The organism is Mesorhizobium opportunistum WSM2075 (genome assembly GCF_000176035.2).
GTDB classification, from domain to species: Bacteria; Pseudomonadota; Alphaproteobacteria; order Rhizobiales; family Rhizobiaceae; genus Mesorhizobium; species Mesorhizobium opportunistum.
In genome coordinates this window covers 6655411-6713081 of record NC_015675.1, presented here as the reverse complement: position 1 = coordinate 6713081, position 57671 = coordinate 6655411, and the positions used below count along the sequence as shown (strand labels likewise).

Sequence of the window (57671 nt, the reverse complement as noted above, 5' to 3'; positions counted from 1 at the left end):
CAAAGAGTCCGAACTGGGGAACAAAGCCGCCTTCATCAAGGTTGGGCGGAAGTAGAGATCGGAGTGGAACTTTTGCGATACATCGCTTCTGCGGATCGCCTATCTGAGCGGCGGTCCGGAGGATGGCCCTCCGGTACTGTTTCTCGGGATTCTCGTTTGATCGAGGGAACGCAAGCTCAGGAACAAGAAAGCCCAGGCCTGGTTACTCTCTCAAGGCATGGTGAGCGAGTCGGCAATCAAGGAGACCGATGTGAGCGACGCACTGAAAACCACAAACCATGAGGTTATCCGGGCATGGATCGAGGCGCGGGAAGGGCGGCCGGCCGTTGCTAAGGGCGCCATCTTGCGCGTGGATTTCGGCGAAGCTGACGAGGAACTGCAGCCCATCGAATGGGAAGAGTTCTTCAGGATAATGGACACCAATAATTTGGCGTTCCTGCATCAGGACATGACGGCCGATGGCGCCACCAGCCGCTTCAACAAATTCGTCGATCGCGACTAATGCATGTCGCGCAAAAGTGACCTCGGTTTTGCGACAACGACATGCATCAAGCAAACGACCGCGTCGCATGAATCCGTTCCGACGCGACGCGCTTTAGGTGAACCAGGGCGCCCCCGAGAGGCCTCGATCACTGATTGCCCGGCATCTTGTTGCTGTCTTGCGGATCTTTTTTATGCCGGCCGCCGGAGATGTGTCCTGGGGCGCGTTTCCGCCCTAGTTCTGCTCCGGCGTCCGCTTCACCGGCGCCGTCGGCCAGCCTTTTTCGACGTAGACGGACACCCAGTAGCAAGCCAACAGAACAACCACAGTCAGTATCAGCGGCAACAGCACTCGTCTCACGCCGGCTTCCTCATTCGCTGCGCTGGCGGTCGATCTTTCGCGATTGAGGCGATGCGATAGTCATCGATCGCGGCGCACGGTACCGCGATCGACGTCCTCGGCTCGGGAAACCGCGGGATCGAAGCCGGTCCAGCCGCCTGCTTCGTATTCGTTCCGCCGCTCGGCGACGTTCACTGATCTGGAATCGCGAAGGATCCCTTCGACTTGCGGAGCAAGATCGTCATCGACGCGAGCGGTGACCAGCGTGCCGCCGCGGCGAACCCCTTCCGCATAGACATTGGCGTCGTTCTCCGACACGCCGCCGTCCGTCAAGGCGCCGATGATGCCGCCGGCGGCCCCGCCCACCACTGCGCCGGCGGCCGCGCCCGCGGCGGTCGCCGCCAGCCAACCAGCCGCCACGACCGGGCCGACACCGGGTATCGCCATGGCGCCGAGACCAGTCGCCAAGCCTCCCGCGCCACCCACCACAGCACCTATCCCGGCGCCGCTGGCTGCGTCCTCGGCAGCAGGAGAGGGATGCCGGCCATCAGCATTGTTGGCGATGACGCTGAGGTCGGATGGTGGCACGCCCATGGCCTCCAACTCGCCCACGGCATCGGCGGCATCGTCGTAATCGTCGAATAACGCGGCAATGGTTTGCATCTTGATGACTCCTATTGGTGATCACTGTTCGTCGGCAAAGACATTGCCTTGATAGTCGAGTGCGACGGAGGTGCTCTTTCCGTCTTTCTTCGCCTGGCCGCGCCAGATGCCCTGGCTGTCCTTGGCGAGTGAAGAGACATCCGTGTAGCCGGCGTCCTCAATGTGGTTTTTTGCCTGGGTTTCAGTGAAGCTGTTGGCGCCAGGAACGGGGGCAGGCGGTTTAGGCGTGGAAGCCGACTTGATCGCCGGCATGCCTGCGTTGGCCGCTGCGATTTTCTCGATCATATCCTGATGCATCTTCAGTGTCGGCAAAGTCTCCGCTGCGAATGCCTTCAAACTGGGATTGTCGCCGTCCTTTGCGTATGATTGGAAGAGGTCCACCGCATCGGCGTGCGCGCCGCGCTGCATCTCGACGTAAGGCTGGTCAAATCCCTTCGTGGTGTTCTGCAGCTTTTCCAGATCGCTCTTATGCGGGGCGTCGGGTTGAGCGGGCACCTCCAGCTTCTGCTCGCCGGCGATCTTTTTAAGCTTCTCATTCGCCGCGCCGTGGTCGGCAATCATCTTCTCGGCAAAATTCTTGACCTGCTGGTCCTTGGCTCTGTCCTGCGCGATCCTGCTTGAATCCACCTCGAACATCCCGCCGATGGCTGCCTTGTTGACAAAGGTCTGCGCGTTGTCGGCGGCAACCGCCGGAAAGGCGAGCGGCGCCGCGGCGATGCCTAGCACCCCAAGAAGTATCCGGATGTTCATGGCTTCAAGCTCCTTTGCTCGATGGATTGAAGCCGAACAACCGTCTCACGGCTTTGTTCCAATCGCAGCCGTTTGGGCTTGAGGATGGCGTGCTTTCACCCCCAAAGCGCCACGCGCCGCAAATCGTTTTCAAAGGGACGGCGCTGCGTGAACAGGAGCATTGTTCGATTGGCTCTCGCCGATCCCGCCGAACATCTTGGCATTGATCAGCGACGGACCCATCGCCGGCCACGGCGATGTCTCGTTCAAGACCATGTTTCCGACCTAATCTCGCTCGGAACAATTCCTTTTAGCTGAGGTTCTAGCTGGCGAAGGGACGCTCAGGGCAAGGCACAGACGCAGACCAATGAGCAGGCTCAGGGCAAGACCGGCACGACAACCAATCAGGCCCAGGGCAATAGCCAGACACAAACCAATGAGCAGGCTCAGGGCAAGATTGGCACGACAACCAACCAGGCCCGGGCTCCAACGAGCAGGATCAAGGCAAGACCGCTTCGATCAACAACGTCACTGTTGAACAGAAAACCCAAATCACCAATGTGATCAAGGAAACCAAGGTTGAGCCGGTTTCCAACGTCGATTTCGACATCTCAGTCGGTGTGGAGGTTCCTCGGCAAAAAATCCACCTGCACCGTCTGCCGTCAAAGATCGTCAAGATCGTCCCGGCCTATGAAGGCTACGAATATTTCGTGCTCGCCGACGGCCGGATCGTCATCGTCGATCCCAATACCTATAAAATCGTCTTGGTTCTCATCTAGGCTGACTACGGAGGCCTGCCATGCAAGGGGATGATAGGCCTATATTTCTTTGTCATCCGAGCACGGGCCAAACGTGCGTCGCTTTGGCGGCCGCCTATCGCCTCCTCGTTGCCGCCAGCTGTAACCCTGGGCATCTGCCGACCTTGCGCCGCACCAATTCAGCAAGTCGGCAGCGGAGCGGCCGAGCCGCTGCATGGAACAAATCTGGCGACGTTCTATTCGACATCAGAATGCACGAGGCAACGGATGTACCAATGGTTGGCGAATAAGGCGACCTTGATCTCGGCTTTTGCCAGTATAGGCATGCTGGCGATTTGGTCCGTTTATCTGCACATCTTCTGGCGAAGCCACCAGCGTCGAAGAACGCCGAAGCTCTTGATCAATTGGGGCGAAGGACGGGAGCTGTCGGCGCGGTGCTTCGTCACCAACATGAGCGAAGGAGCAGTTTTCATTCAAAGCGTCATCGCCGATCTGGAAACGCCGTCCGGCCATCATCGTATATTCATCTCCGATGCCGAAGATCTCAGGAATTCCAAGACGCCGTCTGGCTGGACGCACATGACGCGCCAAGGCCCGGTTGGTCCTGGAAAACTCGTCGACATGGGAAGCTTCGAAGGCATTCTGGAATACGCTCTGCATGAAAAGACGGGCGAGAAGATCCTCGGAGAATCGAGTTTAAGCCGCGGCATTCACCAGTTCGAAATTACGATCATTGGAATGTACGGTTCGGAAGATATTCTGATTGGAGCCTCACGCCGGTTTGAGATAGTCCACGCCCGCGGCAAGGCATGCTTGCGTTCTGCGACGGTCGAAACACGCCAAATAGTCTCGGCGCGGGAGCGTAAACGGCTGGCCAAGGAACTTGCGAAGCAACTGTGACGTGGCGCGAATGGAAAGTCCCGCCGGCATCGCATCGTGTTGATTCCAACACCTGACCTGGGCCACTGATGACCCGACGCAGTTCTGAGGTTCTGGCCTGCCACTAGGCCCGTGTTTCCGTGAAATTTCCCAGCTCGATTGGCAAAGACCGCTCTCGGCGGAGATGGGTTCTGCCAGAGAAACCAAACTCGCAGGTCGGGCCGGAGGTGTAGTGCTTCAGCGTCATCCAGGCATCACCACGCGCACCGGCACCGACTTTGCCGCCGGCACATGTGCCTTTTCGGCCCGGTGCCATAGCGGAATGAGCGGATTAAGCTCAGGGTAATAGCCGGCGCAGTCACCGCGCGGAATTGGATAGGGAATGACCCGCAGTCCGCGCACACGGCGCTCGACACTGTCGCCCGCGGCGGATTCCAGATCGATCTCCTGTCCGTCGCTAAGGCCCATCCGCCGGATATCGTCTTCGTTCATCATTAGCACCATGCGTGTTCCGTCGATGCCGCGCAGCCGGTCGCGATAGCCGTAAATCGTCGTGTTGAACTGATCGTTGGAACGGACGGTGATCAGCGTCAGTACGTCCGCTCGCGACACGTCGATATCCGGATCCGTCTCCAGCATCGTCGGCGGCTTGAAGTTGGCCTTCTTGTTCGGTGTCTGCCACACTCGCTTCGAGGCCTTTATGTCTCGGTGAAATCCGCCGGGCGCCAGGAAGCGTTTGTTGAAGTCCTTGAAGTGATCGGGGTAGCAACGTTCGATCTCGTCCCTCACGCGCGAATAGTCAGCCACCCATTCATCCCATGGTATCGAGCTCTTTGCCGCCACCGTCGCCTTCGCGAGCTCGGCGACGATGCGCGGCTCGGAGAGCAGGTTGGGTCCGACCGGCGGCCGGGAGCCGAAGGAGCCGTGGATGCAGGCCGTGGAATCCTCCATGGAGACGTGCTGCTCGCCGCTCTTCTGCACGTCCTTCTCGATCCGCGAGAGACAAGGCAGCAAATAGGTGACGGCTCCCGGTATCAGGTGGCTGCGGTTGAGCTTTGTTGCGATCTGGACATGCAATCTCAAGTGCCGCCACGCATCTTCGACCAGCCCTGTTTCGGGAACGGCCCGCACGAAATTTCCGCCCAGTCCGATAAAGGCCTTCACCGACCCGTCGATCACGCCTTCGCATGTTTCCACAGTGTCGCGTCCTTTCTCGCGCGGCGGCTCGAACTTGTAGAATTCGGCGAACTTGTCGAGCGGGACCAATTCAGGCTTCTCCGAGATGCCGACGGTTCGCTGGCCCTGAACGTTGGAGTGACCGCGAAGCGGGGAGACGCCGGCTCCTTTCTTGCCGACGTTGCCGCGCATCAGGAGCAGGTTGCAGAGCATATGGACGTTCTCGGTCCCGTGCCGGTGCTGCGTCAGGCCCATGCCGTAATTGCCGATGACCGCCGAGGCTTTACTATAGACGTCGGCGACATGTTCGAGATCGGCGCGCGCAATGCCGGATCGGGCTTCGATCCTTTGCCATGGCGTGCGGCGTAGATAGGCCTCGAACTCCTCGAAGCCATGCGTGTGTTCTTCGATGAAGGCGACGTCGAGGACGCGCGGGGCGCCGGTCTGTTTCGCGGCGTCATCAAGAGCCAGCACTGCTTTCGCAATGCCGGTTATGGCCGCAATGTCGCCGCCACCGCGAATCTGATAGAAGTCGCTCGACATCCTGGTGCCCGCACCAGGCGAAAGCATCTCGACGGGGTTCTGTGGATTCTTAAAACGCTTCAGGCCGCGTTCCGGTAGCGGGTTGAAGGTGATGACAGGTATGCCGCGCTGGCGTGCTTCCTCGATCGGATGGAGCAGTCGCGGCGCGGTGACGCCGGTGTTGTGGCCGAAGAAGAACATCAGGTCGCAATGGCTGAAATCCTCCAGCTGGACCGTGCCGACCGGCGAGCCGATCGACTCGGGCAGGCCGACCGAGGTCGACTCGTGGCACATGTTGGACGAGTCCGGCAGATTGCCCGAGCCATAGATGCGCGCGAACAGCTGATACATGAACGAGGCTTCGAGCGAGGCCCGGCCCGAGGTGTAGAAGACGACGGATTTAGGATCGAGCCTGTTGAGTTCCGCGCCGATGTCGCGGAACGCGGTCTCCCACGCTATTGGCTCATATTTGTCGGTGACCTCGTTGTAACGCATCGGCTCAAGCAGCCGACCCTGTTTTTCGAGATCGTGATCAGGCCAGTCGAGCAGTTCGTTGACGGAATGCGCGGCGAAGAACTCCGGGCCGCAGCGCCGTTTCGTCTGGTCCCATATCGTGGCCTTGGCGCCGTTCTCGCAAAATTCGAACGGCCGCGGCTCGGCGGGCTTCGCCCACGAACAAGAGACGCACATATAGCCATCGGCTTTGTTCTGCTTGAGCAGCGTGCTCCAGATGCCGGACATCAGCAGACCTTCGCCGCGCGCCTTGCGGATCAGCGACTTGAGGGATCCCCATCCGCCGGTTGGATGGTTGTACTTGCGGATTTCAACATGGTCGGTGGTGGACGGGTTCATGGTGGAGCTCGGCTTGTTATGACTTTGATCTTCAACTCGTCCGGGTCCAACATGTTCCGGTGCCGGCGAATCTGTCAGCCGCATTCAGGTCGCGCGCAATGACCTGCCAACCCGCGCGAAGGCGCTTGGATCGGCACGGCCGGGCCGACCGTCAGCTACACCTCGTCGAAGCGGCTGCCTTCCTTGGACGGGTTGCGCGACAGCACACGTTCCTCCTCGTCGTCGGGCAGGGCCTCGTCGCTTTCCTGATCGGGGTTGTCATCATCCTCCTCGGGCAGGGCCTGTTCGGCCTCGCGCAGATCCGGGCCGTTCTCGGTGACGACGCTGTCGGGAAGCACCTTGTTGCCTTCGAAGGAATCCCAATCCTGCTGTTCGATGGTCGGCGCTTCAGTTTCTTCCTGTTTTTGGGATCGCTGCTTGTTGCGGGGGTCCATGTCGTTCTCCAATATCCAATGACTGCTTCTTTCAGAAATCGCACCGGCGGCGGATTGTTCCGGAAAGTCACTGCTACGCGATCTGCTCGAAAGTGCATTGGTGCGGTGCTTTGTCCGGCCGCCAGCGCAGCAGCCTGGTGCCATGCCGGAAACGCTTACTGGTAACATGGTCGAAGCGGACCTCGACGACCAGTTCCGGCCGCACCGGTTCCCATTTCCCGCTGCGCTCCGTGCTCCAGCGGCTCGGCCCGCCCGGCGCCTTGCCGGTAAAACCTAGTCCGCCACGCAGCTCTTCGAGCCTCTCGGTCAGAGCGGTGCGTTCATCGTTGGCGATGGTTGAGGTGAAGCCGACATGATCGAGCTGCCCGTTTTCGTTGTAGAGGCCAAGCAGCAGCGACCCGACTTGCCTCGTGCCGGTCAGATAGCGGAACCCGCCGACTACGCAGTCGGCCGTCCGCAGCCGTTTTACCTTCACCATCGCGCGTTCGCCGGGCCTGTAGGGATCATTGAGCCGCTTGGCTACGACACCGTCCACGGAACCGCTGCCGGCGTCCTTCAGCCATCTGTCGGCTGTCGCAAGGCTGGTGGTTGCAGGCGAGAGGCGCAAAGCCTTGGACCGGGCCTTGGCAACGAAATCTTCAGCTGCATCGCGCCGATCATGCAAGGGCAGTTCGATCAGCGATTGTCCGCCCGGGGCGGCGAGCATGTCAAAGAGCACCAGTTGCGCGGGCGTTTCCCGACTGAGCTTGCGGATACGACTCTCCGCCGGATGAAGCCGCATCTGCAGCGCGTCGAAAGAGGCATACCCCTCGATCACGATTTCGCCGTCCGCAACGAATTCGGTTGCCGTGAGCGCACTCAGGGCCGCGATCAGTTCAGGAAAATAGCGGCCAAGCGGTTTGCCGGATTTTGCCCTGAGGTCGACGGTTTTGCCGTCTTTGAAGGCTAGGCAGCGGAAGCCATCCCATTTCGGTTCGTACTGCCAGGGGCCATCGTCCCACGGCAATGCCTCCGCGGTGCGCGCTTCCATTGGCTGCGTGCTCAAGGGCAAGGGAAACTCGACGCCGGATGCCCCTACCATCGCTCTTCCATGTCGAGATGAGGCTGGTCAATGGTATTCATCCGGTTTGAACGTTCGGCGCGAGATGTGGTTTCCGAGGGAACGGGCATCAAGGCAACGCGTTTGTCCAAACGTTCAGAGGATCAGATCTTGAATCTCAGGCGCCGCTCCGGCTCGTCGAAATATGCGCTTTCCTACTTGGCTTCACCGCGGCGGGGTCGAATCCGCCGGGCATTGTGATGGCGGCTCAAGGATTGAGCTACGGGTCGCTTGGCAAGCACTGCGCGCATGTTTGCGTGGATATGCAAAGACTGTTCGCCGAACCCTCTGAATGGGCGACGCCCTGGATCACCAGGGTGCTTCCGGGAATTGTAAGTCTGGTCGAGAGAAGGCCGACCAGACGATCTTTACCCGCTTCATCCCAGCGGCAAGGGCCGGGCAGGGCGTCGGCACTTGGAAGCGCTACTACGAGCGCTGGGCCTCGATGACAATAGAGGCCATCGGCCCGGAGATGGTCGAATTGCTGTCGCCGCCTGCGTTGAAATGGGCGACAGCAGCCTGCCTCCGGCTCCGGTTTCGGGCGGGTCGATCTCCACGGCCAGCGTGTGTTCGGCGGTGCTCAAGGCCTGCGACGCTATCCGAACCAAGCTCTATGCCGCCGCGACCGACGAGGGCGGTCCGCTGGCGGGTTCCCATAACGAGGAATTCGACCTCGCCGACGGAAAGATCGTCGCGAAGAGCGGCGCCTCGGCCAAGGTCGAGGAGGTGTTCAAGGCCACCTCATCGGCTTTGTCTGCGTCTTTGCCGGTGTTCTGCTCGTTGCCTGGGAGAACGCAAAAGACGACAGTTGACCGCGCGCCCTGCTACTCCTTCAGACCCGCGACGCGCTCGAGCAGCGGTCGCTGCAGGACGGGAACCGTCCCGATTGTCCACATAACGAGGTTGCGGAACGTCTGGACGAAGCTGTTGGTCGACTGCGCTGTCGACAGAATGCGTTCGCTGAGCTCGATCCAGCGATGCCCTACCGGCCGGCGTTCATCGGTATATCCAGCCAGCGTGCCGTCGCCGAAACGCCGGGCAAAGGAGGCGGCATCCTCGATGCCGAGATTCATGCCGCGGGCGCCAAGAGGCGAGTGGACATGCGCGGCATCGCCGCCGAGGAAGACGCGGGCGGTCTGGTAGCGTGACGCCTGCTTTGCCGGAATGTGGAAACGATCGGTGCGCAGCACCTGCGATACGCGATAATTGCCCGGGACATGCGCCAGCGCATCGGGCGTGTTCGAGACCGCGCGAAAGCGGTTGTCGCCGATCGGTATGATGAAGCCGATGTCGCCGCTGCGATTGAGGAAAGCCTGCGCCGCTCCCGGCTCGTAAGGCCAGGATGCGATCTCCGCATCCGTGATGCTCCATTGCCGCCTGTGGGTGTAGCCCTCGAATTCGATGCCCACGGCCTTGCGGACCGAGCTGTCGGCGCCGTCGGCGCCGAAGGCGATGTCGAAACTGTGCCTTTCCTCTTCGCCGCCTCGCGTGATCCGAGCCTCGACCTTGTCGGCTTGCTGGGTGAGGCCGACCAGTTGCGTGCGCCATTCGACCTCGATGCCGAATGTCGCCAGCATCTCGGCCATGATCCTTTCCGTATCGCGCTGCGGCAGCGACAACAGGAAATTGTAGCGGTGCGGCAGCAGCGAGAAGTCGATTGTGACGAGCTCGCGCGTCTCCGTGTGGAAATGCGCGTGGCGGACCTTGAGCCCCTTTGCGAGCAGCTTCCCGCTAACCCCGGAGGCTTCGAGAACGTCCAGGCTATGCGCGCTGATGCCGACGGCCTTGCTGAGCGGCGTGGGGCCGTCCTTCTTGTCTATGATACGAGGGTGGACGCCGCGCCGCGCAAGCTCCAAGGCCGCTGTCAGTCCCGTCGGGCCGGCGCCAACGATGAGGATGGAAGCTGTTTCTCGGAGCACGATTGTCGCCTTTCGAATTGGAACTGTTTTTCCCGCGCTGGTTTGAACGTCTAGGCGCGACCTTACCCGATACCCGATCGCAAGGCGCATCCTACGATAGGGAGACGTTCATGTTTCACATCGGCATGTGGATGCTGGTTGTCGCCGGCGTTCTCCTGATCCTGATTTTGATCTGGATGTATGTCCTCGCCCGACGCCGGAGCGTGCGAGGCGCGACGGAAATCGAGCAGGGAATAGACCGCATGGCGGCCGGACAAGGTAACGGCTCCAGGCGTTTCGTAGGGCCTGCGGCTCCAGAGCGCTCATCCTGAAGCTAAAGCATAGGCAATGACTTCGTCGCCGACCTTGGTTTCCATGAAGTGATGGCCGCCCGGCGCGATGACGATGTATTGCTTGCCATCGACCTCATAAGTCATTGGGGTCGTCTGGCCGCCGGCGGGAAGATCGGCCTGCCACACCGTCTTGCCGGTCTTGATATCGATCGCCCGTAGCTTGTTGTCGGTGCTCGCGGCGATGAAGATCAGGCCGCCGGCCGTAACCAGCGGGCCGCCATTGTTGGGCGTTCCGATGGTGAGCGGCAGCATCGACGGAATGCCGAATGGGCCGTTGTTGTTTGCGCTGCCGAGCGGCTCGTCCCAGAGCGTTCTGCCGGTCTTGAGATCGATGGCGCGGATATGACCATAAGGCGGCTTCGAGCAGAGCAGGCCCGTCGAAAGGCGCCAGCCGGCATTTACCGCGATGGCGTATGGGGATCCGGCCTGCGGATCGCCGATGTCCTTTACTTTCTTCGGGCTGCCACCTTTGTCGATCGGCTTGAAGCCCATCTGGTCCGCCTTCTCGCGCGGAATGAGTTGATCGTAGTTCGGCATGTCGTTGTAGTTGGCGACCAGCAAGCCGCTGTCAGTGTCGACGGCGACGCTGCCCCAATCCGAACCGCCATTGTAGCCGGGATATTCGATGAAGGGACGATCAACCGTCGGCGGCGTGTACTCACCCTGATAGAAGGCCCGATGGAACTGGATACGGCAGTAGAGCTGATCCAGCGGGCTCATGCCCCACATATCCTTTTCGGTGAGCGGCGGCTGGTCGAGATGCGCGTAGCCGGAATAGGGCTGTGTCTTGGAAAGCTTATCCGGCTCGACGCCGCCCGAGGGTACCTTGCGCTCCTCGACCGGGAAGAGCGGCTTGCCGGTCTTGCGGTCGAGGATGTAGATCTGGCCCTGCTTGCTTGGCACGATGATGGCCGCGAGCTTGCCGGTCACGGCCGGGAAATCGACCAGCGTCGGCTGCGAGCCGAGGTCGTAGTCCCAAAGATCGTGATGCACAGTCTGAAAGTGCCAGACGGGCTTGCCGGTCGTGACATCGATGGCGACGATCGACGAGTTGAACTGGTTCTCGAAGTCCTTGCGGTCGACGCCGTAGTAGTCGACGGCGGCGTTGCCGAGCGGCAGGTAGACATAGCCGAGCTGCGGATCTGCGGCGGCGACGGTCCACATATTCGGCGTGCCGCGCGTGTAGGTATCGCCCTGAGGCGGCGCGCCGGTGCGATCGGGGTGCCCCATGTCCCAAGCCCAGGCGAGCTTGCCGGTGGTGGCGTCATAGCCGCGAACGACGCCCGAAGGCGCGTTCTCGGCCTGGCCGTCCTTCACCTGCGCGCCGACGACGGCGATGCCGCGCACAATGGTCGGCGGCGCGGTGACGGAGTACCAGCCGGGCACCGTCTCGCCGATGCCCTGGTTGAGGTCGACGCTGCCTTGCTGGCCGAAATCCGAGCAGGGTTTCCCTGTCTTGGCGTCGATAGCGATCAACCGCGCGTCCAGCGTGCCGAAAATTATCCTGGTGGCGCAGGCCTGATCGGCCTTCGCGCCTGGAACGGAGAAATAGGCGACGCCGCGGCAGCTCGCACCGTAGGGTATGGCGTTGTCGGACACCTTCGGGTCGTAACGCCATTCTTCCTTGCCGTTGCGCGCATCGGCGGAAACGATGATGTCCTTGGCCGAACAGGCATAGAGATGGCCGCCGACCTCGAGCGGCGTGTTCTCCGGCGAGTAGAGGTCCTTGGTGGCTCCGTTCGGCATATCGCCGGTGTGGAAGGACCAGGCGCGGGTCAGCTTGGAGACATTGGCGGCGGTGATCTGGTTGAGCGGCGAATAGCGCGTCCCAAGTTCCGAGCCGCCATAGACCGGCCAATCGTTGCCTGGCTGATGGATCGCGGTGTCCTTTGATACCGGTGCAGGTGGGGTGGACGTCGTTGGCGGTTGAGCAGGTTGTGACTGCGCCAAGGCACTGATGTGGAAAAGGCCGAACGTCGCTGCTGCAATAACCGGCAGCAGCAAGCCCGTTACATAGGCTGCGTTCCGGCTGCCTCGCCCTGCACCGTTGCGGAAAGCAGGCATGGCCAGCAGAACGAAGACAAGGATGATCGTGGGAGCCAAGACACGCGGCATCAGCGCCCAGCCGTCGAGACCCACCTCCCAACAAGCCCAGGCGAGCGTGGCCAGCCAGGTCAGCAGGTAAAGCCAGATACCGGCCGGATTTCCAGCCAACATCAGGATGCCTGCCACCAGCAGCGCGATGCCGGCGGGAAGGTAGTACCATGATCCGCCAAGCGCGATCAGCCAGGCGCCGCCGCCCCCGATCAGGAGGCCGAGGATGACCAATAGGATGCCGACGAGAACGCTCCACCAGAAAGCGACGCCGCGATGGCGCACAGGACGATGAGCGGTGTCGGCAGCGATGTTGGTCATGGCATTATTCCAGCGTGAAACAGATCGTGATGTCTGGCGAACGCACGCGACCGGCTGTGGTTGCGGATTAAATTGTCGACTCGCCGCCGTGGCGGTCACCATTCTGTGATTGCTGCATGGCTCCGGAACTTTCGTGGCGAAAGCACCGTTAGGTGTAGTCAACTCTGAGTTTGCCTTCAGCAGAACCGGCGAGGGGATGCCGCAGATCTTCTCGAAAAACGCCAATGGCATCGCGCGCTTTGTCATCTGGGGAAGTTGTGCAGTTCTGCTGATCGCCGCCGCGATCGGGGTCATCCTTCCCCGTTCGGACCTGGTAACGGGAGTAGGTGAGCCAGTGGCGCAGCCGGTGCCGTTCAGCCACAAGCATCATGTCGGCCAGCTCGGCATCGACTGCCGCTATTGCCATAACGGCGTCGAAACCTCGTCTTCGGCGGGTCTGCCGGCCACCGAAGTCTGCATGACCTGTCATTCGCAGCTTTTCACCAATGCCGACATGCTGGCGCCGGTACGCGCAAGCTTGGCTAACGGCAAGCCGATCGAATGGCAGCGCGTCAACAGAGTGCCCGACTTCGTGTTCTTCAATCACGCGATCCACGTCAACAAGGGCGTCGCCTGCGAGACCTGTCATGGCGAGGTCGACGAGATGCCGCTGACGCGACGGGCGCATACGCTCAGCATGGAATGGTGCCTCGGCTGCCATCGCAATCCGGAACCCAATCTGCGTCCGCCGCAGGACGTGTTCCTGATGCATTGGCAGCCGCCTGAGGACGTCGCCGAGATCAGGCGGCAACTGATCGGCATGCTCGACATCCACCCCGAGACGATGACGGATTGCTATGTCTGCCATCGCTGAGAAAGGGTCAGGCTCCGGCATCGACATCGCGGCCCTGCGCAGGCGGCTGGCAAACGGTCGCGACATGTGGCGCAGCCTCGACGAGATTGCCGGTACGGTGGAATTCCGCCGCTTCGTCGAGGCAGAGTTTCCCGCGATTGCCGAGCGTCTGCCGGCAAAGCCGAACCGGCGGACGCTGCTCAAGCTGATGGGCGCTTCGCTGTCGCTTGCCGGGCTCGCGGCCTGCAGCAGGGCGGAAAGCATCGTGCCTTACGTGCGCCAGCCGGAAATTCTTGTTCCCGGCAAGCCCGTCTGTTACGCGACGACATTGTCGAGCGATGGTTTCGGCATCGGCGCCATCGTCGAAAGCCATGAAGGGCGACCGACAAAGGTCGAGGGCAATCCCGACCACCCGGCATCGCGCGGCGCGACCGATGCGGTAATGCAGGCGGCGGTATTGACGCTGTTCGATCCCGATCGCTCGCGCACGCCGCTTAAGGACGGCGAGCCGGCGTCCTATGGCGATTTCCTCAAAGGCATGGCGGCGCTTGTCTCACGGTGGACGGCATCGCAAGGGCAGGGCGGCGCTCTGCTCCTCGATGCCTCGACGTCGCCGACCCTCGCGGCGCAGATCGACGCGCTGCGGGCGCACTATCCGAAGCTGAAACTCTATCGCCATAATCCGTTGGCGACCTCGGCCGCGGGGGAGGCGTCGCGGGCCCTGTTCGGATCTGCGCTGACGCCGATCCACCACTTGGACCGTGCCGAGGTGATCTTCAGCCTCGACGCCGATTTTCTTGGCGAGGGACCCGGACGACTTGCCTATGCGCGCGACTTCGCGGTGCGGAGGCGCGTGCGCAATCCGTCCGACCGGATGAGCCGGCTCTATGCCGTGGAGTCTACGCCGACCATTACGGGCGCAACTGCTGATCATCGTTTGGCGGTGAAGCCAGGTGGCATCGAAGCCGTAGCTGCCGCGCTGCGCGCGACGCTTGGCGGTCAGGCCGAGGTTCCCAGCTCACTGGTCGATCCGACGTGGATGACTGCGCTATCCAAGGATCTGGCGGCGGCCGGCCGCAACGCGCTGATGATCCCGGGGGCGCATCAGAGCGCCTTTGTGCATGCCGCCGCGCTGGCCGTTAACGCGGAGCTTGGCGCGCTTGGCAATACGGTGGAAATGATCGAGCCACCGGACACATTGCAGGTCGATGGCGATCTCACGACCCTGTGTGATGCAGTCGGGGATGGCGCGATCGACACGGTCGTGGTGGTTAGCGCAAATCCGCTGCACACCGCCCCGACCGGCCTTGATGCGCATAAGGCATTCTCCAGTCTGAAGTTGCTTGTGCATCACGGTCTCTATCGCGACGAGACTGCTTTCTTGTCGCACTGGCATGTACCGGCGGCTCATGAGCTCGAGAGCTGGAGCGACATCCGTGCTCATGATGGCACGGCGTCACTGGTCCAGCCGCTGATTGCGCCGCTTTACGATGGCAAGACCTTACATGAGTTGCTCGCCGTGCTTGGCGGTCAATTCGCAACCGATCCGCTTTCGCTCGTTCGGCAGCATTGGGCAGCGCTCGATGACGGGGCCTGGAAAAAGGCGTTGGGTGACGGTGTCGTGCCGCACAGCGCCGCCAAGCCGATATCAGCGACAATGGCTCCGGAGTTGGGCGGATTGAAGCCGGCAGCGAAGGCAGGCGGCGGGATAGATATTCGCTTCGTCGCCGATCCCTGGCTGCGCGACGGGCGCTTCGCCAACGCCTCATGGCTGCAGGAACTGCCACGACCGCTGACCAAGATCGTGTGGGGCAACGCCGCGCTCATCTCACCGGCAATGGCGGAGCGGCTGAAGATTGAGAACGGCAACATCGTCAACGTCGAGGCCAACGGGGCTGACCTCGATGCACCTGTCTGGATCGTGCCCGGTCATCCCGACCAGACGGTGACGCTTTCCTTCGGCTTCGGGCGCAAGGTTGGTTCCGTAGCCGCGCTGTCCGAGGGCTATAATGCCTTCCGTCTACGGCGGGGCCTGGAATGGATTTCGACTGGCGCCGCGGTCAGGCCGCGCGAGAGCAGTGTGCGGATCATCACCACGCAGCATCACCAGGCGATGGAAGGCCGCGCCATCGTTCGCCACGCTTCGCTCGACACGTTTCGGCAGAATCCGCATTTTGTCCGCAAGGATGCGCCGCCGCCAACGGAGTCGCTCTATCCCGATTGGCCGTACAGTCAGGAAGCCTGGGCTATGGCGATCGACCTCTCGGCCTGCATCGGCTGCATGGCCTGCGTTTCGGCCTGCCAGGCGGAAAACAACATCGCTCCGGTCGGACCGGACGAATGCGAGCGCGGCCACGAGATGCACTGGCTGCGGGTCGACCGCTACTATGCCGGACCGGTCGATGCGCCCGACACCTTTTTCCAGCCGGTGCCCTGCATGCATTGCGAGAAGGCGCCCTGCGAGCTGGTCTGCCCGGTCAACGCCACGGTGCACACGCATGATGGGCTGAATGCGCAGGTCTACAATCGCTGCATCGGCACGCGCTACTGCTCGCAAAATTGCCCCTACAAGGTGCGGCGCTTCAATTTTCTCGACCATCAATCCTTCGACAAGGACGAAGCCGGTCCGGAGCAGGGCGCGCACAATCCCAATGTCAGCGTGCGCTCGCGCGGCGTGATGGAGAAATGCACCTACTGCGTCCAGCGCATTAGCGCCAGGCGTATCCAGGCCCAGATCGAGAACCGCGAGATCGCCGACGGCGAAGTGGTCACCGCCTGCCAGCAGGCCTGCCCGACGCAGGCCATTATCTTCGGCGACCTCAACAGAAAGAACGCTCACGTCGTCCGGGAAAAGAGCGCGCCGCAGAACTATGCCCTGCTCGAAGAGCTGAACACGCGCCCGCGCACGACCTATCTCGGCAGGATTTCCAATCCGAACGGCGAGCTGGCCAGGCAAGGCGAGGCGACTGATGGCTGAAGCGAGCGCCGAAAGTCCGGCCGTTCTGCGCGGCCGCCACGATTTTCCCGAGATCAGCGGCCGCATCGGCTCGATCGTGCTCAGCGGCCGGCTGCCACGCCATTTCTGGACGGCGTTCTTCTTCTGCTTCCTGCTTGTCCTGCTGTTTCTCTATTCGATCACCTATCTGATCTCAGTCGGCGTCGGCGCCTACGGCATCGATATACCCGTTGCCTGGGGGACGATGATCGCCAACTTCGTCTGGTGGATCGGCATCGGCCATGCCGGCACGCTGATCTCGGCGGTGCTGCTGCTGCTGAGACAGCCATGGCGCGCCTCGATCAACCGCTTCGCCGAAGCGATGACGCTGTTTGCCGTCGCCATGGCAGGACTATTCCCGATCCTGCATCTCGGCCGGCCGTGGTTCTTCTACTGGCTCTTGCCGCTGCCCAATGTGCACATGCACTGGCCGCAATGGCGCAGTCCGCTGGTCTGGGATTTCGCGGCGATCGCCACCTACGCAACCGTCTCGTTGCTGTTCTGGTATATGGGCCTCTTGCCCGACCTTGCCGTGTTGCGCGACCGCGCCAGGTCGAGACCGGCGCAGCTCTTCTATGGCATACTGGCGCTCGGCTGGCGTGGCTCGGCCTTCCATTGGGCGCGCTACCAGGTCATCTATTTCCTGCTTGCGGCCTTGGCCACACCGCTGGTCGTCTCGGTGCATTCGATCGTCTCGCTCGATTTCACCTTCGCGATCACTCCCGGCTACCACTCGACGATCTTCCCGCCCTATTTCGTTGCCGGCGCGCTGCTCTCCGGCTTCGCCATGGTGCTTACCATCGCCATTCCGCTGCGCTGGGCCTTTTCGGTCCAGGACTTGATAACCCTCAGGCACATGGAGAACGCCGCCAGGCTGATGATCGCCGCCGGCATGGTCGTTGCGTATGGCTATGTCTCGGAAGCGTTCTTCGCCTGGTATTCCGGGGAGCCCTATGAACGCACCATGATGGCCGAGCGGGCGCTTGGTCCTTATTCGCCGCTGTTCTGGACGATGCTCACACTCAATTGCGGCCTGCTGCAATTGCTGTGGTTCCGACGCATCAGGCGCAACATGCCCCTTTTGTTTGCAATCGCCGTTGCCATCAATATTGGCATGTGGATCGAGCGCTACATCATCGTCGTCACCGGGCCGAGCCGCGACTATCTGCCGACTTCCTGGGGCGAGCAATCGCTGACCTGGCTCGATTTCGGTATCCTGTTCGGCTCGATCGGCACGTTCTTCGCGCTCGTCTTCCTGTTCATCCGCATCCTGCCCGCGATCACCATTTTCGAGGTCGAGGAACTGGCCGAGGAGGAGGGCAAGCTCAGATGAGCCTCTACGGCCTCCTGGCGGTGTTTGCCGATCCCGAAGTGCTTGTCGAAGCGGCGCGCGGCATGCGTGAGCGCGGCTACCGGCGCATGGACGCCTTCTCCCCATTTCCGATGAAGGAGCTGAACGAGGTACTGGCGATCCCGAAGACGCGACTGCCGTGGGCCGTGCTTGCCGGCGGCATCGCCGGCGCCGCACTCGTCTACGCGCTGATCTGGTATTCGGTCGAGATCGACTACGCAATCAATGTCGGCGGCAGGCCATTACATTCCTGGCCGCCTTTTGTCGTCATCGCTTTCGAGGCCGGCATTCTCGGTGCAGCCTTTGCCGGCTTCCTAGGCGTGCTCGCAGCTAACGGGCTGCCCCGCTACTACCATCCGGTCTTCAATGCCGAGAGCTTCACCTATGCGGGCGGCGGCAGGTTCTACCTTCTCATCGAAGCGACCGACCCCAAGTATCGCAAGGGCATCACCAAGGGCCAACTGACGCGGCTTGGCGCCGAGATCGTCGAGGAGGTCGAGGCGTGAGCCGCCTGCCCCTCACACTGGTTTTTGGGGCCTTGCTGGTGGCCGGCTGTCGGCAGGACATGGAGGACCAACCGCGCTACGATCCGCTGGAGGCCAGCAACCAGTTCGCCGATGGCATGTCGGCGCGAACGCCCGTGACCGGCACAGTTGCGCGCGACACCGATCTTTCGCCCGCGCCGGACAGGATTCCCGATCCGGTCACGATAGAGCTGCTGCAGCGAGGGCAGCAGCGCTTCGACATCTTCTGCTCGCCCTGCCACGGCCGCACCGGCGATGGCCACGGCATAATCGTCCAGCGCGGTTTTTCGGCGCCGCCGAGCTACCATCAGGACGCGTTGCGCAAGGCCCCCGACCGGCATTTCTATGACGTCATCACCAATGGCTATGGCGCCATGTATTCCTACGCGGCGCGGGTGCCGCCGCAGGACCGCTGGGCGATCGTGGCCTATATCCGCGCGCTGCAATATTCGCGCGATGCGCCGATCGCCGAGCTTCCGCAAACCTTGCGTGCGCGGCTCGAAGCCAAGGCCGCGCCATGAGCCGCGTCGAGCAAGGTTTCCTGATTGCCGGCATCGCCGGGCTTGTCTGCTGCGCGGTGGGAATATCGCTCGACGCGAGGCCCGTGCTCGGCGCCTGGCTTGCAGCCGTCATCTTCGCACTCAGCCTGCCGCTCGGCGCGCTGACGATTTTGATGGTGCATGGACTGACCGGCGGGCGCTGGGGCGAGGCGATCCGTCAGCCTTTGCGGATCCTGGCGGCGACACTGCCGCTTGCGCTGATCTTGCTCCTGCCGGTGCTGATAAGGCTCGATCTCATCTTCCCGTGGGCCGGCGCGGATTCTGCGATGCTGGCCGAGAAGGTTCGTGAGAAGCTTGTCTATCTCAACGTGCCCTTCTTCCTGCTGCGCTTCGTCGTCTGCGCCGCAATCTGGCTCGCTCTCGCCTGGATGATGCTCAGCTCGACTGAAGAGCACCTCGCAAAGAGTGGCGATGGCAGGAAATATGCCCTCGGTCTCATCCTCCATGCTTTTGCGATCAGCGTCTTTTCAATCGACTGGATGCTGTCGCTTGAGCCGGAATTCACTTCGACCGTCTATGCGCTTTGCGAAGCGTCGGCCGAAGTGGTCGGGGCATGCGCCACGGCGGTCATTGTGCTGGCGGCAAGACGTGCGGTCGAAATCCTGCCCGGCGGCGAAGAAGACGTCGCTCTCAGCGAGGACCTCGCCAATATGTTGCTCGGTTTCCTGCTGATCTGGATTTATCTCGTTTTCATGCAATGGCTGGTGGTCTGGGGAGGCGATCTGCCCGACGAGATTCATTGGTACGTCATCCGCAGCGGCAATGGATGGCAATATCTGCTCTACCTTCTGATCGCGTTGCAGGTGGCGGCCTCTGCGGGCCTGCTCAGCCGGGACCTGAAACGCAGCCATGCCGGCCTGATCCGGCTCGCCGGAATTGCCCTGGCCGGGCATTTCGCCGACATGTTCTGGCGCGTTCGCCCGCCGCTCTTTTCTGGCGGCATTCTTTCGCTTTGGCACGATGTTGCCGCGTGGATCGGCCTGGGCGGGCTGTGGCTTGCGCTGTTCTTTTTCCTTCTTCGCCGGCCGGATCGGATCGCCTGGTGGAAGCGCGAGGCGGCCCATGGCTAAGGCGCATCGCCATCCCGAGACGCGCGATGTGCCGCCCCGCATGTTGGTCGCTTTCGGCGCCGGCCTGGTGCTGTTCATTGCGTCTGCCGCGATTGGCATGAAGCTCGCGTTCAACACCACGCCGACCTGGCTGCCACTGTCCGCGAACACCAGTCCGGAAAACCCCGAGTTGCAGACCGCGCCAAAGCAGGATCTGATCAGCTTCCGCGCCGAGGAAGATCGTCAGTTGAAAATGCTTGGCTGGGTCGATCGCAACGCCGGCATCGCCCGCATTCCTATTGACGACGCCATGTGGGCGGTGGTCAGCAACGGCTTACCGGACTGGTCGCAGCAGGGAGCCGGAGCCGCGAGCACTGAAAATTGCGCCTTGGTCACGGCTGCGGTTCCCCGGGCACCTCAGGCCCAGAATTGCCAGCAGCAGAGCAGGGCAGGGCGATGAGGAGCTTGTTGACTGCGCTTTGTCTTTTCGTTGCCGGTACGGCGCTTGCCGCCGAACGACCGACCTTCGACCCGAAGCCCGGCGCGAAGCTAACTCTCGATCGCGAATTGGTCGATGCAAGCGGACGAAAGCTGACGCTGGGCGAAACGCTCGGCGGGCGTCCTGCGCTGGTCATCTTCGGTTACGACAGATGCCCGAACCTTTGCGGCGTCACACAGCAGGCGGTCGCCTCTGACCTTAAGAAGACGTCGCTTCTTCCTGCAGACTACCGCGCACTATTCATCTCGATCGACGCCGATGAGACGTCCGCCGATGCCGCCGAGGCGCAAGCCGAAATCGCCTCCGCCGCCGGCCCGACGGGATTGTCCGCCTGGCGCTTCCTGACTAGCAGCGACGGCTCCGGCGCGGTGCTGGCCAACGAGGCCGGCATCACCTTCGACCGGCGCAAGGGCATAGATCAGTTCGTCCATCCGATCGCGGTCATTGCACTCACGCCGGCTGGTCGGATTTCGCAAGTGCTGCCGGCGCTGACCTTCACGCCGCGCGACCTTCAGCTCGCGCTGGTCGAAGCATCGGCCAATAAGCTCGGGTCGATCGCCGATCACGTCTTCCTGTTCTGCGCAGGCTTCGACAGTTCCAAAGGTCAGTACACCCCAGCCATCTGGGCGGCGTTGAAAGTGGCGAGCCTGGCAACGGTACTCGGCCTGGGCGCGACGGTGCTTTGGCAAACGCGCGGGAGGGGAAGATGAGCTTCGGCATTCCCTTCTTTCCGCAGGAAGCCTCATCGGAAGCTGGCCGGGTCGATGCGCTGTTTTACACGCTGCTTGCTTTCTCGGCCGTTCTCGGACTGGCGCTCACAGGTCTCGTTGTCGGGTACGCGGTGAAATACCGCGTCGGCTCGCCGGCGGATCGCACCGGCCAGCGTTCCCGCAACATGTGGCTCGAGATGAGCTGGACCATCGCCAGCCTGATCATCGCCTTCATCTTCTTCGGCTGGGGCGCGATACTTTTCGTTCGCCGCGACCATCCGCCGGCGGACGCGCTGGAGATCACGGGGCTGGGCAAACAGTGGATGTGGGAGTTCAGACAACCCGGCGGCCAGCGCGAGATCAACGAATTGCATGTTCCGGTCGGCAAACCGGTCGTGGTGTCGCTTGCCGCGCAGGACGTCATCCACTCCTTCTTTGTGCCGGCTTTCCGCATAAAGCAGGACGCGGTTCCTGGACGCACCACGCACATTTGGTTTATTGCTACCGAGCCCGGACGCTATCACCTGTTCTGCGCCCAATATTGCGGCACGCAGCATTCCGAAATGGGCGGCTGGGTGACGGTGATGGCCCCTGAGCAGTATGCCGCGTGGCTGAACAGCCAGGGCGAGGGCGAGACGCTTGCCGCAAGCGGCGAAAAGCTGTTTCGCGCGCTCGGCTGCTCCGGCTGCCACGGTCCGAACAGCAAGGTGCGGGCGCCGGCCCTCGAAGGCATCTTCGGCCGGCCGGTGGCGCTCGATAACCAGCAGACCGTAATCGCCGACGAGCGTTACCTGCGCGACTCCATCCTCATTCCGAAGAAAGAAATCGCCGCAGGCTACGAGCCGGTCATGCCGAGCTTCGACGGTCTGATCGACGAGGGCGAGCTGCAGATGCTGCTTGCCTATCTGAAATCGCTTTCGCCGCAACCAAGCGCGGGAGCAAAGCCATGACCCGTTCGGCAATGACGGGGACATATCTGGGCGAGGGAGCCGGGCCCCGCGCGTGGCTGCTCACCACCGACCATAAGCGTGTCGCCTGGCTCTACTTGGTCTCGTTGACGGCATTCTTCTTTCTCGGCGGCGCGATGGCGGTGCTGATGCGAATCGAGTTGGCGACACCGGCCGGCGATCTCGTCTCCGACGATGTCTATAACCGGCTGTTTTCGCTGCACGGCATCATCATGGTCTGGTTCTTCCTGGTACCGTCGATTCCGGCAACGTTGGGCAATTTTTTGCTGCCGCTGATGATCGGCGCGCGCGACCTCGCATTTCCGCGGCTCAATCTCGCCAGCTGGTACGTCTTCATCTTCGGCAGCCTGTTCGCGCTGTTTTCGGTGGTCGCCGGCGGCGTCGATACCGGCTGGACCTTCTACACGCCGCTGTCGACGCTCTATGCCAACGGCTTCGTCTCGACCGCAGCGTTCGGGGTCTTCGTCGTCGGCTTCTCGACCATCATGACCGGCATCAACTTCATCGTCACGGTGCACACACTGCGTGCGCCGGGGCTCACTTGGTTCCGCCTGCCGATTTTCGTATGGACGCTCTACGCCACCAGCCTTGTGATGGTGCTCGCGACGCCAGTACTCGCGGCCTCGTTGATTTTGATCGTGATGGAGCGCGTTTTCGGCATCGGCATCTTCAATCCCGACCTCGGCGGCGATCCGCTGCTCTTCCAGCATCTGTTCTGGTTCTACTCGCACCCCGCCGTCTACATCATGATCCTGCCGGGCATGGGCGTGGTGTCGGAGGTTCTGCCCTGCTTCAGCCGCCGGCCGCTGTTCGGCTACAAGGCGGTGGCGATGTCGTCGATGGCGATCGCCGTCTTCGGCTTCCTGGTCTGGGGCCACCACATGTTCGTCAGCGGCCAATCGGCCTACGCCGGCGTGCTGTTCTCGTTCCTGTCCTTCTGCGTGGCGATCCCGTCGGCGATCAAGGTCTTCAACTGGAGCCTGACGCTGCGCAAAGGCGAGATCAGCTTCGAGACACCGATGCTTTATGCGTTGTTTTTCCTGGGGCTGTTCACCTTCGGTGGATTGGCCGGGCTCTTCCTTGCGGCGCTCGCGGTCGACGTGCATGTCCACGATACCTATTTCGTCATCGCGCATTTCCATTACATCATGGTCGGCGGCATGGTGACGGCCTATATGGCCGGGCTGCATTTCTGGTGGCCGAAGGTGACCGGCCGCATGTATTCCGAAACCGCAGGACGCATCGCGGCGACCGTCACTTTCGTCGGCTTCAACCTGACGTTCTTCCCGCAATATGTGCTGGGCTTCGACGGCATGCCGCGGCGCTATCACACCTATCCGCCGGAGTTCCAGTTCTGGCATGTGCTGTCGTCAGCTGGTGCAGTGGTTCTTGCAATCGGCTATCTGATGCCACTGTTCTATCTCGGCCGGTCGCTGTTTCGCGGCGACCGCGCGCCCGACAATCCGTGGAACGCCACCGGGCTTGAATGGCAGACGGGCTCGCCGCCGCCCCCGCATAATTTCGAGACGGTGCCGGTCGTGAGCGGCCCTGCCTACGCCTACGACATGAAGGGGCTCGAGCACGAGCGCTTCAGCCCGCATCTGGAGGCTGGCGGATGAGCAGCACCGAAAGCGTCGCCTTCGACAGTCCGCACCGCGAACAGCGCGCCGACACCTTTGCCATGTGGGTGTTCATCGGCTCCGAGGCTATGCTGTTCGGCGCGATCTTCCTGGTCTTCCTCGTCGCGCATATCGACTACGGCCCCGCCTTCGCGGCGGCGTCGAAACACCTTTCGCTGCCGCTCGGCACCTTCAACACGGCCGTGCTGATAACCAGCAGCTTCACCATGGCGCTGGCGCATATGCTTGCGCTTCGCAGACGTTGGCGCGCGACGGTTTGGGCGCTGGTCGTGACCTCGGCGCTGGGCGTGTGCTTTCTGGCGGTGAAGGCGATCGAATACGGCAAGGAGATTCACGAAGGCCTGGCGCCGGTTCTCGGCCTACCGTTCCGTTATGCCGGGCCGGATCCGGCGCATGCCGAATTCTTCTTCGGCCTCTATTTCACGATGACGTCGCTGCATGCGCTGCATCTGATCGCCGGCATCCTGGTCATCGCCGGCACAATCGCCCTCTGGCGGGCTGCCACTCCCGCCAGCCGCTTGCGCCGGGTCGCGGCCGTTGGCCTCTACTGGCATTTCGTCGACATCATCTGGGTGTTCATGTTCCCCGTTCTCTATCTGGTCAACCGATGAGCGACCTTCGCAAACTCAGCCTTGGCTATGTCGGACTGCTCGCGCTGCTGGCGCTGACGGTCGGCTCGTCCTTGCTCGACCTCGGCGGCTTCAACGTCGCTTTGAACCTGGCGATCGCCGCCGCCAAGTCTGTTCTAATAGCCATTATGTTCATGCACCTGACCGGTGCTCTGCCTCGTCTTGCCGTCGCAGCAACCGGGCTATGGCTCGTGATCTTGTTCGGCCTGACGCTGATCGGCCGATAGGCGTAACGGCCACTATCAGGCGAGCCGACATGGCCATCGTGACGAGAGACGATCCCGAACTCGAAGCATCGGCATCGGAACGCTGAAGAGCCGTCGGCCACAGCAAAGCCGCCATCGGTGTTTCCCGACTGTTTTGGCATGCCTCCGCTGTAGGCTGTTGAAGCGGAGTGGCGTTTGACACGACCCGTTGCCACCACAAACATGGGAAAAGCGTCGATCCCCGAGACGCACCCGCTCGCGATGGGCGCGATCGGCAATCTCACCGGACCCGGTGGGCTCGGGAGGCATACGAAGCCGTTGGTGCAGCAAGCCGATGTTCTGCTGCTGATCGGCAACCGCACCAACGAGGACGGCACCGACCATTGGTCGCTGATTCCCGACGGCGCGCGTGTGCTTCACATCGATATCGATCCGCAAGAGATTGGTCGCAATTACGAAGCGGTGCGCCTCGTCGGCGACGCGCGCACCACGCTTGAAGCGCTGACCGACGCACTTGGCAGCCATTCCCGCAACCGCGATACGAGTGAGCAATGCATCGCCGATGCCTGGGCAGCATTCGAACGCGAACGCCGGCCATTCTTGACGGATGCCGAACCAATTCGCGCCGAGCGCGCACTTGCCGCGATCCAGAAGCGTCTAGGGTCAGACACCGTGGTCGTGGCCGATGCGAGCTACGCCTCGAACTGGGTTGCGGGCCAGCTTCGCACAAGCCATTCGAGGACGCGCGTGATCTCGCCGCGAGGCCTTGCAGGACTTGGCTGGGGCTTCCCGCTCGCGCTCGGCGCAAAGCTCGCCAGGCCCGAGCGGGAGGTCATCGTCGTCGTCGGCGACGGCGGTTTCGCCCATAGTTGGGCGGAACTCGAAACCGCCGTTCGGATCGGCATTGCGGTTACCGTGGTCGTCCTCAACAATGGCGTGCTCGGTTATCAGAAGGACGCCGAGAAAGCCAAGTTCGGTCGCTACACGGCGGCCGGTCACCTCGGCCAGGTCGACCATGCGGGCATCGCGCGCGCCTGCGGGGGTTATGGCGAAACTATCGAACATGCGCGTGACCTCGACGCCGCATTTGATCGGGCGGCTGGGTCCAACACCATTGCGCTTCTTGACGTGCTGACCGACCCTGGCGGCCATCCCCCGATCTCGCTTTACGATGGATCGCTTGACCGGCTGGACCGTGGGCGCGTCGTCCAAGATCCCGTTCCATAGACATTCCCCATCGCTGTGTATCTCCGCAACCTGCAAGAGAAGGAGCCAAGATGACCACGATCGTCGAAACGACGCGAATTGCCGAGAGGCCGGATGCGCTATGGCATGAGATCGGCCGGTTCGGGGCCGTAGGGGAGTGGCATCCCTTGTTAGACAAGGTCGAGAGCGAAGGCGAGCGTGAAGGCTGCCGGCGAACAGCCGAGGCGAAGGACGGAAGTCGACAAACCGAACGGCTTTTCGAAACGGATGCCGAGCAGCATTTCTATCGCTACGGCATAGAGTCAACCACAATGCCTGTGCGCGACTACGTTGCCGAGTTCAAAGTCCAGGACAACCATGACGGCACCAGCACCGTCGTCTGGTTAGCAGAGTTCCAACCAGAGGCTGACGAGCCGAAAGCGACCGAAGCGATCAGAGATTTTCTGAGGACCGGGTTGAATAATCTCGCTGCTGTGCACGGCAAGTAAGCTCGCGGCCGAGACTGGGCCCCGGAACGCAAGCTCCATCGGATGAAGAGACCTTCCGCACCCTCACAAGAGGTCTGCGTTGCTGATCTTTGGCCCTGTCATCCACGGCGGTGCTGTAGGCACATCCTCGATGACGCCGATCTTGCGGGCCCAAGTCGTAAAGGCCTTGTGCGCGGCCTCGACAGGCTTCCGACCGTCGTAAGCCGAGTAGCACGCCTCACAGGCCGCCGCGTGAAGGAGGCCACGTTTTTCGACAGGCCATTCTTCTAAAAACTCAATAGCATCCATCACGCAGTCGATTTTTTGGATGTAGCCATTCTCTCCTACGAAAACTGGCTGCCTGAAAGCATCACCTTCCATAGTGACCTCCCTTCAACAACTGAACCTGGTGATCGTTTCCGCAGATGCACTGCTCATATTCGAACCGCTGAATGCCGGCTGGACAACAGAAGAGATTGGAAGCACCTCTTCTCAATTCAAGACCAGCTTGCCAGGTGACGGCCAGCAGCAGCGACCCGGTCGCCGACGCGCTGAAATTGAGGTCGACCTTCGCCTCGCCAACGGGCTAAGTGCCGGATGACGATATCGTCGATGCCGATCGGCAACCGTGGACGTTGGACATTGATCTCGAGCTTCCAGCCATCGATGCGGATTCCCAGACAGGCCTGCAGCATCATAAAGGCCGAGACCGCGCCTGCGTCAGACAGACAACCGGATAGGCAGTCGGCGCGTCGCCGATGGCCCGCGTAAAGCCGCAGAACAGCTCCGGCAGCCGCTGAAGAAGAGGAGACGGCCACGAAAAGCGACTGTTCCTGCCGTTCGATGCGGAACAGGACCGGCTTGTTCTGTGCCTTGCCGGGCCATTGAAATTTGGTCGAAACTCTCCAAGATTTCAGCCGGTGGAAATCGCGAGAGCCACCAAGATGACGTCAACAGAGGAGCCTTTTGGAAGCGGAGGACCATCGATGGAAAGAGCCATTTCGACGAGTTTTCCCCAAGTCGGGCCCGAGGGCCCTGATGTTTTTCTTGACCGGTTGCTGCATCCGGCACGGCATTTCGAGCGACCTCAGGACGTGCTGATCGACGAGACGCTGGACGTCCAGGAGAAGCGTGCAATCCTGTCATCATGGGCATCGGATGCCTGTGCAGTGGAATCGATGCCGGCGCTGCGCATGCCGCCCGGGGTCACCGAACCCGTTGGCTTCGATGCCATCATGGATGCGTTGCGCCAATTGGATCAATGCGAGACGCTTCCCGCCAGTCGCAGTCATGAGCTCGACATCGCTGCCGCCGGATTCACAGCATTGGTAGATCGACTTTGAGCGAATGCCGCCTTTCAGGAATCCCAGGGGTCTTCCGCTGACGAGGAATTCGCCAGCGGAAAACCGAGTGCGTTCCTCCTGCCCATCCCCCCTACGTCGGATCTTGCCTGAAAATTTTCCTATGGCCTCTTGAATACGCAACTAGCTGTTCTAAATCGACAATCGCCGGTCGCCTGATGGGGCCGGCGCTTAGTCAGGAGGCGCTAAGGCTCCCCTTGGCGTCTTTTGTATCCATGTTGCTCAAAGGAGGATGTGGCTATGAAGACAAACCTCGATTTTACCCCCTTGTTCCGGTCCAGCATCGGCTTTGATCGCATTTTCGATCTGCTCGAAAATGCGAGCCGTGTCACCGCGATAGACAATTGGCCGCCCTACAACATCGCCAAGACCGGCGAGGACGACTATCGCATCACAATGGCGGTAGCCGGTTTCTCGCAGGATCAACTGACCATCACTCATCAACCGAACTTGCTGCTTGTGAGCGGCTCGCAATCGGGTGAGGACGACGGCCAGTATCTTTATCGCGGCGTTCCCGGGCGCGCCTTCGAGCGGCAGTTCGAAGTGGCAGACCATGTGAAGGTCGTCGGCGCCAGCCTGGAAAACGGGCTGCTGAACATCGATCTCAAGCGCGAGCTTCCCGAAGAGATGAAACCGCGCCGGATCGCCATCGCCGGCAGCACGGCCCAGGCGAAGCCACGGCAGATCGAAGCCGAGAAGAACGCCGCCTGAAGTCAGAGTGAACCAGAAGCGACAGGCACCGGCGCTCGTCCGGTGCCGCGCTCTTGAACATGGAGGTGAATGAAGATGAACATGCGTGACCTTATCCCGTGGGGCCGCAACAACAACCAGGCCCCCAACATCTATGGCGGTGGCGATCCCTTTGTTTCGCTTCACCGTGAGGTAAACAGGCTCTTTGACGATGTGTTGAGGAGCTTCGAGACGCGTCTGCCTTCTATGGGGCAGCTCTCGTCTTTCGACAATGGCTGGCCGAAGGTGGAGATTTCGGAGTCGGACAATGAGCTTCGCGTCACCGCCGAGGTTCCCGGTATGGAAGAGAAGGACATCGAAGTCCTGCTCGATGAGGACGTGCTGACCCTGCGTGGCGAAAAGCGGTCGGAGACCGAAGAGAAGGGCTACTCCGAGCGCTTCTACGGTCGCTTCGAGCGGCGCATACCTCTCGGCTACGAGGTCGAGGACGACAAGGTCAAGGCGTCCTTTGCCAATGGCGTCCTGACCTTGACGCTGCCGAAGAACCCAGACGCGCAATCGAAGGTGAAGCGCATCCCGATCACCCACTGACGCATGGAGCAAGTCGGGGGCGGCAGGCAGCCGCCTCCGACGCATCCTTCGCAAAATGGGAGGATTGAACGATGCAAAAGCAAGAAAGAGAAGTCACACAAGCCGCAGAAAATTTCGCACCGGCAAACGACAATCGCAAGCGCGCGCTGTCATTCGGCAGATCCGAGTTCCCGCATGATGCGGTCGCACGGATCTACAAGCCTTCCCGTTCAGTCATGACCTCTGGCCGTGCGCGGGCGAAAGGCTGGCGGCTGATCTTCGAGCGCCGTATGGCGCCGGTCATCGAACCGCTGATGGGCTACACCGGAAGTGGTGACACGCTGACTCAGGTGGAGCTCGATTTTCCGACGGTTCAGGCGGCCATCGACTATGCCGAACGTCAGGGCCTCGCTTATTCGGTTCAGGGAAGTCCGGCGGCCGAAGAGTCCAGCGTCGAAACTTCCGATGCGGGAAGGCGGCTGCAGGCCGGCGTGTACGTTGTCCGGAGCCGCCTCAAGTTGGCTTTGCTGCAGAGCAGCCATGGCGAGATTTTGCAGGCGCCCCATGCCCCATTGCGGACCGGCACTGACGGACCCGGCGGCGCTTTATGCATACCGATGGACGTCAGAAGACGAGAAACGCGCCATCCCCGCGAGGGCCAAGGTATCAATCTCCTTATCAGTTAGCCCGATAACAACGAAACCGATCGCTCATGTTCCGATGGAGTGGCTTCTGGCAAGGAAAACTCAATTCGCGGCAGGCCGCTTTTTGTCCTTCTTTTGCGGCTCGCGCGCCAGTGCCTTGCGGATCCGCTCGATCTGATCCTCGTCCGCCTGAACGGGCTGCGAACTGTCGTCGGGCAATCCCTCTGCGGTCTGACCGATCGAGACATCTCGCGGCCTGTCGTTTGCGCCGGTGGTGATCTTCCTGTTCTTGGCCATGCTCGCCTCCATAGATATGAGGGAAATGGCGAAGGCTGGATCAGAGTTGCAGCGGTGGCAAAAAATCGGCTGGCGACTTTGGCCGGAGCATCGACAGAGCTCAGAGTCGGTCAACATCGGCTAGCAGAGCGCTAGGCCGAATGGTCGCCCTGTCACCGGCCATTCTTCTTCAGCACGGAAACGAGCATTTGATCGAACTCCGACCGTGTCGGATAAGACGCGTGCGTGCCTTTCCGACCAACCGAGAAGCTTGAAGCCGCAACGCCCCAGCAGGCGGCTTCGTATGCCGATTTGTGCTCCAAGGTCGCGGCAGCAAACGCGGCAATAAAGGCATCGCCGGCCCCCGTCTTGTCCACGACATCGACAGACGGCGCCCTTATTGCTGTCGTCTCGTTCCTCTCACCGAGGATGCAGCCACCGTCGGAGAGCTTAACGCATGCAATTTCAACCCCCAGGGCATTGAATTTTGTTGCCGCGTCGCGGGCCTGGCTTTCATCGGCTACTTCAATTCCCAAGGCATCTGCTGTTTCCTTCTGGTTGGGCGACACCGCATAGAAGCGTTTTAGGTCGGTCTTCTCGATCTGATCGGCAAATGTTGGATCGACGATGATCCTGAAGCCGCGTCTTTCGGCAGCTTTGAATGCGGCCTCAAGCACAGCACGAGGAACCTCGAAATCAGCGATCAGGACGGAAGATGGCGGGGCGTTGTCGATTGCCTGTACGACTTTTTCGACAGCGGGAGCTTGCCAGTCCATATTCGCGTTGGGGACTGAAAGGATCGACTTGTTGCCATCTGCCGGGACGACGACGACAGCTATGCCCGTCACGGAGTTTGGAGCGACAAAGACGTCCTCCAAACCGAGGTTCTCTTGCATGAACGGACCGATGGCCACCGTGGCGAAATCGTCGTCTCCGACCTGGCCGAGAAGCTTTGTTGGAAATCCGAGCCGGTGCGTAAAATAGGCGACGTTGGCAGCCTTTCCGCCGCTCTTTTGAGAAAATCCGGATGCTCTGACGGTCGCGTCACCGCTGAACGGTTTGTCGACCTCGAACCTCAGGTCGGCATTAATGCTGCCCAGAGATAGAACCAGCGGCTGTGCCAAACTTCAAACTCCGCTTTTCGGGTTATTGGCTGGTATGATCCACAAACCTGCTTGCTCGCACGATCACCCGGTCGGATCCGTCGTAATGAGCTTTGCTTCGCGTCCGCGAGCCTCTGCGTCGACCATATCTAAGACGCCCGAGATCGCGGCGTTCGCTCGACCGCAGATCGTTGCCAAAACTGGTCCCGGGCGAGAATGGTTCCGCAGCGACGTTCTCGGAGATCGGCTCTTGTCCCAGGCGACCGTCTCAGGGCCGGATTTTGGACGACCGCGTTTGGCGGATTCAGTTGAAGTGCTGCGGCACAAGCGCAGATAAAGCCGCAACAGGACGCGGCCTCGGTGCTGTCTCCGCCGGCTCAACCGGTCGAGTAGAATCGGGAACGCAGGCCGATCCGGTACGTTGCGGTGATATCTGCCTATCGATGATCTAGGCCGTCGACAAGTCGGGCAGAGCTTCTCGACGGCCGATAGCTCGTGGTTTTCCAATCGCAGTTCAGAGGCTTCCTGGTGATGGCGCAATGGAGTTTAGTTGACCGGTTCTCGTTTGATGGACACTCGATCGCCTGGGGCGCGATCGGTGAAGGGCCGCCGGCAGTTGTCATCCACGGCTCGCCTTTCTCCTCATACGAATGGCGCCGGATCGCTTCTTGGCTCGGGCGACACCGGCGCGTCTTCTACTACGATCTTCTGGGCTACGGCCAATCGGCCAAACCTGATGCGGACGTCCTGCACAGCGCCCAGAACAGGTTGTTCGCAGCGCTCGCGAACCATTGGAATGTCGACCGGCCCGACGTCGTCGCCCACGACTTCGGCGGTTCGGCGGCGTTGCGAGCACATCTGCTGGACGGGATCGACTACCGCAGTCTCGTGCTGATCGATCCCGTGGCGATCAGCCCGCAAGGCTCGGCGCTCGTCCAGGCGGCAAAGGCGCATCAAAACACGTTCTCCGGTTTGCCTGGCTATATCCATGAGGCGATCCTGCGCGCCTACATTGGCGCCTCCGTAAAGCACGCCTTGCGCGAGGAGGAGATGCGTCCATACCTTGAGCCTTGGTTGGATAAAGAAGGGCAGAAGGCCTTCTGGCGGCAAATTGCGCAAATGGACGACAAGTACTCTGAGGAGGTGGAATGGCGGTACGGCGAAGTCCGATGCCCTGTCGCCATCTTGTGGGGCGCCGAGGACGAATTCATTCCGCTGCAGGACGGCGAGGAACTCGCCCGCCGTATCCCGGGCGCGTCGTTGACCACGATCTCCGACGCCAAGCACCTTGTTCAGGAGGACGCGCCCGAAGCAATCGTCGCCGCCGTTCTGGACTTTTGGAGCGGGCTGGAGGTGGCGTAGGCCATGAACGCAGGGCAGACAGTTGCACAGGTCGCTATGTCGAATTCCGTTGGCTCAACTCAACACGCGCCCTGCCACCAGCACCGCAATTGCTAAAGCGTGTCGCGCTGAAACGGATTCAGGCGACACGCTTTAAATCTTTGTTTTTATGCATGTTGTTGTCCCAGAACCGCTGCGCGCTTCTGGGCGACATGCATCGGTGACAACGGCACGGCCAAAAGCCAGCCCGCTTCCAAAACGCTGTTCTCATAGTCGTTCACCAGGACGCTCCTTTCCCGGTGTCCTGGCACAGGCGCCATTCGAAGGCGCTTGGACGGGTGCGGCTCATGCCGCGGATTTTGCAGGCGGCCGGTGCGGCCGGCGCCTTAATCTTCGGCAACGCCTTGGTGCATCACCGCTTTGCCGGAGGTCACAATAGTCGCCACGACTTTTCGAAGGTTTTCCCGGCAACTGGTTGCGCGACCGGCCCGATCCGACGCTTCGATCTCCGCCATTACGCAACGGCTGGCGTCGCGTTCGCGGCGACGTCAGCCCATGCGTTTGCAGCTGCCGCCGTGCGTGAAGCCGTTGCCGCCGGGCTGGGCGCGGGTATCGTCTCGAAGACGGAATTTCAACCGGATGAGCGCCTGAGGCCGCTGCGGATTGCCGATCACAAGCCGTTCACGGAGTCATTCGCGGCCTGTCTGAAGGGGCGACAAGAGCTTCGCCCGATCAAGGCATTTATGAAACTCGTGTCTGAGTTTGTGACTCCGGGGCCCGTCCAGGAAAGTGTTGCGGATATCTGATGACGCTTCGGTGAGAAGAGTGACGGCACTTTTTCAAGTGCTGGGAAGGCCGAAATGGGAATCGAATTGGTATTACAAGTATATGAAAAATATGGATAAATACTGCCAAAACAGGCAATGGTGCCCAGAGGCGGAATCCAAGCAGAGAAAATAGCACTTGGTTTCTCAATCGCCTAGCTATGAAGCAGCAGCAGCGCTGACCAACATAAATACCAACAAAATATTTCTGTGGATTGGTTCGGTTCCCGAACATTGCCTTTCGGTCCGACGCCACCGGACCTTAGATGCAGTCGAGCATCGCAGCGACTTATCACCTATCCATCGACAATCAGGTCACATGTATTTGCCATGCGATGTTGCAACTTGGACAGAGTGTCCCCTGCGGACAACATTCTGAACGACTGCTTCGCCCCTCATCGCAGCCATTAAAGTGAGGCTGTTGGTCACCTGGACGCGGACACGTAGACCAAATTCGGCAATGGACGGCTCTTACCTGGGATGTCGAAGTGCCTAACGCCTCACTCGAGCCGTACTTTCCCTGACGATCAACCTGATCGCCAACTCGCGTTGCGATGGTGATGGTGATCGGCAGCAATTCGGCCCATGTCGCGTGCCGCGCTGGATTCTGTTGCTGGGCCACAGACCCGATCGACAACTCGGAGTATGACCGTTTTCTGTTCGACTACCATCAATCACGGGCGAACTGCCAACCGCGTGCTCGAACTGTTTGAACGCCACGGTCGCGTGACCAATCGTTTCTCGGTGCTAAGCACGGACCACCTTAATCAGATACACGCGGCGTTTTCGCCCGAGGACCTGATGGGGTCGAATTCATCCTGCAGGGGGAGGGCCGATCGCAAAGGCTTTCACCGGGCGCCCACGCGCGGAGAAGGGCGTCCGGCAAAGATGCCGCAATCGCCGTGCCGGAGGGCTGTCCCACTATCGCCTGTGTTTCTGGCCTTCTGGTAAATATGCGGCAGGGACGTTTACAACTGGTGACGCCGGTACCGGGTAACGAACGCTGGCCTCTCGGGTACCGAATAATGTCTCAACGTGTCTTCAGCACGCCCGACGAGTTCCGGGAGGGTCTCGATAGCATCGTCGACGAGAATATGCTCGAAAACCCGCCTCCCAACCGGCCAATTCGCTTCCGCGGAGACCTGCAACACGAGGCGGGGGACCACTGCTTCCATCTCCGCTCACGGAACCTTGAGCATCGAGTGCTCGACGGGGTGGTTCCGATTCCCATTGGTCATCTAATCGCGAGCGGGAACTGTACAGCCTCGGAGCTGATTATGGGGGTCACGGATGCAGCGAGGTCCTTGCCGTCGCCGACCTGCTCGATCAGCTATACGCGGCTGGGGTGATCGAAGAGGATCTCGACGACATTTCGCTTGGCAGAACGGGATGACGGGCGCGGGCCGCAGGCCGCGAGCTTTTTTTGTCGCAACGCCGCTGCCCTGCGTTCCACTCCGATAGAGCGGGCTATCGCGGCCGGTCCTCGACCAAATCGTGGTGCTCGCCGACGGCTTCGCCAATGACAATGGCGCCAAGCTTAGCGGACCACTCTATGCCGTGGGTTGGCATTGAAGTATTGGCAAGCCAAGCCGGCGTGGCGTTTCCCCTCGCAGATCATCTGGTCGCACCGTCGGGTTGCGCTGTCAGTCATGGTTATCGTGCGCGATGCCGTCCGGCGACAGGGGCAGACTATCTGCCAGGCCTTGCCGCTCGCTGAGCAACGCGGCGTGATGCGCAATTTGCGCGGCCTTTGGGATGTGCGTCGCTTTCCATGCCGCCGAATTTGGCTTCCAATTGTAGATCGTCGCTTCGGAGATCCCATGCTTGCGAGCCGGTCCAGCATGTCCGATCTATCCACATTACGAATGTAACCCGTTTCGACGTTGACGCTTCAGAACTTTGGATCTTCATTGCAGGACACGCTCCAATCGGCGCATTCGATGTTGAACGAAGGTCCATTTGCCGCTCGCAAAACTTACATCATCTCACTCGGGCTCAGTCAAAGTGGAAACAGCGTTCGGCTAAGCCGGAAACCGTCACATTTGATTTAACATCTTCTTCGGTCAAAGGAGCAGCCATGGCTACCGTGAAAGTCGATATCGATAACTTCCAGTCGGAAGTTCTGGAATCCGCAGCACCCGTCGTCGTCGATTTCTGGGCCGAATGGTGCGATCCCTGCAAGATGATTGCTCCGAGCCTCGAGGAAATCTCCGTCGAGATGGAAGGCAAGATCAAGGTCGCCAAGCTTAACATCGATGAAAACCCGGAACTCGCCGCCCAATTGGGCGTGCGCTCCATTCCGACGCTTGCGATCTTCAAGGGCGGCGAAGTGGCCGATTTCTCGGTCGGCGCCAAACCGAAGACAGCTCTTTTGAACTGGATTTCGAACGCTGCCTGATCGAGATCGCTCAAATGAAGGAACCGTAGATCCACCCCGTGGGGTCATAGTGATTTACTGGCATTTTGTACAGCGCTCAGCCCTTTGTGCTTCCGCTTTATGTCGGAAGAACGAGTGGTGAGGAAGCTTTTCACTGGGGCGTTGTCGAGGCAGTTGCCGCCGCGTGAATGCCGCAGCTTTCAAGCATGCCGTTGCAGGTTCGCGTGACCGCACTCAACCAATGACGCCCTGTTGTTGACAGGCTTAGGCGATGCGTTTTGCTGGATCGGAGAGGGAATATGGGCAGCACCGGAGAGTTAGTCGGACAAGCAGGGCGTCCTGATAGCGAAGAAGGCCCGCACCGCGTCTCCGACGCAATGTCGGACCAGCAGAAGACGCGCGAAGAGACGCTTGCCAGCGCCGGCGTGGTGGTTGCCCGCGACGGCAATCTCGACGGATTTTCGGATTCAGAGTTGGCCAATTTGGTGAACGGCTTCAGCAGATGGCCGGACCAGCAGGAGACGCGCGAAGCGACGCTTGCCATCGCCGGCGCGGTGGTTGCCCGCGATGGCAATCTCGACGGATTCTCGGATTCAGAGTTGGCCAATCTGGTGAACGGCTTCAGCAGATGGCCGGACCAGCAGGAGACGCGCGAAGCGACGCTTGCCATCGCCGGCGCGGTGGTTGCCCGCGACGGCAATTTCGACGGATTCTCGGGCCAAGAATTGGCCAATCTGGTGAACGGTTTCGGCAAGTGGCCGGAAGAAGAAAAAGCACGCAAGGCGATCGTTGCCATCGCCAGCGAGCTCGGTTCCAAGGGCCGTCGCTTCAGTGCTTTCGGCACGCCTGCACTAGTCAGGATCGCCAATGGCCTGTCGCGGGGTATCGAGGCGGGAGAGACCGCCGGCGAGGTCGCCGAACCGGCCTTGCTGAAGGACCGGCTGCATCAGCTGGCGCACTACCTGCAATATGCCGAGGATCGGCTCCAGCAGGCCGATGTCCATGCCGTCGCGAGTATATTCAAGGCGTTGGGCAAGGCGCAGTTGATGGATGATCTCGGTATGCTGGCACAGCCGGGGCTGGACAGGCTCGAGGTGTTACGTGCCGCTCCCGGGTTTAAGCTCGACAACAACCTCGAGACGATGGGCAATCTTTGCAGCTCCCTGCTGCCACTAGCTCGCAGCCCGAAGCCGGCGTTGCGCTGGCACCGCAAGTCGGCGCTGAACCTGCTCAACGCCATCCAGCCCGTGGTGGAACACAAGATCGATGCCTATCTCAAAGCAGGCCAGGCCGAGCGTACCAGCGGCGCCAATGCAAGCCGCAGCCCGGCGCTTTCGATCCATCAGGTGCTCAAGACCCGGGCGGTGCTGGAGACGCTCTACCGGCGGCCCTATGTCGACGGCGACGAGCTCGCATTGCGGGCCAGGCAGGAAGAGCTGCATGGCAAGACTAGGCAGATACTGAAGAGCGCCCGCACCCTCATCGACGCCGACCTTTCCTACAAGAGCTGGAACGTGATCGCCCATATCGAGGCGAAGGAACCGCTCGAAGCGCTCGACACCTTCATGGCGCAGAACGCATCGATGATCCAGGCCCAGCATGCAGCCGCCAGCTTCGATGTTCATCGGGTGCTTCAGGCCATGGATCAAGACCCGAGACCGCCGCAAGGCGATGCCGGACTAATGCGGCTGCCGGTGGTCGACATGCAAGGCCAGCCGCTGCCCAGCGAAGCCGAGTTGCGCTATTCCATTTTCCATCGCTTGACCTCGGGCGCGGTGAAGGTGGTGGCGGTGCAGCTAAAGGGAACTCCGACTGGCGCCATGTTGACACGCACGGTGGCCGTGGAGGGCGTGCCCTACCGCATGGACCTGTTCGGCGGCAGCAAACTGAAGCCGCCGCAAAGGAGCCTTAACCAGCTTGCCTCTGACCTGCCCTTCACGGCCGCAGAGGCCCCAAGCGGCAAGCTTTTGGCGATCCCCTATGCCGAGACGGCTCCGGGTACGGCCTTTGAGCAGCTGTCGCGGGCCTGGGCGCCGTTCAAGGAAGCCTATTACTATACCCAGCGCCGCGGATTTGCCGCGCCGCCGGGCGTCCCCGACGTTGGCCCGCATGATTATGCGCTGGAAGGGTGCTTCAAGCTGTCCCTTCTGCCCGACCGCCCCGCAGGCGCGGTGCATCCCTTCCGGTTCGAGGGGCGAGACGGCGAGATCGCCTTGCGGCCGCATGACGGCTGCGGCTTCATCAGGGCGTCGCTGGCCGAGCGCATGCCGTCCGTTGCCCGGGCTCGCCACGACGCTCCCGAGCGGATGCCTGCCTTTGCCGATAAAAGGCAATCGGCGGTACCGCCCACGGCGCTGCAACATTATCCGCGCAGCGTCGAGGTGGCACAGGAGACCCGCGAGAAGGCTCTGGCATGGCTCGAAACCCATCAAAGCCTCACCACCGAGGAGCTGTTTCGGACGGTCACGGGCGGGCATATCGAGGGTTCGAGCGCTATCGCCGTGCCGTCCAGTGACGAATGCCTGTATGTGCCGACGGGCAAGAGCAAGACCTTGACCCGTGACGCTGGCGTACTTGTCGGACGCTCCCCCTATGACAAGCCCAACCTGCGCCCGTTCGCCGCCGAGCGGGTCAGGTCGGCGCGCGATGGCGACCGCACCGCGGCGTTCCTGGATCGGTGCGTGGCCTTCCAATACAGCTTCAACGTCGCGCACAGGTCGGGGGCTAGGCTTGCCGCCGACGATCCGACCTTCTTTGCCAAAGGCGTCTTGATCGTTGTGCCCGACGAAATGTGGCCGGCGGACTTCGCCGACCGCGGGATTGTGATGTCTGCCGAGGACGTAAAGTGCCATTCGCGCTGGCTGGAGGAAAAGGACCGGGTCAAGACCGACACCGCGCTCGAGTGCGTCGGCATCCTGCAGGCGACGGAGGTGTTCGCGCCCGGCTCTTTGGTTGCGGTTCCGACCGCCCAACAAAAAATGCTCGACGGCGATTTTGATGGCGACGCCGTCATCATCATCGGCGACCAGCCTCGCCTTTACGAGCATGTGCGCCAGTTCGACGCGCAGCTGCAGGCGCGCGGCATCGCCTCGATGAAGCCGCCGAAGTCGCACACGCCGGCCATTGAGAAAGGCGGCTACCAGTTCAGCCGGTCCAAGCAGATCCTGTCGGCCACCGGGCTGGTGCTGGAGACCTACAGCTGCCTGCAGCGCAACGTGCTGGCGCAGCCGCTGGAGGCGCAACGCTGGTTTGCTGAGCGTGCCATCTTCGGCACCTACGAGGGCATTCATCAAGAGCTCAAGGCCGACATCCGTGCATTGTTGCAGGAAGATCGGCCGAATGGCCAGACCCTCCATGAGCTGATCGCCAGGGCGGGGGAAGACAGCAAGGCCGCCCGGCATCCGGTGGCCTGCGAACTGGCCGCGTTGCTAGTGGCCGAGCTCCAGGACTGGAACCTGCAGCTCAATAGCGAGCCGGCTCATGAGCATTCGGACGTCAAGCAGAAGTTTGCGCGATCCGTGGCCTCAACCGGCGCGAAGCCTGCCGTCAGCGCCGAGGCCGCCGCGCTCTTCCCGAAACTCAGCGAATCCTATCCGGCAACCGCTGATGCCAGGAAACGCATCGACTTCCTGCTCAACCGCTATCAGGCGCGCATTGATCCGCGGCCCGACGGCTACAACCCGGTCGATCTGCATGAAAGCGCGATCAATCTGTTGAGCGTCGGCATCAAGGTCGGCACGGACGCCTACAAGTCCGAAACCGGTGCGCGAGTGTTCATGCAAAAAACCACCGAATTGCAGCGGCTCATAGAGCAGAGGCCGGGCTTCAAGTCGGCGCCCTATGTCAAGTCGCAGGCGGCAAAGCTCCACCAGGGCCGGTTCGACGTCGATGGCAGCCTGGCGGATCTGAAGGACAACCCCACGCTGGCGGCCTCGGTCATGGAGGCCTCGATCAGACTCGCCGTCGAAAACCGAATACTGCCCAGCGCCTTAGCAATTCCGGCCTACGACGACCCCGCCAGCAGGATAGCGCTGAACAGCGAACAGGCCCTGGAGCGCGCCAGGCTCGAAGCCGCCCTCGCCGAAGCGCAAGAAAGCGCGATTACCGAAACTGTGCATGCGGTTGCCGAGCTTTTGCGGCAGGACGGCATCGAGGTGAAGGTGCCGCATCTTGATCAACGGTCGCGTGGGCAGATCTGGACAGCCAACGAGTTGACCGGCCAGGGCGTGAGCGCGGCGCCGGAGGCCCAACTGGTCACCAGTGCAGTGCGCCATGTCTTTGAGATCCCGGACGAGGCTTTTACGCGCGCCTTCAGGAAGGCGGCACTGGCCTTCGAGGAGCGTGACTGCAACGAGGTCGAGACCACCAACTGGTTCATCAGGATGGACACGCAGGGGTTACGCGGCGTTCACACGGCGTTCACAACCGCACAGAACTATCGCTTCGAGGTCGAGTTCCATACGCCGGCCAGTTACCGGGCCGAGCTCGCGCAGCGCGCGCAGAGCGAATGCGAGCTGGTCCCCATTCCCCGTGGTGCCTGGGACATATTACACTGGGGCTCGTCAGGAGAAAGCAGGTCGAGGGCGGCAGGGACCTCCAGGTCGCCCATCGTCGCAAGACAACAGAGTGCGGTCATTCTCTCGCCGCATGCCGGCAAGATCCTCGCGGCCCTCGGTACGAGGCCGGTCGTGCTCGTCGGCATGCCGGCGAGCGGCAAGTCGAGCATCGGCCCCCGCCTTGCCAGGGAGCTGGGGGTGGAGTTTGTCGACATCGATAAGCTTATCATCAAAGGGCACGGCGATATTAAGGATATATTCGAGCGCAGTGGCGAGCCTTACTTCAGGGAGCTGGAGACTAGAGAGCTCGCCGAGCAGCTGAAGAAAGGCCCCATGGTCATCGCAACCGGCGGCGGCGGCTTTGTCAAGCAGCCCAATCGAGACCTGATCCGCGAGAAGGCGGTGTCAATCTGGCTCAACACCGATCTGGATGAGATAGGCAGGCGCCTCCACCTGCAGCAGCGCTCCACGGGCGACACCGGCCGGCCGCTGCTGCAAGGCCCCGACATAAAGCAGCAGCTCGAAAACATGTTAGAAAAGCGCGGGCCAGACTACCAACAGGCCGATATCAAGGTGGTCCCGACCTTTAGAAAAGACAAGAAGAACGCCGGCATTTGCGTGGAGGCGCTCCACGATTTTCTGTGCAGCAGGGAGAGAGAAGCCGCCCTGACGCCCGCTACCGAGATGTCACATGTCTCCGGTGCTTCCGGCACCGCCATCAGCATGCCCCCAACAGCGCAGCGCATGCACGATGATCGTCCCAACCGCTATGATTGCGGGGGCGGCGTCGTGGAAACCATCCAGGCGCCGGCGGCACCAATGACTCAAGGTGAACTGCCGCCTCCCGACACCCTCACCGCCGAGCCGCAGCCTTTGCTGGCCGGCAATAACGCACGAGCGGATTTAGCATCTTCCATGAGAAGCAGAGAACGCTCAAGTCGATGACAACAAGCTTTAGGCGAGAATCAGGTCCTTTCGCAGGTTTGGTGCAGGGGGCGGGTTCGCGCCGAATGCTAACAAAAGTGGGAATCGCATGCATAAAGTCGTCAGAAGCCTCTGGCCGAGTCGATCCGGTCCTAGATGACACAGGAGGATTCGCTGACCGTCCAATGGCCCGCCCTTCACAGCAGTGATGCGGCGAGCAGGCTTCGTTCGCGGTCTGGCAAGGTCTCGAGACGACCGGCTGCTTGTGCTTGGGATCGAGGTCATGGCCGAGGGCGTGGAGACAGAGGCAGCCGACAAATTCTGCACAAGCTTGGCTGCAGAACCGCTCAGGGCTTCCTATTCTCAGCGGGGGTCCCTCTGCCCCAATCACTTGAATTTGCAGTAAAGGAGCACGCGAAAGAGTTGTGACCGGTACCAGCTGTTGCTGACTGCATCAAGAAGAGCGTCAAAGGACGAGATGGGTGCTGGAAATGGACATGAGGTAATAGGCGGTATAAAGCGGCCAGTACGACGATGTAGCTGTGGTTCCGCGAAGTTGTGCAAAAAAAGGGCGGCATCGCTGCCGCCCTTTCCGTATTGCGCAGGTAGCGTGGATTAGAAATCCATGCCGCCCATGCCGCCCATGCCGCCCATGCCGCCGCCGCCCATGCCGCCAGGCATGCCGCCGCCGCCAGCCGACTCCTTCTTCGGAGCCTCCGCGATCATGGCTTCGGTGGTGACCAGCAGGCCGGCGACCGAGGCCGCGTCCTGAAGAGCCGTGCGCACGACCTTGACCGGATCGACGATACCCATGGCGATCATGTCGCCATATTCGCCGGTCTGGGCGTTGTAGCCGAACGTCGCGCCCTTGTTCTCAAGGATCTTGCCGGCAACGATCGATGCTTCCGCACCGGCGTTGGCCGCGATCTGGCGGGCCGGAGCCTGCAGCGCACGACGAACGATGTTGATGCCAGCGGCCTGGTCGGAGTTGACGCCGACAACGTTGATGCTCAGCGAAGCGCGCAGCAGTGCGACGCCACCACCAGCAACGATGCCTTCTTCGACGGCCGCGCGGGTCGCGTTGAGGGCGTCATCGACGCGGTCCTTCTTTTCCTTGACTTCGACTTCCGTCGCACCGCCGACGCGGATCACCGCAACGCCGCCGGCGAGCTTCGCCAGACGTTCCTGCAGCTTCTCCTTGTCGTAGTCCGAGGTGGTCTCCTCGATCTGCTGCTTGATCTGGGCAACGCGGCCCTGGATCTCGGCCTTCTTGCCGGCGCCGTCGACGATGGTGGTGTTCTCCTTGGAGATCGACACCTTCTTGGCGCGGCCGAGCATGTTAAGGCCGACGTTCTCGAGCTTGATGCCGAGGTCTTCCGAGATGACCTGGCCACCGGTGAGGATGGCGATGTCTTCAAGCATGGCCTTGCGGCGATCACCGAAGCCCGGCGCCTTGACGGCGGCGATCTTCAGGCCGCCACGCAGCTTGTTGACGACCAGCGTGGCCAGAGCCTCGCCTTCGACGTCTTCCGAGATGATGAGCAGCGGCTTCGAGGTCTGCACGACGGCTTCGAGAACCGGCAGCATGGCCTGGAGGTTGGAGAGCTTCTTCTCGTGCAGGAGGATGTAGACGTCCTCGAGCTCGGCAACCATCTTGTCGGCGTTGGTGACGAAGTAGGGCGAGAGGTAGCCGCGGTCGAACTGCATGCCTTCGACGACTTCGAGTTCGGTCTCGGCGGTCTTGGCTTCCTCGACGGTGATGACGCCTTCGTTGCCGACCTTCTGCATCGCTTCCGCGATCATCTTGCCGACCGACTCGTCGCCATTACCGGCGATCGTGCCGACCTGGGCAACTTCCTCGGAGGTCTTGATCTTCTTGGCGTTCTTGATCAGCGTCGCGACGACTTCGGTCACGGCCAGATCGATGCCGCGCTTCAGGTCCATCGGGTTCATGCCGGCGGCAACGGCCTTGTGGCCTTCCTGGACGATCGACTGCGCCAGAACGGTCGCGGTCGTCGTGCCGTCGCCGGCGATGTCGTTGGTCTTCGAAGCAACTTCGCGGACCATCTGCGCGCCCATGTTCTCGAACTTGTCTTCAAGCTCGATTTCCTTGGCGACGGTGACGCCGTCCTTAGTGATGCGCGGGGCGCCGAACGACTTGTCGATGACGACGTTGCGGCCCTTGGGGCCGAGCGTGACCTTCACCGCGTCGGCGAGGATGTTGACGCCGCGCAGCATGCGTTCGCGGGCATCACGGGAGAATTTGACGAGCTTCACAGCCATTTTTTTGCTCCTGGGCAATTCGGCCTAAATTCAGATTGGATGTGATGAAAGGCGACGGCGTGTCAGCCGATGATGCCCATCACGTCGGATTCCTTCATGATCAGAAGGTCTTCGCCATTGAGCTTGACTTCGGTGCCCGACCACTTGCCGAACAGGATGCGGTCGCCAGCCTTGACGTCCAGCGGGACCAGCTTGCCGGCTTCGTCGCGGGCGCCGGAACCGACGGCAATGATCTCGCCTTCCTGCGGCTTTTCCTTTGCCGTGTCCGGGATGATGATCCCGCCCGCGGTTTTGGATTCGGATTCGACCCGGCGAACGACCACGCGGTCATGAAGCGGGCGGAACTTCGACTTTGCCATTTTTTCTTCCTCGGTGAGAGCGGTGAGAAACACCGTCCGGCCCACGCCGGACAAACTGCAAAGCCCGGCTTTGCCGGACTCGTTGTTAGCACTCATCACGAGTGAGTGCTAACAACGGGAGGATTAAGGGGTAAGCCGGAGATAGTCAAGACGAAATAGGGCAGGCGAACGAGCAAAAGTTCATCAAGCTCTCAGGCAAGGGACCACGGCACGTGAGCGAAGCTGGCAGCAGCCGGCCGGAGATTCCTCAAGGGAAACAAGCGCGCCTGAATAGGCGCCGCAACATCAGCCGAGCCGGTGCAGAAGCAGGCGACGGCCAACTGGCGGCCGCCGATCTCGACAGCCGCGACAACCGCCTCGGTACATACGATGCTCCAGTCGATGGCGAGATCGTGAAGCGCCTCGCACTTTGACATTGCCTCCTGGATTTTGTTTTCGCCGAAGGTGCTGATGCCGACCTCGAAGGCATATCGCAGGATCTGGGCCGGCACCGTCTTGGTGACTGGCAGCAAACGCACGGAGGCTCGGTCGCGCCCGGCCCGTGCGCAAGCAAGCGTGATGCGCTCTTCAACCGACGCCAGATTGGTGCGGAAGCGGGTAAGGGGATTAGGCCCGAAGCGTTCGACGTCCTCGGGCGAAAGCGGCGGATTGTTCGTGCCCATTGTGATCTGCCCATCCGCCGATTGAAACAGTTGAACACTCCTGCTGACTTCGTCATTTGGCATTCTCAGCAGTGCGACAAGTTTTGACAATTTATGTTCGCCTACCATCCCCAGCGGCTTTGGAGGGCTAAGAGCCTGTGAATTTCTTTGAAGAATCCGTTGCAACGCCTGCATGCTGCGCGGGGGCTGATCAGGCAGCGAGACTTGCGAACTGCTTGGGCGAGGAGGCATTCGGATTGAAGGGGTATCTCGCTTGTGGTTTGCTCAAAACCAGGACGCAGGGGTTGCTGCCGCTTAACTTACAATTGGTCGGCCAGCCCACCACGGCTGTCGCCGCATCACCGCACCTGCGCACAGGTGCGCTTCGCGAGGAAGTCCATTCGGGAACAAACCCACTCGCAGTGCTGGTAGTCGGCAAGCGGTTTGTCGCTGCCAAGCTCATCAGGTGCGCTCAATCTGCCGCGGCACCCGACGCCCTCAGAATGGACATGGCGCGGTCGATTCACACTAGAGCCGCCCCGGTAGGATCGGCTCCGTCGGCCAGACCAGACGGTGGCTGACCTTTCTCAACTCCAACCAATCAGGGGCGCCAGGAACAGTTCTGGGAGTGGCTCGCGAGTGATATCGGTACGCGAGGCAGCGCGCCTCGTCCAAGGGTGAAGATGCGCAGCCGAACTTGATCTGCCACATGCCGGCTTCGAACTCGCCCACGCGACCGTTTCTGGCGAAGTGACCCTGCATTACACCTGTGTAGTTTGGCGTAGGTTGGGACAGATTTTCTAAATAGTCCGGCGGAGCCGAGGGCCGACTTCCTCGAACCCGTCCCGTAAGTAGAAATCGAGCGTGCGTTTACATTTTGGTTGCGCGGGTGCTCCAACCTCAAGTCGCTTCCAACCACGAGCGCGGCCTTCCTGCAAGGCGACCTCGAGCAGACAAGGGGCAATCCCTTTGGAGCGCATCTCGGGTCGAACATACAGCTCCGAGATCTGGCCGAACTTGCCTCCTGCATAGATCGCTGTGCACTCATTCAGTACGATTATGCCGGCCGGCTCGCCACCTTCACTTGCGATTACAGCGACCGCGCCAGCGTTGGCAAGCACTGTCGCCGACGAAGTCGGGCGTGGGCGCTTTCCCGCCAGAGAGTTCATCGAGTAGCGCGTGAATGAAACGGGCGACCGTCTCTGCGTCCAATGAGTTGGCCCGTCGAGTAGATACGAAGGCATGGTTTCTCCTTCTCCTAGTGGTCGGCGTCCCGATTCGTGCTGCCAATCGCAACCTGCGCTTGCAAAAAACGGAACTGGGAATCCGTGCATGATGGAGGGCTGCTCTCCTTTATGGCAAGCCATTCTTGGGAAAGCAAAACCGTCGCACGCTCGTCCAAGCCAGGAATCCCTTACACCATCTGACCGCACTCGAAGCAAGATTCTGCTTAGCTGCTAGCGAGGACCGAGCTTGCGGACCCCGACAGACCCCATGGTCACCGTCGGGCGATTTCCCCAATCAGCCGAACATATTCGCCTTCCGGTTGCCCATATGTGCCAGCTGCTTGGGCAACGAGGCCATGGCGGTCTCGAATGACGATTTCACCTCGTCGCGAACGGATGAGGCCACGGCCCTCGAGCACTTGGAGCCCAACGGTGACCCCCGGCCGCCTTACGCCGAGCATAACAGACAAGAACTCGTGTGTGATCGTAATGCGTTTGTCGTGAATTCGGTCGTCACACATCAGCAGCCACCGCGCCAGGCGCTCTTCAAGACTCGCCCGTGCGTTCATAAGGGCCGTATAGCTCGCCTGAATGTGAAGATAGTGGACATAGCGCAAGAGGAAGAGACGCAACGTCGGGCTGTCCACCAGAATCGTCTTGAATGGCTCAACTCCGATTCGCACTGCATTGCCTGCGAATTGCACGTAACAATCGTGCGCGGCATAGTCGGCACCCATCACCAGCGCGGAACTAGTCATTCCCTCTAAGCCAATGAGGCCAACTTCGGCATCCTTGCCGTCCGAAGTCATCGCGACAACAGAGCCGATGCCTTCCTCGAGGAAGTAAATCGCCTCTATCCTTGAACCGGCAGTCTCCAACGGCATTCTCAGATCAAGGGCACATCGCTCAAAATGCGGCTCCAAACGCGCGAGGTCGTCCGCGTTAAGCCGTCGCAGCAATTCGTTTTTGTAGGAAGCATTCACTGGATTGGTCATGGCTCAATCCCACTTGGGGCAAGAGCATTCCAATCTCCTTGCCGTCCGCGCCCGTAAAAACGTGCAGACGATCTTGTGACACTACGCGCCTTGGTACGACAATGACAGCGGAATGCGAATCGATGCACGGCGAGCCCCCGCCGCGTGATTACAAAAGACGCGAGAAGTATGTCAGAGTGGGAAACGTACCAAACTCAGCTTTGTACGAAACCGACATTCTGAAGTCCCAGCTCTTTCCCGTTACCTGTCGTCCTAGCGCGCCGATTCCCTTGAGCTTCGTGATAATCGCACGAACTCCGGCATTTAGAGCCGGCGCGCTTTCAAATCGTAACTGTTCACTGAGAACGACACCTCGCGCTCGGGGATGCCGCTAGATGTAACCACTCCCCAATGCCGCAGCGCGTCCGGTCGGCCGCGTTGGGGGGCGGAGGATTTATGTTGTCGTCGCCGATCGCTCGGATCTACGATTGCTCGGAAAGTTGCGTCGGCGGGACGTCAGCAACACTCAGCGTGTCCGATAGAAATGCCCTAGTGGCGGCTGGCGGATTTATTCTGTGCGGGGACACGTTTGCGGATCGAGTGATGTCAGCCCGGGGCCGTCTGGTCCAATGTCGCGCGGATAGCGCCGAATCCCAACTCATCGATGATCATGTTGTGGCGACTGGCCGTCACCACATCCTGCAGGATGGGCGGCCGTTCGGACTTGCCTTTGTTCGAGCTCAGTTTCCGCTGATGACGGAGCATGAGGTACTTTGGCGAATTCACCCGGCCAATCTACATTCGCGCTGCCGCGAGAATGTTGTGCAGGCTCGGCCTCAATGTCGCCGCACCGCACTTCCGTGGTTATCGGGCGTCCGCGACGCATGGGCACGGTCCGAGATCACGAGTGCTGTAGGCACTGGCTAGCATGCCGCGCCCGGCTGTGAACGAGGCGACATGACATTGCCGTGTATACGCAGGTGCGCGCGCCGGGGTCGCTTGCTTTTAGCGAACTTGCATGGCTGTATGGTTTATGAAAATGGCCGGGGGGCTATATGACCATATACCTGTTTCTAGTGTCGCTGCATTCGGCTTGCTTATCCCACTCTACTTTATTCAGCGTGAACCGACCATTCTCGAGACTTTACGGCCAGGCAGCGGGTCGCCTGGGACCGAAAATTAGCTGCGGTGATTCAGGCGGATTTCGGTTGAGGAAAACAGTGCGGCCTGTCGTCGCCGGGTGGAGGGGAGCGTGGCGATGGGCTTAAGCAGGTTTGAGAGACCAGTCGTCGTTCAGGTCAACCGTAACAGCTCTGAACGCATCGTGCTTGAGGTGAATGACGCGGCAACTATTTTGATGCGGGATCTTCGTTCTCAGACCAAGAAGCGGAATGCAGCGATGGATGCCTGTCTGCACGTGTTGCGTGGTGAGGCTCATCCGCCAACTGCAAGGCGGGCATTCGTTGCGGCCGCGCTCGAGGCGAAGATTCTACGCGGCGATTAGACTAGCGCGAAGGTCGGCCGGATATCCATTCAGGTTCAATCCTCCTCCCGATCGAAGCATAGAATGGGAAGTCCCTCTGCGTGATCATGGCGCGATCAAGCAGGATGGCGCGGAGCATGCCTCCGGTGATCTAGGTTTAACAGCTTCCAACGCCCGCAGACTTAGCTCAGCTATTGAACAGAAATGCCGCCTGGAACTCCCGAAGGGCGCCTCGACCGGTGCAGAGGGTTCATTTGAAGATCACCTCGACGCATGGCGGACACCCTCGCGCCCGACACCGCCTGCTTCGAACCACCAACGGAGTTGCTTTGAAGACATTCGCTCGGTGTTGATCCCAACTTCCCTTGTTCCAAAGCTTCCGCCACAGGACGGATACGGTTCTTGGGCGGCAACCCCGTAAATCGTGCCATTGGCGTGACGCACGACCTGCTCTCCATACTCGAAGCGAATGACGGGAGCTGAGCGGCCTTGAATTTCTCTTCCTGAGCCACTGTCATGTCACTGGCTATCTGTGGAAGAAAGTACCGTCCCTGCTTAAGCGTCGAACGGTAGACGGGCAAGGCGGGTCGCGAACTGATCCAGGGCAGGGTGATCCACCGCCACCCCAGATAAGTAGACGGCCAGACTGCTGCTAGGAAGTCGAACGCTGGACACGCATGGCCACCGACAGAGCGTCACGCGCCTTCGAGCGCCTTCTTCGGATGGATCCTGATGTCGGCCTGCTGGCGCGAGCCCGGACGGTCTGATTGCCGTCTTCAACCTCGAAAACGGAGAGCAGTGATGGCAATCCCTCCTTACACAGCTCCTTTCGCGCAATGCCTATGATATCGTGATCGTTGGTGACGCGGTAGTCGGCTCGTCGACGGCGTATTGGCTGAGCCAGGCACTGGGCAAGGACGCCTCGATCCTCCTCGTCGAACGGGACAGCAGCTATGAATCCTCTTCGACGGCGCTTTCCACCAGTGCGATCCGCCAGCAATATTCCAATCCGATCAACGTGAAGTCAGCCAGTTCGGCATCGAGATTATCCGGAGGTTCCAGGAGCGAATGGTGCCATTCTACGCCTGTGCCGGCGCCCGATCTCGGCTTCAAGGAACACGGATATCTTTACTGCTGCTCGCCAGAAGGCGTGCAAGCGGCGCGCGAACGGGTCGACTTGCAGCGCAGCTTCGGTGCCCACACCGTGTTCCTCGAGCCCGGCGCTTTAAAGCAACAGTTTCCGTGGCTGAACGTGCGTGATCCTGGCGGCGGCTCGTGGGGCGCTCGCGATGAGGGCTGGTTCGATTCCATGGGGATGATTCAGGCCCACTCAAACGCCGCCGAAAACACGCCGATCTGCGACGTTCTGATAACAAAAAATAAATCCTATCATGGACAATCAGCGACAATCGGTACGCAGAGATCAGCTCTGACGGACCGTTTGACGGACCTCCCACATATTGCCCACCCGAATTTTTCTGGGTACCGTCACAACCAATGAGGCTCGTGACGGTACTTTTTTGCCCGTTAAGGCACTGAAAAAAAGGGATTTCCTGCTGCCGAGCCTTGAAATTGTACCGTACGGTCTTTTTCAGGAGACCATTGGGATGCTGACGGACGCCGCCCTTAAAGCGCTGAAACCAAAAGAAGAGAGCGCACGTCGTCGGTAGCGGCTGACGCCGGCAGCGCGGCGACGAAGAGTTTCATCTGCGAGACCGCGTGTCGGAGAATTGCGTCCCGTCGGTCGAAAAGCTGATGTCCTTGAAGTGCCAGTAGCGATGCATGTTCTTGTCGGCATAGCCGATGTTCTGCCCCGTTGGCGTGTCGTCGTCCTTGGTGTAGCCGTGGGCAGGGTCTTTGATGTCATCAGCCCAAACCGCCGCATGAACGAAAGCATACTGCGCCTTCTTGTCGTCCGGCACGCCGGCAACCCAGCTCTGATAGTCGGGGTTCAGTTTGATCGGGGCATCGGCCTTGGCCTTCGCCTGTGCGCTCAGCTTTGAGTAGGCCACGGCGGCGATCTGCATGGGGCCGCCGTCCCACCAGGCCCAAGGCGGGAGCCGATGATAGGATCATGAAAGAACGGAACCAAAGACGAGCGCGCCACGCATGTATTCCTCCCCAGAGCCAACATCGCTGAGACGACACGGCAATGAGACAAGGTGCCTGCACGGAAGACCGAAACCTCTTCTGGATTCGACAACAAAAGACAAATAGCGCATGATCCGTCTTGGGTTGGGGAATTCATTCATGCGTGTGCACGAATTTTCGTGCGTGTTGTCCGTGGTGCTTATCTCGGGCTGCGCAGCCGACTATTTGAACAATTTCGATTCGGTGACGCTCGCCGCTGGCGATGCGTACCACGCCAACATGCTTTTGCAGACGGTCGATCCATTCAATCCCAACAGCAACAACACCCATATCGAGGGCGACGGCGTACGCGCCGCAGCAATCGTCAACAGGTATCGAGACGTGGCCGCAACTGCCGCAGCTGTGCCATCTGGCGGTGCTGATTTGGACTGCGCAGGCGGCAAGGGAAACAATCCGGTCGCACCCCATCGGGTGAAAATCACCAACGGTGATCCTAACGGACTAGATCGCGATCGCGACGGCATCGGGTGCGAGTGAAAGCGGCCAGGACGGTGGAACGATCTCGCTACGACAATCGGTCCGACAAGCTGAACCGCGCCGGAGCCAAGCAATATCGCCCGCGCCGGTGGGCTGGCATGCCTTTGCGAGTGATCTACGTGACGGTAGCCGCGGCTTCGGCTTTGGTGGCGCAGTTCTTCATGCAACACAGCGGCTCATTGCCCGAGGTCACCTACAGAATCTGACCAAGCCGGCTCCAGCGCCGATTGCCGGTGTCGCCTCCATCATCGATGGCGACACGATCGAGATCCATGGGCAGCGTGTCCGCTTCAATGGCATCGACGCGCCCGAGAGCCGGCAATACTGCGACGACGCCAAGGGATTCGAATATCCATGCGGGCGCCGTTCCGCCGAAGCGCTGGACGGCTTCCTAGCAGCCTCGAGGCCGGTCAACTGTACGCTCGGGACTTGGTCGCTACGGCCGGTTTGTTGGTGACTGCAGGCGCGCCGACGGTCGAGCGTCGCCGCCTGGATGCTCGAGCACGGCCAAGCGCTCGACTGTCCAAAATACAGCGATGGCGCCTATGCAAAACAACAGGCCAAAGCGAAGGCCGAAGACCGATCTTTGGGTCGGAACGCTTCTGCCGCCATGGGACTAGCGGGCGCAGCATAGCGACGATGCGCAAGCGCCGCCGGCACCGCTTTTTGCGATTGGCAACGGCAACTCCGGCTGCAATATCAAAGGCAACATATCAGCCAACGGCGAGCGCATCTATCACGTGCCTGGACAGAAGTACTACAACGTCACCAAAATCACCGAAGCCAAAGGCGAAAGATGGTTCTGTTCAGAAGCGGAGGCCATGACAGCGGGCTGGCGGCGATCGAAGCGCTGATCGGTTTTGCGGGAGGATATTCCGTTCGTTTGACTAATTTGGTGGCGTCTCGACGGGACGGCGGAAACGTCTATGTTGCAGACCTATTTGTGGACTGCACTCGCTGACGCATATGATTGCCGCTTGTTTGATGGGCGGCACCGCTGTCTATGCAAGTTCGCCATCGCGACCGAATTCACTCAATCCGTAAAGACTTGGTGCATCACCTGTTGATAATTGTTCAAAGAACGAGTCGCTGGAGTGCCTACCGCAAAAAAATGTTATGATTGAACAAATCACGAACAAGGAGACGAAAATGTCTGAATTTGCAGCGGGTGACGTTGTTTAACTGAAATCCGAGGGTCCTCAAATGACTGTTGAGCAAGTAGGCAAGACGAGCATGACGGACGAGGACGGCGTGTGGTGCGTGTGGTTCGAAAAGATCGGAAACAAGCAAGTCGTTCAAAGAGAAACTTTTCCGCCGGTGGCGCTGAAAAAATACGAACGCCCCGCCACCGGATCGATTGCGGTGCACAGAGCCTAACCATGATCCGCGCAGCGTTTATTGGAATCAACAAACATCTTGATCCGCTTGCGCGGGAACTGAGCGGCGCTGTGGGTGATGCTTCGACTTTGTGCGCGGTGCTGTCGGATTCTATTGACCGGTTTCAGCCAACGCTTATCACTGACCACGACGCGACTTATGCGAGGGTTTCGGCCATCTTTGACGATGTGCTCGACGGTGCATCAGAAGATGACGTCGTCATCCTGTTTTTTGCCGGCCACGGCACGCAAGACCACCGATTAGTTTTGACGGATACGCGCTCTGACGACGTTCCGGGAACGACAATAGACATGACGGAGATTGCCGCGAAGTTTCGGACTTCGCGAGCGCGCGCTGTCCTGCTTTTGCTAGATTGCTGCTTTAGCGGTGGCGCGCCGGCACGCGTTCTGGATGTCGGATACATTCCGCGCGCAGCGGGGATGCCGCTCGCCGAAGTTGGTGGACAGGGCCGTATTCTTTTCGCTGCATGCAATCCAAACGAGGAGGCCCTCGAAGACCCCCAAACACGCCACGGTCTTTTTACGAAGGCGATTTTGGATTGCATACTGGAGAGTGATGGACCGGTGAGCGTGGTTGCGATGGTGGACCGCGTTGTGCAAATGGTCCGCGCCAACGCTGCCCGATTCGGTTACGAACAGACTCCGGTGATGTTCGGTCATGTCGAAGGAGAGCTAACCCTGCCGAAAGGTATGCGCGGTGAATGCTACCGCGCGCTCTATCCAGAAAGAGGCACGGTCACTGTTACAGGTCCAATTGGGGAGCTTTCGGCCTACGGAATTCCTCAGAATGCGCTGAACGCTTGGAGCGATCGTTTCCCCGCCGGTCTGAATTCATTGCAGATCGCCGCTGTGAATAGCCATGGCGTGCTCGATGGAAAATCTCTTCTCGTCGTAGCGCCGACAAGTGCCGGCAAAACGTTTGTCGGCGAGATGGCAGCACTGAAAGCAATCGGCGAGGGAAAGAAGGCGGTTTTCCTCCTCCCTTACAAAGCGCTGGTCAATGAAAAATTCGAAGATTTCTCTGCGCTCTATGGCGACCTTTTGAATCTGCGCATCGCCCGATGCAGCGGCGATTGGCAAGATCAGGTTGGCGACGTTCTAAGGGGTAAGTACGACATAGCCTTCTTCACTTACGAGAAGTTTTTGGCTCTGTCAGTTTCCTCTCCACACATCCTTCACCAAATCGGTCTTGTGGTGATTGACGAAGGACAGTTTATCACAGAGCCGGGTCGTGGGATGGTTGTGGAGCTAATCCTCACCAATCTTTTGAGTGCACGCGAGCGGGGGATTGCACCTCAGTTGGCGACCCTGAGTGCGGTAATCGGCGACACAAACAACTTTGAGCGCTGGCTTGATTGCGAACTTCTCCTTACGACCGAGCGTCCGGTTCCCTTGACAGAAGGTGTCATTGATCGGAGCGGCGTGTGGAAGTTGCAGCGTCCTAATGGTGAGGTGGAGGTCGCGCAGTTGTTCGCACGCTGCGAGATACGGCAGCGCCGGGATAAGCCATCTTCCCAAGACGTTCTCGTACCGCTGGTTCGGCATCTCGCCGGTCAGGGCGAAAAGGTCATCGTCTTTCGTAACGCGAGAGGACCATCCGCCGGTTGCGCGGAATATCTCGCGGCCGAGTTGGGTTTGCCGCCAGCACAAGCAATCGCGGACATGCTGCCGGGAATGGATCGTTCGGATATGTCCGAACGCCTTCGCCGCGCGCTCAACGGCGGCGTTGCCTTTCACAACGGTGATCTTAATCGCGAAGAACGCATGATCGTGGAGAGAGGCTTTCGCGATCCAAACGGTGGGATTCAGGTCTTGGTGGCGACAAGCACCGTAGCTGCCGGCGTAAACACGCCGGCTTCGACCGTCATCGTGGCCGAAACGGAATTTCGCGGAGTGGAGCCGCAGCCTTACACTGTCGCTCAGTATAAGAACATGGCGGGCCGTGCAGGTCGCCTAGGCTACGAGACAGAAGGCAAAGCCATAGTTCTCGCCGACACCGGCATGGAGCGAGAGAATCTCTTCCGGCGCTACGTTCAGGGAAGTCCCGAACGCATCCAGTCTTCCTTCGACGAAAGAAGCCCGGGCACGTGGGTCGTTAGACTTCTGGCGCAGGTAAAGGATATTCCAAGCAATGCGGTTGTCGATCTGGTGGCAAACACCTATGGAGGATTTGTTGCCTCGCTGAGAGATCCCGCCTGGCGCGGCAGCATGTCAACCCGGCTCCTCAATTTGATGACGAGGATGCAGCACGATGGGTTGATTGATGAGCGCGATGGAAGGCTGAGGCTAACGCCTCTAGGGCGCGCCTGCGGCGAGTCACCCCTCAGCTTGGAATCCAGTATGCAGGCTGTTGAGCTGCTACGCCAATTGCCGCCGGATTCGATAGGGCTAGAGACGGTTCTCGTTTTATTGGAAGCACTGCCCGAACGCGATGAAGACTACACGCCTCAAACAAGACGCGGTGAGCCGCAACGGCAGCAACAAGTTTCGCAACGCTTTGGCCAACATGTGGCGCGTGCCCTATGGCATCGTGCGGAAAGCGATGTGAAATATTACGGTCGCTGCAAACGTGCGCTCATCGTTTCGGACTGGATCGAAGGCGTTACAATCACGGATATTGAGACTGGCTACACCACCAATCCGTTTTCGCCCATTCGTCATGGCGACATAAGGGGTTTTGCTGACGGTACCCGCTTCCTGTTGGACTCGGTGCTCCGAATAGCTGCGATCGTTCTTGGTCGAGCTGATGATCCGGATGAGGTGAGTACTTTGCTTAAACGCCTTGACCTTGGAATACCCGGCGCAGCCTTCTCCTTGACTGAATTACCTATCGTCTTAGCGCGCGGCGAAATCCTCGAGTTGTGGAGAAACGGATATGGAAGTCGAGAGCAAGTCGAACATGCAACCGAAGCCGAACTCGTATCCTTGTTGAACGCGAGAGGGAATATGTTGTACGCCGCATTGCACGAGGAACTTGCTATCACTGGGTCCTGAACAGCCTTCGTATGGCTGCGGTCGATAGGAAGGCAGGGGTTGCGATGGCTTTTTCACGCCCGCTCCAACCTCATTTGGCCAACAGATCGCGATGCGGCAACATGGCATGTAATGGTCATCACAAGACCGATGACCGTGCCCAGATTTTGCCCTGAGGAAGAGAACGCGACCACTCCCCTCAGATAGAAATGACCAAGCCCTGCTCGCCTTGGGCAGGAAACACGCAGTGGTAATTGAAGCGGCGCATTGTCTCGGGGTCGTTCCAGATCGTGGTGTTCTCTTGCGCATAATTGAAATACAGAACCTTTTGACGCACCGGGTCATTCACAAGGATTCTTGCGATAGTTTCGGGATCGGGGTGGTTGTGGCGCGAGCCATCCGTCGAAAAGGCGAATGCCGTGCAATCGAGAATCCTAAGAATCTCTGGCGAGGTATTGGCCTTGCTGCCGTGATGGGAGACTTTGAAGCAAGCGAGGGGATAGGGTTCGGCCTCGCTCGCTCCGAGCTCCCGCAAAGCGCGCTCCATGATGCCCGGATGGGCATCGGCGCCCAAAAGGACGCGGCGACCGCCGAACTCGGCAATGAAGGCGATGCTGCTGCGATTAGGCGCGGCGGTGTCTTCCTTGAAGCGTTTGGAGGCGAGTTGCTCGACGTCCAGCCCGGACAAGGGCTCGCGATCTGAGCCAGGTTCGCCCATTCCGTGGTCAGGGTCGAATGGGCGGAGTCCATTGGCTTCAAGTTCGTCCATCCAACGCGGGATCAGCGCGGCAAGATCTGCATCGTTGGGCGAGAGTAGGCGAATCGCGAGCCCGGCGAAGCTAATTTCGCCACTTGCCTCCGGGCTCCCACGTGAGGCTATGCGGCTGGCGAAGCGGGAGTTCCATTTCCAATTGAACTTATCGATGCCGGACGAAAGCTTTTCGCCCTGCTCGGCGTTGAGCGGCTCGGTTTCGAGACCCGCTGTAATGCGGTCGCGCGCTTCGACAAGGTGATGGTAGGCATTGAACCACACCTCTTTGGGATTGAACGGCGCCGCGGCCTCGCGCACCAAAGGCATGGCTCCTTCGATGTGATCGGCATCGATGTGGCTGATTACGAAGAGTTCGCAGTTGCTCATCTCCTTTAGCGCAGGCCGGGCAGTGCCGTAGTCCTTTGTGCGGCCGAGATCGACCAGGGCGTGATACGAATGGTCCTCATCGCCCCAGGCGAGGACAAGCGCATCGCCCTCAGACGCCGGATTCATGGTGAGTGTGAACATTGAGCTACCTCATGGAGTAAGCTTGACCACTGTGAAGGCCTGTTGCGGATCGACGCGAGCCGCGACCCGTCGGACCAGCCCTCGCTCCTGTGAAGACTCCTCCTGCGACCCAGGAACCGATTCAAGACCGCGGGCCAGCCAGTCGCAGGTGAGCGAGAAAAATGGCACGCCGCGGCTGAACCCTTGTTCGAGCAATTCGGAGATGCGATCGAAGTCGGGCGACCTCTCGGTCATCAGGCGACGCGCCAGGATAATAGGCCCGTCGGGGATTTGCGGAAACCGGTTGGTGATGTTCTCGAGCCATTGCCGTGGCACAAGCTCCGATGCTCCGGCTCCCACTGCGATTAGAGCACCCGCCACGGCCGCTAGCGGGTTGGTCATCTTGCTGCGGACGGCCTCGCGGACCTCTCCTTGCATGACCTTGAGAACCTCGGAGCCACGCTCAAAGTCGCGCGAAGCGAGGAACGCCAGCAGGCCGGACCATCGGTATGACTCGACGATGCCCGACGTCGCGGCTCGCCCTTCTGCTGGAGCGGCGGCGACGATTAGGTGAGCGGACCATTCGTTTGGGTCGCTCGGCCGGCCCAACTGCGGCACAAAGGCCGCTTCGATGCGGGTACCGAATCCAAGGACGGCCCAGAGCGGCCCGCGGCGCTGCGTGTAGGCGTCTTCGAAGACCAGAGGATTGTGCTCGGGCACATCAAAGCGAAGAAAGTCCCGGTCGCCCGCTGCCTCCCGCAAGGCGGGTGTTCGCGGGCCTGCCGCACCTAGGCGGGCTGCGTCGCGCGGCTTGGCCATTACCCCGACGAGTTCGGAGAACGAGGGGGCCGGCATTGAACGGGCGACACTGGTGACCGTCGGTCCTCTAGGATTGAGAGGCTGCTGTGGAAATCGAGGTGCGCTGACCGCGTCTGGCCCCTGGGATATTGAGGTGCTGGCAAGAAGCGCGCCGGCTAAGGTCGCATACCCCAGCCATTCATGCAGGGAAGGGCCGCTGACAATCAGGCTATGGACACTCGCGCCTTGCTCGGCTTGGAGTTCCCTGCTGACGCTCGTCCCGTCGGGAAGCGTAATGACGGCGCTGTAGGCACCCGGCTCGACGTCAAGGCGCAGCTTTTCGCGAGTGCCGCCGACTACTGGTTTCAGTGGACCGGGGTTGTTGCCGTCGCGCCGCGACAATGCGACGACGAAGCCGGCCCCTACCTCCGCTGCGGCAGTAAACTCAAAAACCAATTCGGCGCTGGGGCCGCGACGCGGGACTGGCGAGGCGGTTTCGACGGTCGGTACCGCTCCGATTTCGACGAATGCCACGGGAGCGCGAGGGGTAAGTATCTCTGACCCAAGAGCCTTGCCGTCCCGATCAATTGAAATCGTCACTGTCTTCAGTTCTTCGAGGTCAAACTCCGCGAAGAAGGGCGCGGCCTCGCCCGCAGTTTTCGTAGATACGACCTCCCGATGGTCTGAGATGACGGTGCGACAGCGTGGCCATCGGGCTCGATCGGAAAGACTGACATAGGTTTTCACCCGA

The 57671-nt window shown here is 60.6% G+C and carries 50 protein-coding genes and 4 pseudogenes (1 of these 54 running past the window's edge); 34 read left to right on the top strand and 20 right to left on the bottom strand.

Going from position 1 to position 57671, the window contains the following annotated elements:
* Positions 1–250 precede the first annotated feature (250 nt).
* Positions 251–502, top strand: a complete 252-nt coding sequence (locus MESOP_RS32100) for a hypothetical protein (RefSeq protein ID WP_041165141.1) — start codon at positions 251–253, stop codon at positions 500–502.
* A 213-nt stretch (positions 503–715) separates the two neighbouring features.
* Here MESOP_RS32100 and MESOP_RS36650 read toward each other — a convergent pair whose 3' ends face one another.
* The 3 genes from MESOP_RS36650 to MESOP_RS32090 are packed head-to-tail and all read right to left on the bottom strand — an operon-like array spanning position 716 to position 2233.
* Positions 716–841: a hypothetical protein gene (locus tag MESOP_RS36650; protein WP_280739549.1), complete on the bottom strand. Its 126-nt coding sequence runs from the start codon at positions 839–841 to the stop codon at positions 716–718.
* A gap of 60 nt (positions 842–901) precedes the next feature.
* Positions 902–1483 carry a hypothetical protein gene (locus tag MESOP_RS32095; RefSeq protein WP_013897156.1) on the bottom strand — a complete coding sequence of 194 codons (582 nt, stop codon included), beginning with the start codon at positions 1481–1483 and terminating at the stop codon, positions 902–904.
* Between the two features lie 21 nt (positions 1484–1504).
* Complete coding sequence (locus MESOP_RS32090; protein WP_013897155.1) at positions 1505–2233, bottom strand: DUF4142 domain-containing protein; 729 nt, start codon at positions 2231–2233, stop codon at positions 1505–1507.
* 539 nt (positions 2234–2772) lie between these two features.
* Between MESOP_RS32090 and MESOP_RS36715 the strand changes: the two genes are divergently transcribed.
* Together MESOP_RS36715 and MESOP_RS32080 are read left to right on the top strand one after the other, a co-directional pair.
* Positions 2773–2991, top strand: a complete 219-nt coding sequence (locus MESOP_RS36715; RefSeq protein WP_342447418.1) for a DUF1236 domain-containing protein — start codon at positions 2773–2775, stop codon at positions 2989–2991.
* A gap of 246 nt (positions 2992–3237) precedes the next feature.
* Complete coding sequence (locus MESOP_RS32080) at positions 3238–3870, top strand: hypothetical protein (protein ID WP_013897153.1); 633 nt, start codon at positions 3238–3240, stop codon at positions 3868–3870.
* Between the two features lie 222 nt (positions 3871–4092).
* Here MESOP_RS32080 and MESOP_RS32075 read toward each other — a convergent pair whose 3' ends face one another.
* The 3 genes from MESOP_RS32075 to MESOP_RS32065 all read right to left on the bottom strand — a co-directional run bounded on the left by MESOP_RS32075 (position 4093) and on the right by MESOP_RS32065 (position 7914).
* Positions 4093–6399, bottom strand: a complete 2307-nt coding sequence (locus tag MESOP_RS32075; protein WP_013897152.1) for an FdhF/YdeP family oxidoreductase — start codon at positions 6397–6399, stop codon at positions 4093–4095.
* A 155-nt stretch (positions 6400–6554) separates the two neighbouring features.
* A complete protein-coding gene (locus MESOP_RS32070) occupies positions 6555–6833 on the bottom strand; it encodes a hypothetical protein (protein ID WP_013897151.1) in 279 nt (92 codons plus the stop codon).
* A 73-nt stretch (positions 6834–6906) separates the two neighbouring features.
* Entirely contained in the window at positions 6907–7914 is a 1008-nt protein-coding gene (locus MESOP_RS32065) for an ATP-dependent DNA ligase (RefSeq protein WP_013897150.1), read from the bottom strand.
* A gap of 218 nt (positions 7915–8132) precedes the next feature.
* Here MESOP_RS32065 and MESOP_RS36500 point away from each other — a divergent pair.
* Positions 8133–8425, top strand: a pseudogene (locus tag MESOP_RS36500) (cysteine hydrolase family protein); the annotation flags it as partial.
* A gap of 11 nt (positions 8426–8436) precedes the next feature.
* A pseudogene (locus MESOP_RS35455) lies at positions 8437–8619 on the top strand (hypothetical protein); the annotation flags it as partial.
* Between the two features lie 137 nt (positions 8620–8756).
* On the opposite strand, the gene MESOP_RS32060 reads toward MESOP_RS35455, so the two are convergent.
* Positions 8757–9851: an FAD-dependent oxidoreductase gene (locus tag MESOP_RS32060; protein WP_013897148.1), complete on the bottom strand. Its 1095-nt coding sequence runs from the start codon at positions 9849–9851 to the stop codon at positions 8757–8759.
* Between the two features lie 110 nt (positions 9852–9961).
* Between MESOP_RS32060 and MESOP_RS32055 the strand changes: the two genes are divergently transcribed.
* Positions 9962–10162: a hypothetical protein gene (locus MESOP_RS32055; RefSeq protein ID WP_013897147.1), complete on the top strand. Its 201-nt coding sequence runs from the start codon at positions 9962–9964 to the stop codon at positions 10160–10162.
* Here the strand turns inward: MESOP_RS32055 and MESOP_RS32050 are convergent.
* Positions 10154–12598, bottom strand: coding sequence for a membrane-bound PQQ-dependent dehydrogenase, glucose/quinate/shikimate family (locus MESOP_RS32050; protein ID WP_013897146.1), 2445 nt, complete (start codon positions 12596–12598; stop codon positions 10154–10156). The genes MESOP_RS32055 and MESOP_RS32050 overlap by 9 nt on opposite strands.
* A gap of 196 nt (positions 12599–12794) precedes the next feature.
* On the opposite strand from MESOP_RS32050, the gene MESOP_RS32045 reads away from it, so the two are divergent.
* The 14 genes from MESOP_RS32045 (at position 12795) to MESOP_RS31980 (ending at position 26255) form a co-directional block, all read left to right on the top strand.
* Positions 12795–13451 (top strand): cytochrome c3 family protein, encoded by a 657-nt coding sequence (locus MESOP_RS32045; RefSeq protein WP_041164423.1) that lies wholly within the window; start codon positions 12795–12797, stop codon positions 13449–13451.
* Positions 13435–16407, top strand: coding sequence for a TAT-variant-translocated molybdopterin oxidoreductase (locus tag MESOP_RS32040; protein ID WP_013897144.1), 2973 nt, complete (start codon positions 13435–13437; stop codon positions 16405–16407). Before MESOP_RS32045 ends, MESOP_RS32040 begins: the two co-directional genes overlap by 17 nt.
* A complete protein-coding gene (nrfD, locus tag MESOP_RS32035; protein WP_013897143.1) occupies positions 16400–17758 on the top strand; it encodes an NrfD/PsrC family molybdoenzyme membrane anchor subunit in 1359 nt (452 codons plus the stop codon). The genes MESOP_RS32040 and nrfD overlap by 8 nt, the downstream gene beginning before the upstream one ends.
* Complete coding sequence (locus tag MESOP_RS32030; RefSeq protein WP_013897142.1) at positions 17755–18282, top strand: DUF3341 domain-containing protein; 528 nt, start codon at positions 17755–17757, stop codon at positions 18280–18282. Before nrfD ends, MESOP_RS32030 begins: the two co-directional genes overlap by 4 nt.
* Positions 18279–18821 (top strand): c-type cytochrome, encoded by a 543-nt coding sequence (locus MESOP_RS32025; protein ID WP_013897141.1) that lies wholly within the window; start codon positions 18279–18281, stop codon positions 18819–18821. The genes MESOP_RS32030 and MESOP_RS32025 overlap by 4 nt, the downstream gene beginning before the upstream one ends.
* Positions 18818–19930, top strand: a complete 1113-nt coding sequence (locus MESOP_RS32020) for a hypothetical protein (RefSeq protein ID WP_013897140.1) — start codon at positions 18818–18820, stop codon at positions 19928–19930. Before MESOP_RS32025 ends, MESOP_RS32020 begins: the two co-directional genes overlap by 4 nt.
* On the top strand, positions 19923–20369 hold the full coding sequence (locus MESOP_RS32015; RefSeq protein ID WP_013897139.1) for a hypothetical protein: 447 nt from the start codon (positions 19923–19925) through the stop codon (positions 20367–20369). Before MESOP_RS32020 ends, MESOP_RS32015 begins: the two co-directional genes overlap by 8 nt.
* Positions 20370–20377: 8 nt before the next feature.
* Positions 20378–21118: an SCO family protein gene (locus MESOP_RS32010; protein WP_150111247.1), complete on the top strand. Its 741-nt coding sequence runs from the start codon at positions 20378–20380 to the stop codon at positions 21116–21118.
* On the top strand, positions 21115–22068 hold the full coding sequence (coxB, locus tag MESOP_RS32005; RefSeq protein ID WP_013897137.1) for a cytochrome c oxidase subunit II: 954 nt from the start codon (positions 21115–21117) through the stop codon (positions 22066–22068). The genes MESOP_RS32010 and coxB overlap by 4 nt, the downstream gene beginning before the upstream one ends.
* Positions 22065–23705: a cytochrome c oxidase subunit I gene (gene ctaD / locus MESOP_RS32000; protein ID WP_013897136.1), complete on the top strand. Its 1641-nt coding sequence runs from the start codon at positions 22065–22067 to the stop codon at positions 23703–23705. Before coxB ends, ctaD begins: the two co-directional genes overlap by 4 nt.
* Positions 23702–24337: a cytochrome c oxidase subunit 3 gene (locus MESOP_RS31995; protein ID WP_013897135.1), complete on the top strand. Its 636-nt coding sequence runs from the start codon at positions 23702–23704 to the stop codon at positions 24335–24337. The genes ctaD and MESOP_RS31995 overlap by 4 nt, the downstream gene beginning before the upstream one ends.
* On the top strand, positions 24334–24582 hold the full coding sequence (locus MESOP_RS31990; protein WP_013897134.1) for a cytochrome C oxidase subunit IV family protein: 249 nt from the start codon (positions 24334–24336) through the stop codon (positions 24580–24582). Before MESOP_RS31995 ends, MESOP_RS31990 begins: the two co-directional genes overlap by 4 nt.
* Positions 24583–24756: 174 nt before the next feature.
* Positions 24757–25788 carry a thiamine pyrophosphate-dependent enzyme gene (locus MESOP_RS31985; protein WP_150111246.1) on the top strand — a complete coding sequence of 344 codons (1032 nt, stop codon included), beginning with the start codon at positions 24757–24759 and terminating at the stop codon, positions 25786–25788.
* A gap of 50 nt (positions 25789–25838) precedes the next feature.
* The gene (locus MESOP_RS31980; protein ID WP_013897133.1) at positions 25839–26255 is read left to right on the top strand and encodes an SRPBCC family protein; all 417 of its coding nucleotides are present in this window, start codon (positions 25839–25841) and stop codon (positions 26253–26255) included.
* A 63-nt stretch (positions 26256–26318) separates the two neighbouring features.
* On the opposite strand, the gene MESOP_RS31975 is transcribed toward MESOP_RS31980, so the two are convergent.
* Both MESOP_RS31975 and MESOP_RS35445 read right to left on the bottom strand, forming a co-directional pair.
* Positions 26319–26615: a DUF982 domain-containing protein gene (locus MESOP_RS31975; protein ID WP_013897132.1), complete on the bottom strand. Its 297-nt coding sequence runs from the start codon at positions 26613–26615 to the stop codon at positions 26319–26321.
* 116 nt (positions 26616–26731) lie between these two features.
* Positions 26732–27030, bottom strand: a pseudogene (locus tag MESOP_RS35445) (amylo-alpha-1,6-glucosidase); the annotation flags it as partial.
* A 190-nt stretch (positions 27031–27220) separates the two neighbouring features.
* Here MESOP_RS35445 and MESOP_RS31970 point away from each other — a divergent pair.
* From MESOP_RS31970 to MESOP_RS31955, 4 genes are all read left to right on the top strand, one after another.
* Positions 27221–27577 carry a hypothetical protein gene (locus MESOP_RS31970; RefSeq protein ID WP_013897131.1) on the top strand — a complete coding sequence of 119 codons (357 nt, stop codon included), beginning with the start codon at positions 27221–27223 and terminating at the stop codon, positions 27575–27577.
* Positions 27578–27835: 258 nt separating this feature from the next.
* Positions 27836–28306, top strand: a complete 471-nt coding sequence (locus MESOP_RS31965) for an Hsp20 family protein (RefSeq protein ID WP_013897130.1) — start codon at positions 27836–27838, stop codon at positions 28304–28306.
* A 75-nt stretch (positions 28307–28381) separates the two neighbouring features.
* Positions 28382–28876 (top strand): Hsp20/alpha crystallin family protein, encoded by a 495-nt coding sequence (locus MESOP_RS31960; RefSeq protein ID WP_013897129.1) that lies wholly within the window; start codon positions 28382–28384, stop codon positions 28874–28876.
* Between the two features lie 71 nt (positions 28877–28947).
* A complete protein-coding gene (locus MESOP_RS31955; RefSeq protein ID WP_013897128.1) occupies positions 28948–29541 on the top strand; it encodes an ETC complex I subunit in 594 nt (197 codons plus the stop codon).
* A 60-nt stretch (positions 29542–29601) separates the two neighbouring features.
* On the opposite strand, the gene MESOP_RS31950 is transcribed toward MESOP_RS31955, so the two are convergent.
* Positions 29602–29796: a hypothetical protein gene (locus MESOP_RS31950; RefSeq protein WP_013897127.1), complete on the bottom strand. Its 195-nt coding sequence runs from the start codon at positions 29794–29796 to the stop codon at positions 29602–29604.
* 152 nt (positions 29797–29948) lie between these two features.
* Positions 29949–30899, bottom strand: coding sequence for a PfkB family carbohydrate kinase (locus MESOP_RS31945; protein WP_013897126.1), 951 nt, complete (start codon positions 30897–30899; stop codon positions 29949–29951).
* A gap of 474 nt (positions 30900–31373) precedes the next feature.
* On the opposite strand from MESOP_RS31945, the gene MESOP_RS31940 reads away from it, so the two are divergent.
* The 4 genes from MESOP_RS31940 to MESOP_RS31920 all read left to right on the top strand — a co-directional run bounded on the left by MESOP_RS31940 (position 31374) and on the right by MESOP_RS31920 (position 40921).
* Positions 31374–32240, top strand: a complete 867-nt coding sequence (locus tag MESOP_RS31940; protein WP_245265029.1) for an alpha/beta fold hydrolase — start codon at positions 31374–31376, stop codon at positions 32238–32240.
* A gap of 326 nt (positions 32241–32566) precedes the next feature.
* Positions 32567–33025, top strand: a complete 459-nt coding sequence (locus tag MESOP_RS31935) for a LysR family transcriptional regulator (RefSeq protein ID WP_013897124.1) — start codon at positions 32567–32569, stop codon at positions 33023–33025.
* Positions 33026–35120: 2095 nt separating this feature from the next.
* The gene (gene trxA, locus MESOP_RS31925) at positions 35121–35441 is read left to right on the top strand and encodes a thioredoxin (RefSeq protein ID WP_013533570.1); all 321 of its coding nucleotides are present in this window, start codon (positions 35121–35123) and stop codon (positions 35439–35441) included.
* Between the two features lie 278 nt (positions 35442–35719).
* Positions 35720–40921, top strand: coding sequence for a shikimate kinase (locus tag MESOP_RS31920; protein ID WP_013533569.1), 5202 nt, complete (start codon positions 35720–35722; stop codon positions 40919–40921).
* A gap of 594 nt (positions 40922–41515) precedes the next feature.
* Here the strand turns inward: MESOP_RS31920 and groL are convergent.
* The 5 genes and pseudogenes from groL to MESOP_RS31885 all read right to left on the bottom strand — a co-directional run bounded on the left by groL (position 41516) and on the right by MESOP_RS31885 (position 46404).
* Positions 41516–43183, bottom strand: coding sequence for a chaperonin GroEL (gene groL, locus MESOP_RS31910; protein ID WP_013533568.1), 1668 nt, complete (start codon positions 43181–43183; stop codon positions 41516–41518).
* 62 nt (positions 43184–43245) lie between these two features.
* Positions 43246–43542 carry a co-chaperone GroES gene (groES, locus tag MESOP_RS31905; RefSeq protein ID WP_013533567.1) on the bottom strand — a complete coding sequence of 99 codons (297 nt, stop codon included), beginning with the start codon at positions 43540–43542 and terminating at the stop codon, positions 43246–43248.
* Between the two features lie 191 nt (positions 43543–43733).
* A pseudogene (locus MESOP_RS36495) lies at positions 43734–43910 on the bottom strand (alanine racemase); the annotation flags it as partial.
* A gap of 1073 nt (positions 43911–44983) precedes the next feature.
* A complete protein-coding gene (locus tag MESOP_RS31890) occupies positions 44984–45352 on the bottom strand; it encodes a GNAT family N-acetyltransferase (protein WP_245262926.1) in 369 nt (122 codons plus the stop codon).
* A 329-nt stretch (positions 45353–45681) separates the two neighbouring features.
* Positions 45682–46404: a Crp/Fnr family transcriptional regulator gene (locus MESOP_RS31885; RefSeq protein ID WP_013533564.1), complete on the bottom strand. Its 723-nt coding sequence runs from the start codon at positions 46402–46404 to the stop codon at positions 45682–45684.
* Positions 46405–47641: 1237 nt separating this feature from the next.
* Between MESOP_RS31885 and MESOP_RS31880 the strand changes: the two genes are divergently transcribed.
* Together MESOP_RS31880 and MESOP_RS34535 are read left to right on the top strand one after the other, a co-directional pair.
* Positions 47642–47887 carry a DUF982 domain-containing protein gene (locus MESOP_RS31880; protein WP_041163934.1) on the top strand — a complete coding sequence of 82 codons (246 nt, stop codon included), beginning with the start codon at positions 47642–47644 and terminating at the stop codon, positions 47885–47887.
* An 829-nt stretch (positions 47888–48716) separates the two neighbouring features.
* On the top strand, positions 48717–49367 hold the full coding sequence (locus tag MESOP_RS34535; protein ID WP_157163676.1) for an FAD-dependent oxidoreductase: 651 nt from the start codon (positions 48717–48719) through the stop codon (positions 49365–49367).
* A 202-nt stretch (positions 49368–49569) separates the two neighbouring features.
* On the opposite strand, the gene MESOP_RS33135 is transcribed toward MESOP_RS34535, so the two are convergent.
* On the bottom strand, positions 49570–49893 hold the full coding sequence (locus tag MESOP_RS33135) for a phospholipase C/P1 nuclease family protein (RefSeq protein ID WP_013897122.1): 324 nt from the start codon (positions 49891–49893) through the stop codon (positions 49570–49572).
* 223 nt (positions 49894–50116) lie between these two features.
* Between MESOP_RS33135 and MESOP_RS31865 the strand changes: the two genes are divergently transcribed.
* The 4 genes from MESOP_RS31865 to MESOP_RS31855 all read left to right on the top strand — a co-directional run bounded on the left by MESOP_RS31865 (position 50117) and on the right by MESOP_RS31855 (position 54885).
* The gene (locus MESOP_RS31865; protein ID WP_013533563.1) at positions 50117–50494 is read left to right on the top strand and encodes a calcium-binding protein; all 378 of its coding nucleotides are present in this window, start codon (positions 50117–50119) and stop codon (positions 50492–50494) included.
* Between the two features lie 671 nt (positions 50495–51165).
* Entirely contained in the window at positions 51166–51348 is a 183-nt protein-coding gene (locus tag MESOP_RS36920) for a sunset domain-containing protein (protein ID WP_476738568.1), read from the top strand.
* A gap of 328 nt (positions 51349–51676) precedes the next feature.
* Positions 51677–51871 (top strand): DUF2158 domain-containing protein, encoded by a 195-nt coding sequence (locus tag MESOP_RS34525; RefSeq protein ID WP_276325708.1) that lies wholly within the window; start codon positions 51677–51679, stop codon positions 51869–51871.
* 2 nt (positions 51872–51873) lie between these two features.
* Positions 51874–54885: a DEAD/DEAH box helicase gene (locus MESOP_RS31855; protein ID WP_013533561.1), complete on the top strand. Its 3012-nt coding sequence runs from the start codon at positions 51874–51876 to the stop codon at positions 54883–54885.
* Between the two features lie 178 nt (positions 54886–55063).
* On the opposite strand, the gene MESOP_RS31850 is transcribed toward MESOP_RS31855, so the two are convergent.
* Together MESOP_RS31850 and MESOP_RS31845 are read right to left on the bottom strand one after the other, a co-directional pair.
* Positions 55064–56143: a ComEC/Rec2 family competence protein gene (locus MESOP_RS31850; protein WP_013533560.1), complete on the bottom strand. Its 1080-nt coding sequence runs from the start codon at positions 56141–56143 to the stop codon at positions 55064–55066.
* A gap of 9 nt (positions 56144–56152) precedes the next feature.
* A protein-coding gene (locus MESOP_RS31845) for a caspase family protein (protein ID WP_013533559.1) crosses the window boundary here: on the bottom strand, positions 56153–57671 show its 3' portion. The gene runs 905 nt beyond the window's last position; 1519 of the gene's 2424 nt are visible here — the last part of the coding sequence; the start codon falls outside the window, past its right edge; it ends in the stop codon at positions 56153–56155.

What these genes read in the sequence shown, in the direction of transcription:
- MESOP_RS32095 (WP_013897156.1), bottom strand. Translation starts at nt 1,483, where the DNA reads ATGCAAACCATTGCCGCGTTATTCGACGATTACGACGATGCCGCCGAT.
- MESOP_RS32090 (WP_013897155.1), bottom strand. Translation starts at nt 2,233, where the DNA reads ATGAACATCCGGATACTTCTTGGGGTGCTAGGCATCGCCGCGGCGCCG.
- MESOP_RS32080 (WP_013897153.1), top strand. Translation starts at nt 3,238, where the DNA reads ATGTACCAATGGTTGGCGAATAAGGCGACCTTGATCTCGGCTTTTGCC.
- MESOP_RS32075 (WP_013897152.1), bottom strand. Translation starts at nt 6,399, where the DNA reads ATGAACCCGTCCACCACCGACCATGTTGAAATCCGCAAGTACAACCAT.
- MESOP_RS32070 (WP_013897151.1), bottom strand. Translation starts at nt 6,833, where the DNA reads ATGGACCCCCGCAACAAGCAGCGATCCCAAAAACAGGAAGAAACTGAA.
- MESOP_RS32065 (WP_013897150.1), bottom strand. Translation starts at nt 7,914, where the DNA reads ATGGTAGGGGCATCCGGCGTCGAGTTTCCCTTGCCCTTGAGCACGCAG.
- MESOP_RS32055 (WP_013897147.1), top strand. Translation starts at nt 9,962, where the DNA reads ATGTTTCACATCGGCATGTGGATGCTGGTTGTCGCCGGCGTTCTCCTG.
- MESOP_RS32050 (WP_013897146.1), bottom strand. Translation starts at nt 12,598, where the DNA reads ATGACCAACATCGCTGCCGACACCGCTCATCGTCCTGTGCGCCATCGC.
- MESOP_RS32045 (WP_041164423.1), top strand. Translation starts at nt 12,795, where the DNA reads ATGCCGCAGATCTTCTCGAAAAACGCCAATGGCATCGCGCGCTTTGTC.
- MESOP_RS32040 (WP_013897144.1), top strand. Translation starts at nt 13,435, where the DNA reads ATGTCTGCCATCGCTGAGAAAGGGTCAGGCTCCGGCATCGACATCGCG.
- nrfD (WP_013897143.1), top strand. Translation starts at nt 16,400, where the DNA reads ATGGCTGAAGCGAGCGCCGAAAGTCCGGCCGTTCTGCGCGGCCGCCAC.
- MESOP_RS32030 (WP_013897142.1), top strand. Translation starts at nt 17,755, where the DNA reads ATGAGCCTCTACGGCCTCCTGGCGGTGTTTGCCGATCCCGAAGTGCTT.
- MESOP_RS32020 (WP_013897140.1), top strand. Translation starts at nt 18,818, where the DNA reads ATGAGCCGCGTCGAGCAAGGTTTCCTGATTGCCGGCATCGCCGGGCTT.
- MESOP_RS32015 (WP_013897139.1), top strand. Translation starts at nt 19,923, where the DNA reads ATGGCTAAGGCGCATCGCCATCCCGAGACGCGCGATGTGCCGCCCCGC.
- coxB (WP_013897137.1), top strand. Translation starts at nt 21,115, where the DNA reads ATGAGCTTCGGCATTCCCTTCTTTCCGCAGGAAGCCTCATCGGAAGCT.
- ctaD (WP_013897136.1), top strand. Translation starts at nt 22,065, where the DNA reads ATGACCCGTTCGGCAATGACGGGGACATATCTGGGCGAGGGAGCCGGG.
- MESOP_RS31995 (WP_013897135.1), top strand. Translation starts at nt 23,702, where the DNA reads ATGAGCAGCACCGAAAGCGTCGCCTTCGACAGTCCGCACCGCGAACAG.
- MESOP_RS31990 (WP_013897134.1), top strand. Translation starts at nt 24,334, where the DNA reads ATGAGCGACCTTCGCAAACTCAGCCTTGGCTATGTCGGACTGCTCGCG.
- MESOP_RS31980 (WP_013897133.1), top strand. Translation starts at nt 25,839, where the DNA reads ATGACCACGATCGTCGAAACGACGCGAATTGCCGAGAGGCCGGATGCG.
- MESOP_RS31975 (WP_013897132.1), bottom strand. Translation starts at nt 26,615, where the DNA reads ATGGAAGGTGATGCTTTCAGGCAGCCAGTTTTCGTAGGAGAGAATGGC.
- MESOP_RS31970 (WP_013897131.1), top strand. Translation starts at nt 27,221, where the DNA reads ATGGAAAGAGCCATTTCGACGAGTTTTCCCCAAGTCGGGCCCGAGGGC.
- MESOP_RS31965 (WP_013897130.1), top strand. Translation starts at nt 27,836, where the DNA reads ATGAAGACAAACCTCGATTTTACCCCCTTGTTCCGGTCCAGCATCGGC.
- MESOP_RS31960 (WP_013897129.1), top strand. Translation starts at nt 28,382, where the DNA reads ATGAACATGCGTGACCTTATCCCGTGGGGCCGCAACAACAACCAGGCC.
- MESOP_RS31955 (WP_013897128.1), top strand. Translation starts at nt 28,948, where the DNA reads ATGCAAAAGCAAGAAAGAGAAGTCACACAAGCCGCAGAAAATTTCGCA.
- MESOP_RS31950 (WP_013897127.1), bottom strand. Translation starts at nt 29,796, where the DNA reads ATGGCCAAGAACAGGAAGATCACCACCGGCGCAAACGACAGGCCGCGA.
- MESOP_RS31935 (WP_013897124.1), top strand. Translation starts at nt 32,567, where the DNA reads ATGCCGCGGATTTTGCAGGCGGCCGGTGCGGCCGGCGCCTTAATCTTC.
- trxA (WP_013533570.1), top strand. Translation starts at nt 35,121, where the DNA reads ATGGCTACCGTGAAAGTCGATATCGATAACTTCCAGTCGGAAGTTCTG.
- MESOP_RS31920 (WP_013533569.1), top strand. Translation starts at nt 35,720, where the DNA reads ATGGGCAGCACCGGAGAGTTAGTCGGACAAGCAGGGCGTCCTGATAGC.
- groL (WP_013533568.1), bottom strand. Translation starts at nt 43,183, where the DNA reads ATGGCTGTGAAGCTCGTCAAATTCTCCCGTGATGCCCGCGAACGCATG.
- groES (WP_013533567.1), bottom strand. Translation starts at nt 43,542, where the DNA reads ATGGCAAAGTCGAAGTTCCGCCCGCTTCATGACCGCGTGGTCGTTCGC.
- MESOP_RS31890 (WP_245262926.1), bottom strand. Translation starts at nt 45,352, where the DNA reads ATGAACTCTCTGGCGGGAAAGCGCCCACGCCCGACTTCGTCGGCGACA.
- MESOP_RS31885 (WP_013533564.1), bottom strand. Translation starts at nt 46,404, where the DNA reads ATGACCAATCCAGTGAATGCTTCCTACAAAAACGAATTGCTGCGACGG.
- MESOP_RS31880 (WP_041163934.1), top strand. Translation starts at nt 47,642, where the DNA reads ATGGGCTTAAGCAGGTTTGAGAGACCAGTCGTCGTTCAGGTCAACCGT.
- MESOP_RS33135 (WP_013897122.1), bottom strand. Translation starts at nt 49,893, where the DNA reads ATGCAGATCGCCGCCGTGGCCTACTCAAAGCTGAGCGCACAGGCGAAG.
- MESOP_RS31865 (WP_013533563.1), top strand. Translation starts at nt 50,117, where the DNA reads ATGCGTGTGCACGAATTTTCGTGCGTGTTGTCCGTGGTGCTTATCTCG.
- MESOP_RS31855 (WP_013533561.1), top strand. Translation starts at nt 51,874, where the DNA reads ATGATCCGCGCAGCGTTTATTGGAATCAACAAACATCTTGATCCGCTT.
- MESOP_RS31850 (WP_013533560.1), bottom strand. Translation starts at nt 56,143, where the DNA reads ATGTTCACACTCACCATGAATCCGGCGTCTGAGGGCGATGCGCTTGTC.